Source organism: Pseudomonas shiyinii, assembly GCF_056725765.1.
In genome coordinates this window covers 115,343-173,013 of the sequence record NZ_CM161522.1, presented here as the reverse complement: position 1 = coordinate 173,013, position 57,671 = coordinate 115,343, and the positions used below count along the sequence as shown (strand labels likewise).

The 57,671-nt window shown below is 63.3% G+C and carries 47 protein-coding genes, 1 tRNA gene and 1 pseudogene (2 of these 49 running past the window's edge); 31 read left to right on the top strand and 18 right to left on the bottom strand.

Translation table 11 applies throughout. The features are described from left to right. From ACXHGZ_RS00795 to ACXHGZ_RS00785, 3 genes are all read right to left on the bottom strand, one after another. Positions 1 to 245 carry the 5' end (the start) of an ABC transporter ATP-binding protein gene (locus ACXHGZ_RS00795; RefSeq protein WP_084856160.1) on the bottom strand. 874 nt of this gene lie to the left of the window's left edge, so 245 of the gene's 1,119 nt are visible here — the first part of the coding sequence; its start codon is at positions 243 to 245; its stop codon lies off the left edge, out of view. A 378-nt stretch (positions 246 to 623) separates the two neighbouring features. Beyond that, positions 624 to 1,256 (bottom strand): response regulator, encoded by a 633-nt coding sequence (locus ACXHGZ_RS00790; protein ID WP_224459250.1) that lies wholly within the window; start codon positions 1,254 to 1,256, stop codon positions 624 to 626. A 9-nt stretch (positions 1,257 to 1,265) separates the two neighbouring features. Next, positions 1,266 to 3,653, bottom strand: coding sequence for a PAS domain-containing sensor histidine kinase (locus tag ACXHGZ_RS00785; protein WP_480461950.1), 2,388 nt, complete (start codon positions 3,651 to 3,653; stop codon positions 1,266 to 1,268). 95 nt (positions 3,654 to 3,748) lie between these two features. Here ACXHGZ_RS00785 and ACXHGZ_RS00780 point away from each other — a divergent pair, with 95 nt between their 5' ends. After that, complete coding sequence (locus ACXHGZ_RS00780; RefSeq protein WP_480461949.1) at positions 3,749 to 4,747, top strand: alpha/beta hydrolase family protein; 999 nt, start codon at positions 3,749 to 3,751, stop codon at positions 4,745 to 4,747. Positions 4,748 to 4,922: 175 nt separating this feature from the next. Here the strand turns inward: ACXHGZ_RS00780 and ACXHGZ_RS00775 are convergent, their stop codons facing one another. Genes ACXHGZ_RS00775 through ACXHGZ_RS00765 form a run of 3 tightly spaced genes read right to left on the bottom strand, consistent with a single transcriptional unit; the run spans position 4,923 to position 7,376 of the window. Further along, on the bottom strand, positions 4,923 to 5,687 hold the full coding sequence (locus ACXHGZ_RS00775; protein ID WP_480461948.1) for a DnaJ domain-containing protein: 765 nt from the start codon (positions 5,685 to 5,687) through the stop codon (positions 4,923 to 4,925). 1 nt (position 5,688) lies between these two features. After that, positions 5,689 to 6,360: an N-acetylmuramate alpha-1-phosphate uridylyltransferase MurU gene (murU, locus tag ACXHGZ_RS00770; RefSeq protein ID WP_480461946.1), complete on the bottom strand. Its 672-nt coding sequence runs from the start codon at positions 6,358 to 6,360 to the stop codon at positions 5,689 to 5,691. Next, positions 6,357 to 7,376 (bottom strand): aminoglycoside phosphotransferase family protein, encoded by a 1,020-nt coding sequence (locus tag ACXHGZ_RS00765; RefSeq protein WP_480461945.1) that lies wholly within the window; start codon positions 7,374 to 7,376, stop codon positions 6,357 to 6,359. The genes murU and ACXHGZ_RS00765 overlap by 4 nt, the downstream gene beginning before the upstream one ends. 130 nt (positions 7,377 to 7,506) lie before the next feature. Here ACXHGZ_RS00765 and ACXHGZ_RS00760 point away from each other — a divergent pair, with 130 nt between their 5' ends. The 11 genes from ACXHGZ_RS00760 (at position 7,507) to ACXHGZ_RS00710 (ending at position 21,560) form a co-directional block, all read left to right on the top strand. After that, complete coding sequence (locus tag ACXHGZ_RS00760; protein ID WP_480461943.1) at positions 7,507 to 10,317, top strand: LPS-assembly protein LptD; 2,811 nt, start codon at positions 7,507 to 7,509, stop codon at positions 10,315 to 10,317. Beyond that, positions 10,298 to 11,614 carry a peptidylprolyl isomerase gene (locus ACXHGZ_RS00755; protein WP_480461941.1) on the top strand — a complete coding sequence of 439 codons (1,317 nt, stop codon included), beginning with the start codon at positions 10,298 to 10,300 and terminating at the stop codon, positions 11,612 to 11,614. The genes ACXHGZ_RS00760 and ACXHGZ_RS00755 overlap by 20 nt, the downstream gene beginning before the upstream one ends. After that, complete coding sequence (gene pdxA / locus ACXHGZ_RS00750; RefSeq protein ID WP_480461940.1) at positions 11,611 to 12,600, top strand: 4-hydroxythreonine-4-phosphate dehydrogenase PdxA; 990 nt, start codon at positions 11,611 to 11,613, stop codon at positions 12,598 to 12,600. Before ACXHGZ_RS00755 ends, pdxA begins: the two co-directional genes overlap by 4 nt. After that, a complete protein-coding gene (rsmA, locus tag ACXHGZ_RS00745; protein WP_480461938.1) occupies positions 12,597 to 13,397 on the top strand; it encodes a 16S rRNA (adenine(1518)-N(6)/adenine(1519)-N(6))-dimethyltransferase RsmA in 801 nt (266 codons plus the stop codon). The genes pdxA and rsmA overlap by 4 nt, the downstream gene beginning before the upstream one ends. 199 nt (positions 13,398 to 13,596) lie before the next feature. Beyond that, complete coding sequence (apaG, locus tag ACXHGZ_RS00740) at positions 13,597 to 13,977, top strand: Co2+/Mg2+ efflux facilitator ApaG/CorD (RefSeq protein ID WP_084856180.1); 381 nt, start codon at positions 13,597 to 13,599, stop codon at positions 13,975 to 13,977. Continuing rightward, the gene (locus ACXHGZ_RS00735) at positions 13,977 to 14,816 is read left to right on the top strand and encodes a symmetrical bis(5'-nucleosyl)-tetraphosphatase (protein ID WP_084856182.1); all 840 of its coding nucleotides are present in this window, start codon (positions 13,977 to 13,979) and stop codon (positions 14,814 to 14,816) included. The genes apaG and ACXHGZ_RS00735 overlap by 1 nt, the downstream gene beginning before the upstream one ends. Positions 14,817 to 14,857: 41 nt before the next feature. Further along, the gene (glpE, locus tag ACXHGZ_RS00730) at positions 14,858 to 15,187 is read left to right on the top strand and encodes a thiosulfate sulfurtransferase GlpE (RefSeq protein ID WP_084856184.1); all 330 of its coding nucleotides are present in this window, start codon (positions 14,858 to 14,860) and stop codon (positions 15,185 to 15,187) included. A gap of 285 nt (positions 15,188 to 15,472) precedes the next feature. Further along, positions 15,473 to 17,395, top strand: a complete 1,923-nt coding sequence (locus ACXHGZ_RS00725) for a PrkA family serine protein kinase (protein WP_084856186.1) — start codon at positions 15,473 to 15,475, stop codon at positions 17,393 to 17,395. A 140-nt stretch (positions 17,396 to 17,535) separates the two neighbouring features. Continuing rightward, positions 17,536 to 18,807 carry a YeaH/YhbH family protein gene (locus ACXHGZ_RS00720; protein WP_084856188.1) on the top strand — a complete coding sequence of 424 codons (1,272 nt, stop codon included), beginning with the start codon at positions 17,536 to 17,538 and terminating at the stop codon, positions 18,805 to 18,807. Then, positions 18,804 to 20,372 carry a SpoVR family protein gene (locus ACXHGZ_RS00715; protein ID WP_084856190.1) on the top strand — a complete coding sequence of 523 codons (1,569 nt, stop codon included), beginning with the start codon at positions 18,804 to 18,806 and terminating at the stop codon, positions 20,370 to 20,372. The genes ACXHGZ_RS00720 and ACXHGZ_RS00715 overlap by 4 nt, the downstream gene beginning before the upstream one ends. Positions 20,373 to 20,432: 60 nt before the next feature. Then, a complete protein-coding gene (locus ACXHGZ_RS00710; RefSeq protein WP_480461936.1) occupies positions 20,433 to 21,560 on the top strand; it encodes a multifunctional CCA addition/repair protein in 1,128 nt (375 codons plus the stop codon). A 216-nt stretch (positions 21,561 to 21,776) separates the two neighbouring features. On the opposite strand, the gene folK is transcribed toward ACXHGZ_RS00710, so the two are convergent. Together folK and folB are read right to left on the bottom strand one after the other, a co-directional pair. Further along, positions 21,777 to 22,286 (bottom strand): 2-amino-4-hydroxy-6-hydroxymethyldihydropteridine diphosphokinase, encoded by a 510-nt coding sequence (gene folK / locus ACXHGZ_RS00705; RefSeq protein WP_368829608.1) that lies wholly within the window; start codon positions 22,284 to 22,286, stop codon positions 21,777 to 21,779. Then, positions 22,277 to 22,633, bottom strand: a complete 357-nt coding sequence (gene folB, locus ACXHGZ_RS00700) for a dihydroneopterin aldolase (RefSeq protein ID WP_084856197.1) — start codon at positions 22,631 to 22,633, stop codon at positions 22,277 to 22,279. Before folB ends, folK begins: the two co-directional genes overlap by 10 nt. A gap of 74 nt (positions 22,634 to 22,707) precedes the next feature. Here folB and plsY point away from each other — a divergent pair, with 74 nt between their 5' ends. Further along, a complete protein-coding gene (gene plsY / locus ACXHGZ_RS00695) occupies positions 22,708 to 23,277 on the top strand; it encodes a glycerol-3-phosphate 1-O-acyltransferase PlsY (protein WP_084856199.1) in 570 nt (189 codons plus the stop codon). A gap of 16 nt (positions 23,278 to 23,293) precedes the next feature. Here the strand turns inward: plsY and tsaD are convergent, their stop codons facing one another. After that, entirely contained in the window at positions 23,294 to 24,319 is a 1,026-nt protein-coding gene (tsaD, locus tag ACXHGZ_RS00690; protein WP_084856201.1) for a tRNA (adenosine(37)-N6)-threonylcarbamoyltransferase complex transferase subunit TsaD, read from the bottom strand. A 205-nt stretch (positions 24,320 to 24,524) separates the two neighbouring features. Here tsaD and rpsU point away from each other — a divergent pair, with 205 nt between their 5' ends. The 6 genes from rpsU to ACXHGZ_RS00660 all read left to right on the top strand — a co-directional run bounded on the left by rpsU (position 24,525) and on the right by ACXHGZ_RS00660 (position 34,235). Next, complete coding sequence (gene rpsU, locus ACXHGZ_RS00685) at positions 24,525 to 24,740, top strand: 30S ribosomal protein S21 (RefSeq protein ID WP_003255575.1); 216 nt, start codon at positions 24,525 to 24,527, stop codon at positions 24,738 to 24,740. A gap of 283 nt (positions 24,741 to 25,023) precedes the next feature. Further along, on the top strand, positions 25,024 to 27,006 hold the full coding sequence (gene dnaG / locus ACXHGZ_RS00680) for a DNA primase (protein WP_480461933.1): 1,983 nt from the start codon (positions 25,024 to 25,026) through the stop codon (positions 27,004 to 27,006). Between the two features lie 67 nt (positions 27,007 to 27,073). Continuing rightward, positions 27,074 to 28,927, top strand: coding sequence for an RNA polymerase sigma factor RpoD (gene rpoD / locus ACXHGZ_RS00675; protein ID WP_480461932.1), 1,854 nt, complete (start codon positions 27,074 to 27,076; stop codon positions 28,925 to 28,927). 159 nt (positions 28,928 to 29,086) lie between these two features. Further along, positions 29,087 to 32,830 (top strand): bifunctional diguanylate cyclase/phosphodiesterase, encoded by a 3,744-nt coding sequence (locus tag ACXHGZ_RS00670; protein WP_480461931.1) that lies wholly within the window; start codon positions 29,087 to 29,089, stop codon positions 32,828 to 32,830. Positions 32,831 to 32,845: 15 nt separating this feature from the next. Further along, a tRNA-Ile gene (locus tag ACXHGZ_RS00665) sits at positions 32,846 to 32,922 on the top strand. Positions 32,923 to 33,098: 176 nt separating this feature from the next. Continuing rightward, positions 33,099 to 34,235: a Fic family protein gene (locus ACXHGZ_RS00660; RefSeq protein WP_480461930.1), complete on the top strand. Its 1,137-nt coding sequence runs from the start codon at positions 33,099 to 33,101 to the stop codon at positions 34,233 to 34,235. A gap of 34 nt (positions 34,236 to 34,269) precedes the next feature. Here the strand turns inward: ACXHGZ_RS00660 and ACXHGZ_RS00655 are convergent, their stop codons facing one another. Continuing rightward, positions 34,270 to 35,031 carry a glycosyltransferase family 25 protein gene (locus ACXHGZ_RS00655; protein WP_480461929.1) on the bottom strand — a complete coding sequence of 254 codons (762 nt, stop codon included), beginning with the start codon at positions 35,029 to 35,031 and terminating at the stop codon, positions 34,270 to 34,272. 131 nt (positions 35,032 to 35,162) lie between these two features. Here ACXHGZ_RS00655 and ACXHGZ_RS00650 point away from each other — a divergent pair, with 131 nt between their 5' ends. Beyond that, positions 35,163 to 35,939: a WaaZ-like lipopolysaccharide core biosynthesis protein gene (locus ACXHGZ_RS00650; RefSeq protein WP_480461927.1), complete on the top strand. Its 777-nt coding sequence runs from the start codon at positions 35,163 to 35,165 to the stop codon at positions 35,937 to 35,939. A gap of 98 nt (positions 35,940 to 36,037) precedes the next feature. Here ACXHGZ_RS00650 and ACXHGZ_RS00645 read toward each other — a convergent pair whose 3' ends face one another. After that, positions 36,038 to 36,469 (bottom strand): serine acetyltransferase, encoded by a 432-nt coding sequence (locus tag ACXHGZ_RS00645; RefSeq protein WP_480461926.1) that lies wholly within the window; start codon positions 36,467 to 36,469, stop codon positions 36,038 to 36,040. Between the two features lie 273 nt (positions 36,470 to 36,742). Between ACXHGZ_RS00645 and ACXHGZ_RS00640 the strand changes: the two genes are divergently transcribed. The 10 genes and pseudogenes from ACXHGZ_RS00640 (at position 36,743) to ACXHGZ_RS00595 (ending at position 47,700) form a co-directional block, all read left to right on the top strand. After that, the gene (locus ACXHGZ_RS00640; RefSeq protein WP_084856216.1) at positions 36,743 to 37,204 is read left to right on the top strand and encodes an Lrp/AsnC family transcriptional regulator; all 462 of its coding nucleotides are present in this window, start codon (positions 36,743 to 36,745) and stop codon (positions 37,202 to 37,204) included. 182 nt (positions 37,205 to 37,386) lie between these two features. Continuing rightward, complete coding sequence (locus ACXHGZ_RS00635) at positions 37,387 to 39,069, top strand: flavin monoamine oxidase family protein (protein ID WP_224457704.1); 1,683 nt, start codon at positions 37,387 to 37,389, stop codon at positions 39,067 to 39,069. 15 nt (positions 39,070 to 39,084) lie between these two features. After that, positions 39,085 to 39,876: pseudogene (locus ACXHGZ_RS00630) on the top strand (carbon-nitrogen hydrolase family protein); the annotation flags it as partial. Positions 39,877 to 40,058: 182 nt separating this feature from the next. Next, complete coding sequence (pqqF, locus tag ACXHGZ_RS00625) at positions 40,059 to 42,368, top strand: pyrroloquinoline quinone biosynthesis protein PqqF (RefSeq protein ID WP_480461925.1); 2,310 nt, start codon at positions 40,059 to 40,061, stop codon at positions 42,366 to 42,368. A 168-nt stretch (positions 42,369 to 42,536) separates the two neighbouring features. After that, positions 42,537 to 42,608: a pyrroloquinoline quinone precursor peptide PqqA gene (pqqA, locus tag ACXHGZ_RS00620; protein WP_003243383.1), complete on the top strand. Its 72-nt coding sequence runs from the start codon at positions 42,537 to 42,539 to the stop codon at positions 42,606 to 42,608. Positions 42,609 to 42,684: 76 nt separating this feature from the next. After that, a complete protein-coding gene (pqqB, locus tag ACXHGZ_RS00615; protein ID WP_480461923.1) occupies positions 42,685 to 43,596 on the top strand; it encodes a pyrroloquinoline quinone biosynthesis protein PqqB in 912 nt (303 codons plus the stop codon). 146 nt (positions 43,597 to 43,742) lie between these two features. Further along, positions 43,743 to 44,498 carry a pyrroloquinoline-quinone synthase PqqC gene (gene pqqC, locus ACXHGZ_RS00610; RefSeq protein ID WP_084856227.1) on the top strand — a complete coding sequence of 252 codons (756 nt, stop codon included), beginning with the start codon at positions 43,743 to 43,745 and terminating at the stop codon, positions 44,496 to 44,498. Then, positions 44,495 to 44,770 carry a pyrroloquinoline quinone biosynthesis peptide chaperone PqqD gene (pqqD, locus tag ACXHGZ_RS00605; protein WP_480461922.1) on the top strand — a complete coding sequence of 92 codons (276 nt, stop codon included), beginning with the start codon at positions 44,495 to 44,497 and terminating at the stop codon, positions 44,768 to 44,770. The genes pqqC and pqqD overlap by 4 nt, the downstream gene beginning before the upstream one ends. After that, positions 44,742 to 45,902 carry a pyrroloquinoline quinone biosynthesis protein PqqE gene (pqqE, locus tag ACXHGZ_RS00600; protein ID WP_480461920.1) on the top strand — a complete coding sequence of 387 codons (1,161 nt, stop codon included), beginning with the start codon at positions 44,742 to 44,744 and terminating at the stop codon, positions 45,900 to 45,902. The genes pqqD and pqqE overlap by 29 nt, the downstream gene beginning before the upstream one ends. Beyond that, complete coding sequence (locus tag ACXHGZ_RS00595) at positions 45,868 to 47,700, top strand: S9 family peptidase (protein WP_480461919.1); 1,833 nt, start codon at positions 45,868 to 45,870, stop codon at positions 47,698 to 47,700. Before pqqE ends, ACXHGZ_RS00595 begins: the two co-directional genes overlap by 35 nt. Before the next feature lie 32 nt (positions 47,701 to 47,732). On the opposite strand, the gene ACXHGZ_RS00590 is transcribed toward ACXHGZ_RS00595, so the two are convergent. Together ACXHGZ_RS00590 and ACXHGZ_RS00585 are read right to left on the bottom strand one after the other, a co-directional pair. Further along, positions 47,733 to 47,891: a YqaE/Pmp3 family membrane protein gene (locus ACXHGZ_RS00590; protein WP_009681539.1), complete on the bottom strand. Its 159-nt coding sequence runs from the start codon at positions 47,889 to 47,891 to the stop codon at positions 47,733 to 47,735. 286 nt (positions 47,892 to 48,177) lie between these two features. Further along, positions 48,178 to 49,455: an aspartate aminotransferase family protein gene (locus tag ACXHGZ_RS00585; protein ID WP_480461917.1), complete on the bottom strand. Its 1,278-nt coding sequence runs from the start codon at positions 49,453 to 49,455 to the stop codon at positions 48,178 to 48,180. A gap of 201 nt (positions 49,456 to 49,656) precedes the next feature. On the opposite strand from ACXHGZ_RS00585, the gene ACXHGZ_RS00580 reads away from it, so the two are divergent. Next, the gene (locus ACXHGZ_RS00580; protein ID WP_480461916.1) at positions 49,657 to 50,580 is read left to right on the top strand and encodes a LysR family transcriptional regulator; all 924 of its coding nucleotides are present in this window, start codon (positions 49,657 to 49,659) and stop codon (positions 50,578 to 50,580) included. 317 nt (positions 50,581 to 50,897) lie between these two features. On the opposite strand, the gene ACXHGZ_RS00575 is transcribed toward ACXHGZ_RS00580, so the two are convergent. The 5 genes from ACXHGZ_RS00575 to bioD all read right to left on the bottom strand — a co-directional run. Then, positions 50,898 to 52,676 (bottom strand): acyl-CoA dehydrogenase C-terminal domain-containing protein, encoded by a 1,779-nt coding sequence (locus tag ACXHGZ_RS00575; protein ID WP_480461915.1) that lies wholly within the window; start codon positions 52,674 to 52,676, stop codon positions 50,898 to 50,900. Positions 52,677 to 52,798: 122 nt separating this feature from the next. Further along, entirely contained in the window at positions 52,799 to 54,082 is a 1,284-nt protein-coding gene (locus ACXHGZ_RS00570) for a GGDEF domain-containing protein (RefSeq protein WP_084856243.1), read from the bottom strand. Positions 54,083 to 54,291: 209 nt separating this feature from the next. Further along, the gene (locus tag ACXHGZ_RS00565; RefSeq protein ID WP_480461914.1) at positions 54,292 to 56,097 is read right to left on the bottom strand and encodes a phenylacyl-CoA dehydrogenase; all 1,806 of its coding nucleotides are present in this window, start codon (positions 56,095 to 56,097) and stop codon (positions 54,292 to 54,294) included. A 474-nt stretch (positions 56,098 to 56,571) separates the two neighbouring features. Beyond that, positions 56,572 to 56,868 carry a pyrroloquinoline quinone biosynthesis protein PqqE gene (locus ACXHGZ_RS00560; RefSeq protein ID WP_224457694.1) on the bottom strand — a complete coding sequence of 99 codons (297 nt, stop codon included), beginning with the start codon at positions 56,866 to 56,868 and terminating at the stop codon, positions 56,572 to 56,574. A 175-nt stretch (positions 56,869 to 57,043) separates the two neighbouring features. After that, positions 57,044 to 57,671 carry the 3' portion of a dethiobiotin synthase gene (gene bioD / locus ACXHGZ_RS00555; protein WP_480461912.1) on the bottom strand. It continues 53 nt past the right edge of the window, so the window shows 628 of its 681 coding nt (coding positions 54-681); the start codon falls outside the window, past its right edge; the stop codon is at positions 57,044 to 57,046.

The window sequence follows — 57,671 nt, the reverse complement described above, 5'->3', positions numbered from 1 at the left end:
GGCGGCACGTTGTTGATCGAACGCCCGGCCAGCTGGATCTCACCGGCGGTGGGGGTCTCGAAACCGGCGAGCATCATCAGGCTGGTGGTCTTGCCCGAGCCGGACGGGCCGAGCAAGGTGAGGAACTCGCCCTTGCGGATGTCCAGGTTGAGGTCCTTGACGATCAGCGATTCGCCATCGTAGCTCTTCTGTACACCGCGGAAGCTGACCAGTGTCTCGCCAGCGTTCGAATTCGCCTCGCTCATGCCTGCACCTTCTTATTGGAATGACTGCGTAGGCAAAGCGTAGAGCAGCTACAAGCCCCCCGGAAATCGGGGGTACTGAGAGAATGCCATCATCCGGATGGAAGATTTGCTGTAGGGAACGCCCTACACGCGTGACGCATTCGGATAAAGACACGTAGGCCCCGAACGGCCCGCGCTCATAGAACAACTCATAACCGTTGGATTTTGCGGACTCTTTGTAGGAGCGGGCTTGCCCCGCGATCAAGGGCGAAGCCCTTGCCAGGCGATGGTATCGGGCCAGGCCCAATCGCGGGACAAGCCCCAACACATGGGGCTGGTCTGTGCGCAGGGCTGGGTGATCTCCCACAGGAGACCGGCGCCTGGGCACGGATGTCGTAATCACACCAGCTTGTGCTCCATCGCGTATTTCACCAACTCCGCCAGCGAATTGACCTTGAGCTTCTGCATCAGCCGCGCCTTGTGGGTACTGATGGTCTTGCTCGACAGCGCCAGCTGCTGGGCGATGTCATTGACGTTGGCGCCCTGGGCCAGGCGCTCGAACACCGAGAACTCGCGCTCCGACAACAGCGTGTGCAGCGGCCGGGTCTCGGTCAGGCCGACCTCGAAGACCATGCGATCGGCCAGGGCGGGGTCGATATAGCGCCCACCGCTGGCCACCCGGCGGATGGCGGTCAGCAACAGGGCCGGGTCGCTGTCCTTGGTGGCGTAGCCCGCGGCACCGGCCTTGAGGGCCCGGGCGGCCATCTGCGCCTCATCGTGCATCGACAGCATCAGGATCGCCGGCGGGTTGTGCAGGGCGCGGATCCGCGGGATCGCCTCCAGGCCGTTCACCCCTGGCATGGAGATGTCCAGCAACACCACCTCACACGGCGCCTGGCGCAAGGCCTCGAGCAGCTGTTCGCCATTGCCGGCCTCACCCACTACCTGCATGTCCTTGGCCAGGCCGATCAACTGCTTGATGCCCTCGCGGACAATGGTGTGGTCTTCGGCCACTAACACACGTATCACGATCGCTCTCCCCTACCCCAACGCAATGGTCACACTCAGGCTACAACCTTCACCCGGCTCGCTGTCCAGCTCCATGCTGCCACCGAGCATCAGCACACGCTCACGCACCCCCACCAGGCCGAACGAGGTCGGCCTTGCCTGGTCACGCGCAAACCCCACGCCATCGTCGATGACGGTCATACGCAGGTGGTCCGCCTCGCAGGCCAGCTCGATCTGCACGGTATGCGCCTGAGCATGGCGCATCACGTTGGTCAACGCCTCCTGAAGAATGCGGAACAACCCGGTGGCCTTGGCGTCGCTCAACGCCGGTAGGTGATCCGGCACCTGCACCAGGCAAGGAATCTGGGTACGCGCCTCGAAGCGTCGCGCTTGCCATTCGATGGCCGAAGCGATGCCCGCGTCGAGGATCGGTGGGCGCAGGGCGGTGGCGACATCACGCACCAACTGGAACAGCTGGGCGATCAGGCGCTTCATGCTGGCCAGCCGCTCGTTCAGGCCCGGGTCCAGCTCGGCATAGGCCAGTTCGCACATCGAGACTTCGAGCTTGAGCACGGTGAGCATCTGCCCCAACTCATCGTGCACCTCCCGAGCAATGCGGGCCTTTTCCTCCTCGCGCACGCTCTCAAGGTGCGCCGAGAGTTCGCGCAACTGCTCTTGGGAACGCGCCAGTTCGAGCTCGACCCGCTTGCTCTGGGTGATGTCCCAGACAATGCCGTCCCAGACCACGCGGCCGTCGGCCAGCCGCCGCGTACTGGCCTTGATGTCGGCCCAGCGCTGCTCGCCCTGGCGCGTGAGGATCCGGCCCTGCCAGGACCAATCCTGGTCAGTGGCCAGGGCCAGGTCCTGGACCCGGTGATAGTCGGCGCGATCCTGCGGATGCACGAGGTTGCGCAAGCCCATGTCGGGCTGCTGGATCTGCGCGGGCGTGTAACCCACCAATGCCTCGCTGCCCTCACTGATGTACGGGAACTCCAGGTCACCCTCGGCCGGGTCACGCTCCAGGCGAAATACCAGCCCCGGCACGTTGCCAGCAATCCCCTTGAGCCGCGCGTCGCTCTCGCGCAAGGCCGCCAGGGCGCGGCGGCGCTCGGTGACATCGGTGAGGAACACCACCAGGTATTCGGCGTCGCGAAAGCGCAGGAAGCTCAGCGACAGCTCCACCGGCAGCAGGCTGCCGTCGCTGTGCAGGCACTGGGTCTCGAACTGCTCGGCACTGCCATCACCGCTGCGGACCCGCTTCCACAGCTCCAGCCAGCGGTCCATGTGCAGGTTCGGTTCGAAATCGATCAGCGGGCGGTCGAGCAATTCACCCTCGCCACGGCCGAGCATGCGTTCGGCCGCATGGTTGGCGTAGCGCACATGGCTGTCCCAGTTGACCCAGAGGATGCCGACCGTGCTCTGGTCGATCGAGAACTGGCTAAGGCGCAGCGCTTCCTCCCGGGCCTGGCGTTCCACCAGGTTCTCCCGTGCGGTCAGCAGGTGACGCTCCAGCTGGTGCTGCTGCCGGCGCTGCCACAGCAGCGTGGCCAGGGCGCAGATCAGCAACAGGCCGAACAGCAGCGCAAGGTTGCGCCAGAAGCCCGCGGTATCGCCCAGGCGTGGGTACTTGGGCTGCAACCAGCGCTGGTGCAGTTGCTCCAGCGCCTTGGCGGGAATGGCCTGCAGGCCTTGCTCCAGGATGTCGGCCAGCATCGGCCAGTCGCGCCGCGAGCCGATGCGCAGCAATTGCGGCAAGCCGATATCGCCAACCACGGCCAGGTCGCCGAACTCGCTCTCCCGGGACAAGCCACTGAGCCTTGCCTCGTCCAGCACCGCATAGCTGGCCTGGCCGCCCAGCACCAGTTGCAGGGCCTGGCGCTCGCTGGGCACACCCTGCAGGTTCAGGTTGCTGTAGTTGGCTCGCAGGTAGTCGGCCAAGGCACTGGGCATGCGCACCGCGACCCGGTCGTTGACGCCGAGCTTTTCCAGCTCGACCGCCAGCGCCCCGGTGCGCAGCCCGACCACCAATTGGGGCACGCGCATATAGGGGTCGCTGAACGACCACAGGCGCAGGCTGGCCGGGGTTTGCGTAAGGCCCGGGGCGAAATCGACTTCGCCGGCGCGCAGGGCCTGCTCCAGAGCGGCCTGATCGGAGAAGTTGCGCCAGGTAAGGTCCAGCTCCAGGGCGCGTGCAAGCTGGGTCACCAATTCCACGTTGGCCCCATAGAGCTGTTGCAGGCGCCGATCGAACTGGGCGTAGGGCGCTTGCAGCACCAGGCCGACCCGCAGGCTGCGATGGCTGTCCAGCCATTGCTGCTGGGCCGGCTCGAGCACCACCGAAGGCGCAGGCTCGGGCCGGGCCAACGCGATCAAGGGCAGCAACATCCAGCCGATAACCAACAGGCGACGCACTCGCTTCATCTATACGCTCGTCTTGGCAAGGGCGGCCATCATGCATGGCCGTCACGGACAAATACTATTAGGCTGCCGGTATCACTCTGGCCTTGGGTAGATCCATGTTCACACTTTATCGCACGACGCTGGCAGTGTTCTGCCTGGCTTCGCTCTTGCCGCTCGGCACACAGGCCGCCGACGCGCCAGCAACCCAACCTGCCGAAGAATCGGCCACCGCCCCTGCACCCCGCCCGCCCCTGGCAGAACGCAGCCAGGAAGACGCCCAGGCGCTCGAACGCACGGTGCCCAAGGCTGAACAGCAAAACTTGCAGGCCGGCGCCGACAGCTTCCTGGCCCTGTGGAAACCGGCCAACGACAGCGACCCCAAGGGGGCCGTGATCATCGTTCCAGGGGCCGGCGAGAATGCCGACTGGCCCAATGCGGTCGGCCCGCTGCGCCGCAAGTTTCCCGATGTCGGCTGGCACAGCCTGAGCGTGAGCCTTCCGGACCTGGTCTCCGACAGCCCGCAGCCACGGCTCGACAATACGCCACAGGCCCAGCCTGACAAAGGCAAGGGCGAGGCGGCTCCGGCCAAGGACACCCCGGAAGATGCCAACGCCAACGTCGCCCAGGCCACCGCGCCCGATGCCGACACGGCCGAAAGTACCGACGCCAAGGACGCCAGCGAACAGAACGACCAGGCCGATGCCGAACGCATCTTCGCCCGCCTCGATGCCGCCGTGGCCTATGCCCAGCAGCACGAGGCGCGCAGCATCGTGCTGATCGGCCATGGCAGCGGCGCCTATTGGGCGGCACGCTACCTGAGCGAGCGGCAACCACCGCAAGTGCAGAAACTGGTGATGGTCGCGGCGCAAACGCCGGCAAGGGTCGAGCACGACCTCGAAAGCCTGACGCCGACGCTCAAGGTGCCCACTGCCGACATCTACTACAGCACCCTGCCGCGCGACCGACGCGCCGCCGAGCTGCGCCTGCAGGCGAGCAAGCGGCAGAAGAACGCCCCCTACCGGCAGTTGTCGCTGATCGCCACGCCGGGCAATGCAGCGGCCACACAGGAACAGCTGTTCCGACGGGTACGCGGATGGTTGATGCCGCAGGAATAAAGTACGCCTAGAGCCGACTGCCTGTCAGTTAAGGCCCCATCGCCGGCAAGCCGGCTCCCACCTGCCCTGCGCTGCTGTTGTAGACACCGCGGAACCTGTGGGAGCCGGCTTGCCGGCGATGGGCGGCGGAGCAGCCCCAAATGCAGCCGATAAGGCTTAACTGACTGGCATTAGCCTAGAGCCCCCGCCGTTTACGAACCATGGCGTACGCCTGGTGCAGCTCGCGGGTGCGCTCGGTAGCTTCACGCACCCGCGCCTCGCTGGCACCGCTGCCGGCCAGCTTGTCCGGGTGGTGCTTGCTGACCAAACGCCGATACGCCTGCTTCACCTGGTCGATGTCGGTGTCCGCCTCGATGCCAAGCAGGCGCAAGGCCGCCGAATAGGTCATTACCCCGCGTTCCGGAAGCGCTTTTCGCGGCTCGTATTCCAGCGCCAGGCCAAGGACCTGGGTCCGGGTCAGCCCCAGCTCGCGGCCCCATTTCAACAGCAGCTCGCGCTCACGGGTACCGGCCTTGCCGTCCGCCCAGGCCATCCGGCAGCAGGCGCGCAAGGTGCCTTCGGCCGCATGGGGTTGCAGCCTGATCCGTTGCAGGTAACGCCCCAACCGATCCTTGCCCGACTTGCCGCGGTTGAACGCGGCGATCGCTCGCAGCCTCGCGGGCTCGGTCATGGCCAACCGGGTCATTTCCTGGCGGGCCTGCTGGATATGCCCCTCGACGACCCGGCCATCGCTTTTCGCCAGGCGCCCGAGCAACACGAACAACAGCTCCTCGTCCCGCAACGCCGGGCGCCCGCCCAGGCGTTCGCGCACATCGTCCCAGCTCTGCAGGCGCAGACGCCGGTCCATGGCCTGGCCAAGCAAGGCGCCAAGCAGTGCGCCGGGAATGCTGGCGATGGCGAAACCGGCGCCGGCCCCAATCACTGTGCTCGGCCACCACATCTCAGGCGCGCCCGACGATCAGGCGCTCGACCTCGGCCAGGCGCTCGAGGGTGCCGACATCGACCCAATGGCCCGCATGGTGCTCGCCAGTGACCTGCCCCTGGCTCATGGCCTGGCGCAGCAGGGGCGCCAGCTTGAAGGCGCCGGGCTGGCAACCGTCGAACAGGGCGGGATCGAGTACCGAGATGCCGCTGAAGGTCAGGGTCCCGGGCGCATCGTCGCCGTCCACGACCTGCTCGCCGGCCAGGCGGAAATCGCCCCGCCCGTGATGGCCTGGGTTGTCCACCAGCACGAGGTGGGCAAGGCCGGCCAACGGTGCGCGCAACCGGGCGAAGTCGTAGTCGGTCCAAATATCGCCATTGACCAGCAGGAACGGGGCATCCCCCAGCAACGGCAGGGCCTTGAAGATACCGCCACCGGTTTCCAGCGGCTCGCCTTCTGGCGAATAGCGGATGCTCAGGCCAAAGCGGGCGCCATCGCCCAGATGGTCTTCGATCTGCTGGCCAAGCCAGGCATGGTTGATCACCACCTCGGTGAAGCCTGCTCGGGCCAGGGCCTGCAGGTGGTACTCGATCAACGGCTGGCCAGCCACCGGCACCAACGGCTTGGGCGTGTGCAAGGTCAGAGGGCGCATGCGTTCGCCCTTGCCCGCCGCCAGGATCATCGCCTTCATGGACGAGCTCCGGCTTGGAGCTCGGCGATCAGCTGGCCCAGCTCGGCCAACTCGGGGCGGCGGCTGATGACCTCGTCGATGTAGGCGAAGAAGCGTGGCACGTCGGACAGATAGCGGGGCTTGCCGTCACGGTGGCAGATGCGGGCGAAGATCCCGATCACCTTGAGATGGCGCTGCACGCCCATGAGGTCGCTGGCGCGGTGGAAGTCCTCGAAATCGGACTGGACAGGGATACCGGCCGCGCGCGCTTTTTGCCAATAGTCGCGCAGCCAGCCTTCGACACGCGCCTGGGGCCAACTGACGAAGGCGTCCTTGAACAGGCAGGTGATGTCATAGGTCACCGGGCCGTACACGGCATCCTGGAAGTCCAGCACGCCAGGGTTCGGCTCGCTCTGCATCAGGTTGCGTGGCATGTAGTCGCGGTGCACCAGCACCTTGGGCTGGGCCAGGGCGCTGTCGATCAGCAACTGGCTGACACGTTGCCAGCTCGCCTGCTGCGCCTCGGTGAAGGCCAGGCCCAGCTCCCGCCCTACGTACCACTCCGGGAACAGCTCCACTTCGCGGCGCAGCAAGGCGTTGTCGTAGCTGGGCAGCGGCGCGCTCATCGGCAAGCGCTGGAACGCGAGCAAGGCTTCGATGGCATCAGCGAACAACGGATCGGCGTTGTCGGCATCGATGATTTCCAGGTAGGTCTTGTGCCCCAGGTCACCCAGCAGCAGGAAGCCACGTTCCAGGTCCTGGGCGTGGATAGTGGGGACATGCACGCCGGCGCTGGCCAGCAGATGATCGATCTCGACGAACGGGCGGCAATTCTCCTGGGGCGGCGGCGCATCCATGATCACGAAGCTGTGGCCAGCGGCCTCCCAGCGGAAGTAGCGGCGGAAGCTCGCGTCGCTGCTGGCCGCGGTCAGGCGGCCTGCGGGCACTTCGCCCCAGGCGTTGTCATGGAAAAGGTGGGCAAGCTGTTCATCGAGCCAGGCGGTCAGTTGTTGCAGGCGTACATCGTGATCGGGCATTACAAGGGTCTCCGACGGCCCTAGCCGTCAAGCGGGTCATGCTTTATTATCCAGCATCTTTTTCAGACCATCGAGAGGCGTGCGGCCCCACACGCGGGCAGATGGCACGCAGGAAGCCCGGACTAATAAGATGGCATTGAAATCCCCCGCGTTTCGTAGAAAGTTTCCGTTGCTGGTGACTGGCGGCCTGCTGGCCCTGCAACCTCTGGCCACGTCATACGTGGTGGCAGCCGAGCAGTTCGACTGCCAAGTGTCCGCCTCTGGTGGCTGGGACTGCAAGCCCAAAACCACTGCCAGCAACCTGCCACCGCGCCCAGTGCATGAAGGTGCTGCGTTGAGCTCCGGCGGTGACGCCCAGGTGGCCGAGACCGATGCCGACGGCGAACCCAAGCCGGTGCTGGTCACCGAAAGCAAGGGCCGTGGCCTGAAGTCGCGCAGCGAAGACTACAGCCACCTGGACTGGGTGCCGCGCGACAAGCTCACCGCCGCGCAGTTGGCCGAGACCGGCCCGTACTGCGGTGGCGCGTATATCGAGCCGACACGCCCGGGCATGGACGACACCACGCCCCAGGATGAGTCGCCGACCTACCTGAACGCCAAGGTTTCCCGCTACCAGCAGGAGCAGCAGATCGCCACCCTCGCCGGTGACGTGGTCATGCGCCAGGGCAGCATGCAGGTCGAGGCCGACGAGGCCAACCTGTACCAGGCCGAGAACCGCGGCGAGCTCAAGGGCAACGTCAAGCTGCGCGACAAGGGCTCGCTGGTCGTCGGCGACCAGGCCGAGATCCAGCTGGACACCGGCGAGGCCAAGGTCGACAACGCCGAATACGTGATGCACCAATCGCACATTCGCGGCAACGCGCTGTATGCCAAGCGTGGCGAAAACGCCATCATCCGCCTCAAGGACGGTACCTACACCACCTGTGAGCCGGGCAGCAACGCGTGGCAGCTCAAGGGCAACAACATCACCCTGAACCCGGCCACCGGCTTCGGCACCGCGACCAACGTCACCCTGCGGGTCAAGGATTTCCCGGTGTTCTATACACCGTACATCTACTTCCCGATCGACGACCGTCGCCAGTCCGGCTTCCTGCCGCCGTCGTTCAGCACCAGCAGCGACACCGGCTTCATGCTGGTCACGCCGTACTACTTCAACCTGGCGCCGAACTACGACGCCACCTTGTATCCGCGCTACATGGCCAAGCGTGGCTTGTTGATGGAAGGCGAGTTCCGCTACCTGACCAAGTCCAGCGAAGGCCAGTTCGGTGCTGCGTACCTGAACGACAAGAACGACGATCGTAAAGAGCAGACCGACTACAAAGAAAAGCGCTGGATGTACAACTGGCAGCACAAGGGCGGGCTGGATTCGCGCTTGATGACTGAGGTGGACTACACCGATATCAGTGATCCGTTCTATTTCCAGGATCTGGAGACGGGGCAGATTGGGGTCGAGAGCCGCGATGTAGTGGATCAGCAGGGTGCTATTACCTATCGGGGTGACAGCTATCGGGCACGGTTGAATGCGCATGCGTATGAAATGGCGACCATTTCGCGCGTTACGCCATATGACAAGCTGCCGCAGATCACGCTCGACGGCATGCTGCCTTATCATCCAGGCGGGTTCGACTTCACTTATCAGACAGAAGCTGTTCGCTTTGATCGTGACCTGAAGGACGACTTTGTCAGAGATGAAGATGGCAACCCTGACTTCTCCGCAGGCGCTGCTGGCCGCCGCCTTGACGAGAATATTTCCGGTATTGCCCGTGCAAACGGTACCCGTCTGAATGCTGCTCCCGCTATCAGCCTGCCGATGGAAGCCAGCTATGGTTTCCTCACGCCGAAGCTGAAGTATGTCTATACGCACTATGATCTGGATCTGGATAGCCAAGGCAAAGCGCAGGCCGCAGCTCAAGCTTCGCGGCCTGGCTATGGCAGCTACAGTAGCTCCCTGAATCGAAACGTTCCGATCTTCAGCGTCGACAGCGGCCTCTATTTCGATCGCAATACCCAATGGTTCGGCAAGAACTACCGCCAAACCCTCGAACCGCGCCTATTCTACCTCTACGTTCCGTATGAGGATCAGAAGGACATTCCGGTGTTCGACACCAGCGAGTCCTACTTCAATTACGCCTCGCTGTTCCGTGACAATCGTTTCAGCGGCTCCGACCGCATCGGTGACGAGAACAAGCTGTCGCTGGGTGTGACTAACCGCTGGATCGAGGAGAATGGATTCGAACGTCAACGCTTCAGCATTGGCCAAGCGCTCTACTTCAAGGATCGCAAGGTACAAATGCCTGGTATTGATTATCGCGACCGCGACGACGCGCAATCTGACGTTTCACCTTACGCGCTCGAATACCAGTACGCCTTCAACCGCGATTGGCGCTTCAACTCCGACTACAACTGGGACCCGGACAGCCGCAAGCCACGCTCGGGCAGCGCGATGTTCCACTACCAGCCGGAAGACAATCCAAACAAGATCGTCAACCTGGGTTATCGCTACCGCAACGACCTGGTTCGCTTCGACTCGCTGACCGGCCGCTGGCAGGTAGGCGGTGGCGACTACGGCACCCCTGGCAGCCCGAACTACGTCAAGGACTACTACAAGATCCAGCAGCACGACTTCTCGGTCATCTGGCCGGTCGTACCGCAATGGAGCGTTATCGCCCGCTGGCAGCACGACTACAACCGCAACCGCACCCTGGAAGCCATGGGCGGTTTCGAGTACGACAACTGCTGCTGGAAGCTACGCCTGATCAACCGCTACTGGCTCGACTACGACGACTTCAGCCAGGCCGTTCCGCAAAACGAGAAAGGCGACCACGGCGTCTTCCTGCAAATCGTGCTCAAAGGCCTCGGCGGCGTTGTGGGCAACAAGGTCGAGTCGTTCCTCGACGAAGGCATTCAAGGTTACCGTACACGTGAAGACCAAGCTTATTGATCGCCTGCGCCCGCTGATGCTGGGCGCCGTATTGCTGAGCAGCGCGGTGCATGCCGCTGTTCCCCTGGACCACATCGTGGCCATCGTCGACAACGACGTGGTCATGCAGAGCCAGCTGGACCAGCGCGTGCGCGAAGTGCAGCAGACAATCGCCAAGCGCGGCGGCGGCGTGCCGCCGGCCGGTGCCCTGGAGCAGCAGGTGTTGGAACGCCTGATCGTCGAGAACCTGCAGCTGCAGATTGGCGAACGCTCCGGCATTCGCATCACCGACGAGGAACTCAACCAGGCCATCGGCACCATTGCCCAGCGCAACGGTATGTCCCTGGACCAGTTCCGCGCCGCTCTGGCCCATGACGGCCTGTCGTTCGACGATGCCCGCGAGCAGGTCAAGCGCGAGATGATCATCAGCCGCGTGCGCCAGCGCCGCGTGGCCGAGCGTATCCAGGTGTCCGAGCAGGAAGTGAAGAACTTCCTCAACTCCGACCTCGGCAAGATGCAGATGTCGGAAGAGTACCGCTTGGCCAACATCCTCATCCCGACCCCGGAAGGCGCCAGCTCCGACGCCATCCAGGCTGCCGCACGCCAGGTCGGCGATATCTACCAGCAGCTTCGCCAGGGCGCCGACTTCGGCCAGATGGCCATCGCCCGCTCCGGCAGCGAAAACGCCCTGGAAGGCGGCGAGATGGGCTGGCGCAAGGCTGGCCAGCTGCCACCTGACTTCGCCAAGATGCTCAGCAGCATGTCGGTGGGCGACATCACCCAGCCGATCCGCATCCCCAACGGCTTCATCATCCTCAAGCTCGAGGAGAAACGCGGTGGTGGCGAGAACGTGCTGCGTGACGAAGTCCACGTACGCCACATCCTGATCAAGCCAAGCGAGATCCGCAGCGAAGCGGCGACCGAGCAACTGGCCGAGCGCCTGTACGACCGTATCCAGAATGGCGAAGACTTCGCCGAGCTGGCCAAGAGCTTCTCGGAAGACCCAGGTTCCGCGCTCAACGGCGGCGACCTCAACTGGGTCGACCCGAACAGCCTGGTGCCGGAGTTCCGCGAGCAGATGGCCAATGCCCAGCAGGGCGTGGTGACCAAGCCGTTCAAGACCCAATACGGCTGGCACGTGCTGGAAGTGCTGGGCCGCCGCGCCACCGACAGCACCGAGAAGGCGCGCGAACAGCAAGCGCTGACCGTGCTGCGCAACCGCAAGTACGACGAAGAGCTGCAGACCTGGCTGCGTCAGATCCGCGACGAAGCCTACGTTGAAATCAAGCTGCCTGGCGCCGACCAGGCCGCCCAGTGAAGCCCCTGCGCTTCGCCGTCACGCCCGGCGAGCCGGCCGGCATAGGCCCTGACCTGTGCCTGCTGCTGGCCGCCGAGGCCCAGCCTTACCCCCTGATCGCCATCACCAGCCGTGACCTGCTCGCCGAGCGGGCCACGCAGCTGGGGCTGGCTGTCAGCCTGCTGCCGGTCAGCGCCGATGCCTGGCCCGACCAGCCGGCCCCCGCCGGCAGCCTGTACGTGTGGGATACGCCACTGGCGGCGCCGGTGGTGGCCGGGCAACTGGACAAAGCCAACGCCGCCTTTGTTCTGGAAACCCTGACCCGCGCCGGCCAAGGCTGCCTGGACGGACATTTCGCCGGCATGATCACCGCCCCGGTGCACAAGGGCGTGATCAACGAAAGCGGCATCTCCTTCTCCGGCCATACCGAATTCCTGGCCGACCTGACCCGTACCACCCAAGTGGTGATGATGCTGGCCACCCATGGCCTGCGCGTGGCCTTGGTGACCACTCACCTGCCCCTGCGGGACATCGCCGACGCCATCACCGCCGAGCGCCTGGAGCGGGTCACGCGCATCCTGCACGCCGACCTGCAGAGCAAGTTCGGCATCGCCCAGCCCCGCATCCTGGTCTGCGGCCTCAACCCGCATGCCGGCGAAGGCGGCCACCTGGGCCGCGAAGAAATCGACATCATCGAGCCAGCACTGCAACGCCTGCGTGCCCAAGGCATGGACCTGCGTGGCCCACTGCCGGCCGATACCCTGTTTACCCCCAAGTATCTGGAGCACTGCGACGCAGTGCTGGCGATGTACCACGACCAGGGCTTGCCCGTACTCAAGTACAAAGGCTTCGGCGCCGCCGTCAACGTGACCCTGGGCCTGCCGATCATCCGCACGTCGGTCGACCACGGCACCGCCCTGGACCTGGCCGGCACCGGCAAGGTCGACACCGGCAGCCTGCGCGTGGCCCTGCAAACCGCCTACCAGATGGCCGAGAACCGACCATGAACGAGCACTACCAACACCGGGCGCGCAAGCGCTTCGGCCAGAACTTCCTGCACGACGCCGGCATCATCGACCGCATCCTGCGGGCGATCAATGCCAAGCCCGGCGAGCACCTGCTGGAAATCGGCCCGGGCCAGGGCGCCCTCACCGAGGGGCTGCTGGGCAGCGGCGCACAGCTGGACGTCGTCGAGCTGGACAAGGACCTGGTGCCGATCCTTCAGCACAAATTCGCCGGCCGCGGCAACTTCCGCCTGCACCAGGGCGACGCCCTGAAGTTCGATTTCAACCAACTGGGCGTCCCGGCGCGCAGCCTCAAGGTGGTGGGCAACCTGCCCTACAACATCTCCACCCCGCTGATCTTCCACCTGCTGAACCACGCCGACCTGATCCGCGACATGCACTTCATGCTGCAGAAGGAAGTGGTCGAGCGCCTGGCCGCAAGCCCGGGCGGTGGCGATTGGGGCCGCCTGTCGATCATGGTGCAGTACCACTGCCGGGTCGAGCACCTGTTCAACGTAGGCCCAGGCGCCTTCAACCCACCGCCCAAGGTGGATTCGGCCATCGTACGCCTGGTGCCCCACGAGACCCTGCCGCACCCGGCCAAGGACCCACGCTTACTCGAGCGCATCGTTCGGGAAGCCTTCAACCAGCGCCGCAAGACCCTGCGCAACACCCTCAAGGGCCTGCTCGACAACCAGGCCATCGAAGCCGCCGGCGTCGACGGAAGCCTGCGCCCCGAACAGCTCGACCTGGCCGCCTTCGTGCGCCTGGCCGACCAGCTGGCCGAGCAACAAGCCTGATATTGGCTACCCCATCGCCGGCAAGCCGGCTCCCACAGTATCGCGGTGTCTCTGAAAACAGCGCAGGACAGGTAGGAGCCGGCTTGCCGGCGATGGGGCCCGCGTGGGTTACATAGCGCCCCACACTGGCCCTTCCCCCCACCTATGGCCTAGACTGCAACCATTGCAGTATTTGCGTCCGCTCCTCCAAGGCCTTTGCATGTCCGACCCCCGCTATCAGATCGACGTCAGCGTCGTGACCCGCTACCTGAAAGAACAATCCGACCCCGACAACAGCCGCTTCGCCTTCGCCTACACCATCACGGTGCAGAACAATGGCACGCTGAAAGCCCGGCTGGTCTCGCGCCACTGGCTGATCACCAACGGTGACGGTGAAGTGGAAGAGGTGCGCGGTGCCGGCGTTGTCGGCCAGCAGCCGCTCATCGAGCCAGGCGACAGCCATACCTACAGCAGCGGCGCGGTGCTCACCACTCGCGTCGGCACCATGCAGGGCAGCTACCAGATGTTGGCCGGAGACGGTCAGCACTTCGACGCCACCATCGCGCCATTCCGCCTGGCCGTGCCCGGGGCGCTGCACTGATGGCGGTGTACGCCGTCGGCGACCTGCAGGGCTGCCTGCAGCCGCTCAAGTGCCTGCTCGATCGCGTGCACTTCGACCCGGCAGTGGATCGCCTGTGGCTGGTGGGCGACCTGGTCAATCGTGGCCCGGAGTCGCTGGAAACCCTGCGCTTCCTTTATTCCATGCGCAACTCGCTGGTATGCGTGCTGGGCAACCATGACCTGCACCTGCTGGCGGCCTGGCACAACGTCGAGCGCCTGAAGAAGGGCGACACCCTGCGCGAGATCATCGAAGCGCCAGATGCCGACCAGCTCTTCGATTGGCTGCGCCAGCAGAAACTGCTGCACTACGACGAAGCCCGCGGCGTGGCGCTGGTGCACGCCGGCATCCCTCCGCAATGGACGCTGGGCAAGGCGCTGGAGCTGGCCGCCGAAGTGGAGGAAGTGCTGCGCGACGACACCCGCCTGAAGCTCTACCTGGACGGCATGTACGGCAACGAGCCGAAAAAGTGGAGCAAGAACCTGGCCGGTATCGAACGCCTGCGGGTCATCACCAACTACTTCACCCGCATGCGCTTCTGCACCGCCGAGGGCAAGCTCGAGTTCAAGAGCAAGGAAGGCCTGGACAGCGCACCCAAGGGCTACAAGCCCTGGTTCGCCCACAAGGACCGCCGTTCGCGCCACGTGAAGATCATCTTCGGCCATTGGGCCGCCCTCGAGGGGCGCATCGATGTGCCCGATGTGATCGGCCTGGACACCGGCTGTGTCTGGGGTGGCGCCATGACCCTGTACAACGTCGACAGCGGCGAGTTCCACCGCTGCGATTGCGCCGACGACGGCACCCTGCGCCAACCGGCATAACCGACTAGACTCAACGATCAGCCCCGAAGGAAACCACCCCCATGAGCGAATTCAAGCGCATCCCTCCCGAGCAGGCCCAGGCCCTGCGTGAGCAAGGTGCGGTGGTCGTCGACATTCGTGACCCTCAAGCGTTTGCCGCAGGCCATATCAGCGGCGCCACTCATCTTGATAACCATTCGGTGGCCGAGTTCATTCGCAATGCCGACCTCGACGCACCGACCCTGGTGGTCTGCTACCACGGCAACTCCAGCCAGAGCGCTGCGGCCTATCTGGTGGGCCAGGGCTTTTCCGAGGTGTACAGCCTCGATGGCGGCTTCGAGCTGTGGCGCAGCACCTACCCGGCCGAAACCGCCCAAGGCGGCGCCGAATAAAAATTTTCATTTTCCCGCAGCCCGCGCCACGAGCGGGCTCGGGCCTTACCTGACGAACGGTCGTGAGTATCTTCTCGACCCCGCGCCCTTGACCTCTCGTATAACCAACTATCCTTAAGCCCAGGCCATCCAAAAAAGGGGAGAGCCGGTACACCGGCGTGCGGGTCATCGGTAGCGTTTCTACGGGTGTTCTGGGGGGTATACAGCAATCGGCCAGCCCGGTTGCATGCCAGCATCATGCTGACTGATCCGGCGTCGGCTCCACGTATCGAGCGAGGTGACGTCATGAGCATTTTTAGCCACTTCCAACAACGTTTCGAGTCAACCCGCCAGGAAGAACTCTCGCTGCAGGAGTACCTCGAGCTGTGCAAAGAGGATCGCAGCGCCTACGCTTCGGCGGCCGAACGCCTGTTGCTGGCCATCGGCGAACCGGAGCTGGTCGACACCTCAACGAACTCCAGGCTGTCGCGGATCTTCTCCAACAAGGTGATCCGTCGCTATCCGGCCTTTGCCGACTTCCATGGCATGGAAGAGTGCATCGACCAGATCGTGTCCTACTTCCGCCATGCCGCCCAAGGCCTGGAGGAGAAGAAACAAATCCTGTACCTGCTGGGCCCGGTGGGCGGCGGTAAATCGTCCCTGGCCGAAAAGCTCAAGCAGCTGATGGAGAAGGTGCCCTTCTACGCCATCAAGGGCTCACCGGTGTTCGAGTCACCCCTGGGGCTGTTCAATGCCGCCGAGGACGGCGCCATTCTGGAAGAAGAGTTCGGCATCCCGCGGCGCTACCTGAACACCATCATGTCGCCCTGGGCCACCAAGCGCCTGCAGGAGTTCGGCGGCGACATCTCCAAGTTCCGGGTGGTCAAGCTCTACCCGTCCATCCTCAACCAGGTCGCCATCGCCAAGACCGAACCTGGCGACGAGAACAACCAGGACATCTCGGCGCTTGTGGGTAAGGTGGATATCCGCAAGCTCGAGGAGTTCCCGCAGAACGACGCCGACGCCTACAGCTATTCGGGCGCGCTGTGCCGGGCCAACCAGGGCCTGATGGAATTCGTCGAGATGTTCAAGGCACCGATCAAGGTCCTGCACCCGTTGCTCACCGCCACCCAGGAAGGCAACTACAACAGTACCGAAGGCCTGGGGGCGATCCCCTACTCCGGCATCCTGCTGGCCCACTCCAACGAATCGGAATGGCATACCTTCCGCAACAACAAGAACAACGAAGCGTTCATCGACCGGATCTACATCGTCAAGGTGCCGTACTGCCTGCGCGTCAGTGACGAAGTGAAGATCTACGACAAGCTGCTGGTCAACAGTTCGCTGTCCAAGGCCCATTGCGCGCCAGACACCCTCAAGATGCTCGCGCAGTTCACAGTGCTGTCGCGCCTGAAGGAGCCTGAAAACTCCAACATCTATTCGAAAATGCGCGTGTATGACGGCGAGAACCTCAAGGACACCGACCCGAAGGCCAAGTCGATCCAGGAGTATCGCGATGCCGCCGGTGTCGACGAGGGCATGAATGGCCTGTCGACCCGCTTCGCCTTCAAGATCCTGTCCAAGGTCTTCAACTTCGATCCGCACGAGATCGCGGCCAACCCGGTGCACCTGCTGTACGTGCTGGAGCAGCAGATCGAACAGGAGCAGTTCCCTGCCGAGGTACGCGAGCGTTACCTGCGCTATCTCAAGGAATACCTGGCACCGCGCTACATCGAGTTCATCGGCAAGGAAATCCAGACCGCCTACCTGGAGTCCTACAGCGAATACGGCCAGAACATCTTCGACCGCTACGTGCTGTACGCCGACTTCTGGATCCAGGACCAGGAGTACCGCGACCCGGAAACCGGCGAGATCCTCAACCGCATCGCCCTCAACGAGGAGCTGGAGAAGATCGAGAAACCGGCCGGCATCAGCAACCCGAAAGACTTCCGCAACGAGATCGTCAACTTCGTGCTGCGTGCCCGCGCCAACAACAACGGCAAGAACCCGAGCTGGCTGAGCTATGAAAAGCTGCGGGTGGTGATCGAGAAGAAAATGTTCTCCAACACCGAAGACCTGCTGCCGGTCATCAGCTTCAACGCCAAGGCCAGCAAGGAGGACCAACAGAAACACAACGACTTCGTCACCCGGATGGTCGAACGTGGCTACACCGACAAACAGGTTCGCCTGCTGTCGGAATGGTATCTGCGGGTCAGGAAATCGCAGTAAAAGCGGCAAGCTGCGAGCCGCAAGCCCTGAGCCGGACGCGGTGTGCCGTGGCGCATCGCACGGCTCACGGCGGCGGCGACTGCTTTTACTTGCAGCTCGTAGCTTGAAGCTTGCAGCTGTACCCAGCTACTGGAGGGCCCATGAGCTACGTAATCGACCGACGCCTGAACGGCAAGAACAAGAGCACGGTCAACCGCCAGCGCTTCTTGCGGCGGTACCGTGAGCACATCAAGAAAGCCGTCGAAGAGGCCGTGAGCCGCCGTTCCATCATGGACATGGAGCACGGCGAGCAGATCAGCATCCCATCGCGGGACATCGACGAGCCGGTGCTGCACCATGGTCGTGGCGGCAAGCAGACCATCATCCACCCAGGCAACAAGGAATTCACCGCCGGCGAGCACATCCCCCGGCCCCAAGGCGGTGGAGGCGGCGGCGGCCGTGGCAAGGCCGGCAATTCCGGCGAAGGCATGGATGACTTCGTGTTCCAGATCACCCAGGAGGAGTTCCTGGAGTTCATGTTCGAGGACCTGGAGCTGCCCAACCTGGTGAAACGTCACCTCACCGGGGCCGACACCTTCAAGACCGTGCGTGCCGGTATCGCCAACGAAGGCAACCCGTCACGCATCAACATTGTCCGCACCCTGCGCTCGGCCCATGCCCGGCGCATCGCCCTGACCGGCAGCAGCCGTGCGCTGTTGCGCGAAGCCCAGGCCGAACTTGCGCGCTTGAAGGTCGAGGAGCCGGACAACTTCACCGATATCCAGGCGACCGAGGCCGAAATCGAACGCCTGAAGGCGCGCATCAATCGCCTGCCCTTCCTCGACACCTTCGACCTGAAGTACAACCTGCTGGTCAAGCAACCCAACCCGAGTTCCAAGGCCGTGATGTTCTGCCTGATGGACGTCTCGGGCTCGATGACCCAGGCCACCAAGGACATCGCCAAGCGCTTCTTCATCCTGTTGTACCTGTTCCTCAAGCGGAACTACGACCGCATCGAGGTGGTGTTCATCCGCCACCACACCAGCGCCCGCGAAGTGGACGAGGAAGAATTCTTCTATTCCCGCGAGACGGGCGGCACCATCGTGTCCAGCGCGCTCAAGCTGATGCAGGAGATCATGGCCGATCGCTACCCGGCCAGCGACTGGAACATCTACGCCGCCCAGGCCTCCGACGGCGACAACTGGAACGACGATTCGCCGATCTGCCGCGAAATCCTGTCCAAGCAGATCATGCCCCACGTGCAGTACTACACTTACGTGGAGATCACCCCCCGCGAGCATCAGGCGCTGTGGTACGAATACGAGCGCATCGGCGAAGCCTTCCCCGACACCTTCGCCCAGCAGCAGTTGGTATCGGCCGGTGATATCTATCCGGTCTTCCGTGAACTCTTCCAGCGCAGGTTAGCCACATGACCGCCAGAGAGCAGAGACGCCAGCCCATTTCCACCGGGTCCGAGTGGACGTTCGAGCTTATCCAGGCCTATGACCGCGAAATCAGCCGCCTGGCCGAGCGTTACGCCCTGGATACCTATCCCAACCAGATCGAGGTGATCACCGCCGAGCAGATGATGGATGCCTATGCGTCCGTCGGCATGCCGCTGGGCTACCACCACTGGTCCTACGGCAAGCAGTTCCTCAGCACGGAAAAATCCTACAGCCGTGGCCAGATGGGCCTGGCCTACGAAATCGTGATCAACTCCGACCCGTGCATCGCCTACCTGATGGAAGAGAACACCATGTGCATGCAAGCACTGGTGATCGCCCATGCCTGCTACGGCCACAACAGTTTCTTCAAGGGCAACTACCTGTTCCGCACCTGGACGGACGCCAGCTCGATCATCGACTACCTGGTATTCGCCAAGCAGTACATCGCCCAATGCGAGGAGCGCCACGGCATCGATGCCGTCGAAGACCTGATCGACTCCTGTCATGCCCTGATGAACTACGGCGTGGACCGCTACAAACGCCCCTACCCCATTTCCGCCGAGGAAGAACGCCGCCGGCAAAAAGAGCGCGAGGAGCATCTGCAGCGCCAGATCAACGACCTATGGCGCACCATTCCCAAGGGCTCGGAGAAAGGCAACGAGCGCGATGATGTGCGCTTCCCCGCCGAACCCCAGGAAAACATCCTGTATTTCATCGAAAAACACGCCCCGTTGCTCGAACCCTGGCAACGGGAAGTGGTGCGCATCGTGCGCAAGATCGCCCAGTATTTCTACCCCCAACGCCAGACCCAGGTGATGAACGAAGGCTGGGCCACGTTCTGGCACTACACCCTGATGAACGACCTGTACGACGAGGGCCTGGTGACCGACGGCTTCATCATGGAGTTCCTGCAGTCCCACACCAGTGTCGTGTTCCAGCCGGGCTTCGACAGCCCGTACTACAGCGGCATCAACCCCTATGCCCTGGGCTTCGCCATGTACACCGACATTCGTCGCATGTGCGAGCACCCTACCGAAGAAGACCGGCGCTGGTTCCCTGATATCGCCGGCAGCGACTGGCTTTCCACCATCAAGTTCGCCATGAGCAGCTTCAAGGACGAAAGTTTTATCCTGCAGTACCTCTCACCCAAAGTGATCCGCGACCTGAAGCTGTTCAGCATCCTGGACGATGACCAGCGCGACGACCTGCTGGTACCGGCGATCCACGACGAAGCCGGCTACCGCATCATCCGTGAGCAACTGGCAGCCCAGTACAACCTGGGCAACCGCGAACCCAACGTGCAGATCTGGAGCATCGACCGCCGCGGCGACCGTTCCCTGACCCTGCGCCACCAGCAACACAACCGCAAGCCGCTGGGCGACTCCACCGAGGAAGTGCTTCGGCACCTGCATCGGCTGTGGGGCTTCGATATCCACCTGGAAACCGTCCAAGGCGACCAGGTCATGAAAACCCACCACATGCCGCCGCGAGGCGAGCAGAACGAAGCGGGTGAGTACGGCCGTATGGATCTTGCCGTGGTGCATCATCTCTGAGCAAACAGCCCTCCATTACTGCCGACAGGGTATGCTGTGGGCCAGTAATGGAGGTTCTACATGCAGATCTACAAGGTCGGTGGCGCCGTGCGCGACCGCTTGCTCGGGCGCCCGGTCAGCGATATCGACTGGCTGGTGGTCGGCGCCACGGTCGAACAGATGCAAGCCCTGGGCTATCGCCCGGTCGGGGCTGATTTTCCGGTATTCATCCACCCTCGCACCGGCGAGGAGTACGCCCTGGCGCGCACCGAGCGCAAGAGCGGGCGCGGCTATGGCGGTTTCACCTTCCATGCCAGCCCCGAGGTCACCCTCGAAGAAGACCTGGTCCGCCGGGACCTGACCATCAATGCCATGGCCGAGGACGAGCATGGCAATCTGTGCGACCCGTACAACGGCAAGGAAGATCTCGATCGACGCATTTTGCGCCATGTTTCCCCAGCATTCGCCGAAGATCCCCTGCGCGTCCTGCGTGTAGCCCGCTTCGCGGCCCGCTATGCCCCGCTGGGCTTCCATGTCGCCGGCGAGACGCTCGAGCTGATGCGCCAGATCAGCGCATCGGGGGAGCTCCAGGCACTGACCGCTGAGCGCAGCTGGAAGGAAATCGAGCGGGCCCTGATGGAAGACCAGCCTCAGGTGTTCATCCAGGTGCTGCGCGATTGCGATGCGCTCAAGGAACTGATGCCGGAGATCAATGCACTGTTCGACGCGCAGCGTCCAGACCCGCTGGCAGCACTACGAGAAGCGGCTCGCGCGCAACAGCCACTGAATGTACGCTGGGCCTGCCTGCTGCAGGGGCTGGGCGAGCCGAGCCAGGTCAAGGCAGTCAACCAGCGCTTCAAGGCCCCCAGGGAATGCCAGGAGCTCGCGTCCCTGGTCAATGAGTGCCAGCCCCTTTGCCACAACGCCAAGGCACTGAGCGCTGCCAGCCTGCTGGACTTGCTGCAGAAGTTCGACGTGTACCGTCGCCCGCAGCGCTTCGAGGATTTCATTGCTGCGTGCGAGATGGAGGCGCGTGGTCAGAGGGCCGACCAGGCTTACCCGCAGGCCGATTACCTGCGCGGCGCGGCGGCGGCCGCCAAAGCAGTGGATGTGAAGCCATTGGTGGAGAAAGGCCTGACTGGGCAGGCACTAGGGGAAGCACTCAAGGTGCAACGCCTGGAAGCACTCGAAGCCTACAAGCGCCGGTAACCTTCGGGGTTCGCATTGTTTATACAACCGCAATCGCCGGCAAGCCGGCTCCCACCTGCCCTGCGCTGTTTCCAGAAGCACCGCCCTACCTGCGGGGAGCTGGCTTGCCAGCGATAGGGCCGGGGCAAGCACCTTAAGACAGTGCTGCCACCAGGCCAGCGCCGCGCTCACAAGCGCTGCGCTATTGTGGGAGCCGGCTTGCCGGCGATTGGGCCTTCACATCCGGGTCAGTTGCAACCCACGCCACTCGAAGGGCACCGGTGCCAACGCCTGGTCGATATCCGCTTCCTGCCACAGCTGCCCCATCGTCTTGCCGACGCCCGGGTGCACCAGTTGCGGCGCGATCAACGACAACGGCCAGAGCACGAACGCATTCTTGAGGATCTCGGCCCTGGGCAGCACCAGGCCGTCGAAAGTACCCAGCAGGTCGTCATACATCAGCACATCGATATCCAGCGGCAAGCCCTTGCGCTCAGGCGCATATCGGCCGTTGTCCGCCTCGATGAACTTGAGCCGACGATCCAGCTCCAGCAGTGGCAGGTCGGTCTGCCCGGTGACCACCAGGTTGTAGAACGGCCCGCTCTTGATGCCCACCGCCTGGCTTTCGAACACCGGCGAGCAGCGCATGCCCTGCAGAAAGCCCGCCAGGGCATCGAGCCCGGCGCACAGGTGCGCCTGGCGGTCGATGTTGCTGCCCAGGCCCAGGTAAACCGTACTCAGAGACATCCGCGCTCGATCTCCACGCCAACACCGCCACGGGCCGCCGGTACGGCACCCGGCTTGGTCAGCTTCAGGCGCACCCAAGGAATATTGAATTCTTCCATCAATACCGCGACCAGGCGCTCGGCGAATGTTTCCACCAGTTCGAAACGGGCCTGCTCGGCGAATGCCTGGACACGCGCCGAGACACTGGCGTAGTCCAGGGCCAGGGCCAGGTCGTCACCGGCAGCCGCCGGGCGATTGTCCCAGGCGAAACTCAGGTCCAGGCGCAGGCACTGGCGAATATCCCGCTCCCAGTCATAGGCACCGATGACGGTATCGACTTCCAGGCCTTCGATGAACACTCTGTCCAAGCACTTCTCTCCACAGCACGACAAGGGCGACTGGCGCCGTTAGAATCAGGGCGTCCTCGCCCGGAATAGTTAGCATGTTTTGGTTATTGGCGCTGCTTGCCTACCTGCTCGGCTCTCTGTCCTTCGCCATTGTCCTGAGCCGCCTCAGCGGCAGCCCGGACCCGCGCTCCAGTGGCTCGGGCAACGCCGGCGCGACCAACATGCTACGCCTGGCAGGCCGCAAGCTGGCGATCCTGACCCTGCTGGGCGACCTGTGCAAGGGCCTGTTGCCCGTGCTGCTGGCCCAACTGGCCGGCCTGGGCCTGCAGGAGCAAGCCTGGGTCGGGCTCTGCGCGGTGATCGGCCACCTGTTCCCACTGTACTTCTGCTTCAAGGGCGGCAAGGGCGTGGCCACCGCAGCCGGCATGCTCATGGGCCTGTACTTCCCCGCCGCGCTGCTGGCCATCGCCGCCTGGCTGCTGACCTTCTACCTCACCCGCACCAGCTCCCTGGCCGCGCTGATCGCCACCCCGCTGACCCTGCCATTGCTGGCCTGGCGCGAGCCCGAGGCGTTGTTGCCGATCACCGTGCTCACGGTACTCATCGTCTGGCGCCATCGCAGCAATCTACGCGACCTGTTCGCCGGGCGCGAACGGCATTTCTGACCTTGCACACACCGCCTCACACCGCCGGCAGCTGCTCCATCGGCCAACGCGCCTGTACGGCAATGGCCAGGTCCTGACGCTGCCCGGCCAACAAGCGCTGGCACCCGGCGTAGGCGATCATGGCGCCGTTGTCGGTGCAGAACTTGGGGCGCGCGTAGTACACATTGCCGTTGAGGCTGGCCAGCATGGTTTCCAGCGAGGCCCGCAGGGCCTTGTTGGCGCTCACGCCGCCAGCGATGACCAGGCGCTTGAGGCCGGTCTGCTTGAGGGCGCGCTTGCACTTGATGGTCAGAGTCTCCACCACCGCCTGCTGGAACGCCAGGGACAGGTCGCAACGGGTTTGCTCACTGTCGTCACCGGCATCGCGGCATTGCTGCCAGGTATTGAGGGCGAAGGTCTTGAGGCCGCTGAAGCTGAATTCCAGGCCCGGACGATCGGTCATCGGCCGCGGGAACACGAAACGCCCAGGCACGCCCTGCTCGGCCAGGCGAGCGATTTCGGGCCCACCCGGGTAGTTCAGGCCGATCAGCTTGGCTGTCTTGTCGAATGCCTCGCCGGCCGCATCGTCCAGGCTCTCGCCCAGCAGTTCGTATTGGCCGATGCCATCGACTCGCACCAGCTGGGTGTGACCGCCGGACACCAACAAGGCGACGAACGGAAACGCCGGCGGCGTCTCCTCCAGCATGGGCGCCAACAGGTGGCCTTCCATGTGGTGCACACCGATCGCCGGGATGTCCCAGGCGAACGCCAACGCCTGGGCGCATGAAGCGCCGACCAGCAGGGCGCCGACCAAACCGGGGCCGGCGGTGTAGGCAATGGCATCGATCTCGGTGGCGACGCAGCCAGCCTCGGCCAGCACCTGGCGGATCAAGGGCAGCATGCGCTTGACGTGATCACGCGAGGCCAGCTCCGGTACGACGCCGCCATAGACGCGGTGAAGGTCGATCTGGCTGAACAGCGCGTCGGCCAACAGGCCGCGCTCGCTGTCGTATAATGCGACGCCAGTTTCGTCGCAGGATGTTTCCAATCCCAGTACTAGCATGGGTCCGTGCCTTGTGGAGGCTGAATTCGAAGGCGCGCATGATAGTCTCCGTACCACATGCCGACCAGCGGTTTTCGATCAGAGGCTTTGCATTCCGGCCAGCTAAGGGTTAACATCCGCAACCCTTGAAAACCGACGTTCTCCAGCACACCTTTTGTTTTGCCAGGAGCACGTCTACCCCGGTAATGAATTAAGGTAGCCCTGGATGCCAGCCGTCAAAGTTAAAGAGAACGAACCCTTCGACGTAGCTCTGCGTCGTTTCAAGCGCTCCTGCGAAAAAGCCGGTGTACTGGCTGAAGTTCGTAGCCGCGAGTTTTACGAGAAGCCGACTGCCGAGCGCAAGCGCAAAGCCGCTGCCGCTGTAAAGCGTCACGCCAAGAAGGTTCAGCGCGAACAGCGCCGCGCCGTTCGTCTGTACTGATACAGGCGTTCAACGCAAAGCTTCTGCCCGCCCGGCCTCGTGCCGGGCTGATGGCAGCAGTTGCTTCAAACCTCCGGCCTCGGCCAGAGGCGCCCTTCGCAACAGCGCATGGGCAACCTGCCTGAACACGTCAGAGCTGGTCCCCGACCAGTCGTGCACGTCTTGACTGACGAGCCATTCGTGGCTGACGAGCACACTTTTCCTCACATCTCCCGCATCAACTGCTCGCCCTCAACCGGCGCGTAGCGATTAGACTTGCCAGCTGCCAGATGACGAGACTGCCATGGCCGGGCTGATTCCCCAAAGCTTCATTGACGACCTTCTCAACCGCACCGACATCGTCGATGTGGTGAGTTCGCGCATCCAGCTCAAGAAGACCGGCAAGAACCTTTCCGCCTGCTGCCCGTTCCACAAGGAGAAAACCCCCTCCTTCACCGTCAGCCCCGACAAGCAGTTCTACTACTGCTTCGGTTGTGGTGCTGGCGGCAACGCGCTCGGCTTCGTCATGGACCACGACAACCTGGACTTTCCCCAGGCGGTCGAAGAGCTGGCCCGGGCCGCCGGCATGGAAGTCCCTCGGGAGGAAGGCCGTCGCGGGCAGAAGCCCCGCCAGCCCACCGACTCGCCCCTCTACCCGCTGCTGGAAGCCGCCGCCGAGTTCTATCGCCAGGCGCTGCGCAGCCACCCGACCCGCAAGGCGGCGGTGGACTACCTCAAGGGCCGAGGCCTGTCCGGCGAAATCGCCCGTGACTTCGGCCTGGGCTTCGCTCCGCCGGGCTGGGACAACCTGCTCAAGCACCTGGGCGCGGACAGCCTGCAGCAAAAGGTGATGATCGATGCCGGCCTGCTGATCGAGAATGCCGAAAGCGGCAAGCGCTACGATCGTTTCCGCGACCGCGTGATGTTCCCTATCCGCGACAGCCGTGGCAGGGTCATCGCGTTCGGCGGCCGGGTCCTCGGGGACGACAAGCCCAAGTACCTGAACTCCCCGGAAACCCCGGTGTTCCACAAGGGGCAAGAACTGTACGGCCTGTACGAGGCGCGCAAGCACAACCGCAACCTCGACGAGATCATCGTGGTCGAGGGCTACATGGACGTCATCGCCCTGGCCCAGCAAGGCCTGCGCAATGCGGTGGCGACACTGGGCACGGCCACCAGCGAAGAGCACCTCAAGCGCTTGTTCCGCGTGGTGCCGAGCGTGCTGTTCTGCTTCGATGGCGACCAGGCCGGCCGCAAGGCGGCCTGGCGCGCCCTGGAGTCAACCCTGGCCAGCCTGCAGGACGGCCGCCGTGCCCGCTTCCTGTTCCTGCCCGAAGGCGAAGACCCGGACAGCCTGGTGCGCGCAGAAGGCACCGATGCCTTCATGGCCCGCATCAACCAGCACGCCCAGCCACTGGCGGACTACTTCTTCGAACAATTGGGCAACGAGGCCGACCCGCGTTCCCTGGAAGGCAAGGCGCACATGGCGACCCTGGCCGCACCGTTGATCGAAAAGATTCCCGGTGCCAACCTGCGCCAGCTGATGCGCAACCGCCTGAAGGAAATCACCGGGCTGGATCCGCAACAGGTCGAACAGCTGGCCCAGCACGCACCAGCCCCCAGCACCCCGGATTACGACCCCGGCTATGACTACGACGCCATGGCCAGCTACACCCCCGACTACAGCGAAGCGCACCCGTACGACCCTGCGCCCACCCAGCAGGAACAGCGCCCATGGACGCCCAACAAAGGCGGCAAGAAACAATGGGATGGCAAGCCCTGGGACAAGAAAGGCGGCAAGCCCTGGCAACGTGACGGCCATCGCGGCGAAGCGCCGCCAAGGGTGCCGGCACCGGTGGAGCCGCCGACGCTGTCGGCGCTGCGCACCTTGCTGCACTACCCGCTGCTGGCCGGCAAGGTGGAAGATGCCAGCCATTTCGCCGACGAAGAACACCTCTACAGCCAGCTGCTGGTGGCCTTGATCGAAGCCGCGCAGAAGAATCCTAAGCTAAGCTCAATGCAGTTGATCGCACGCTGGCACGGCACCGAACAAGGTCGCCTGCTGCGGGCCCTGGCGGAAAAGGAATGGCTGATCGATGCCGACAACCTTGAACAACAGTTTTTCGACACTATAACTAGCTTGTCCGCCCGCCAACGCGAGCGCAGCCTGGAACATCTGCTCAGGAAAGCACGTCAAAGCGAATTGAGCAGCGAGGAAAAATCGCAGCTCCTTGCCCTGCTGAGCCGGAATGTTCCCGCACAAACCCCGACCTCATCTGGCGCGTGAGGTCCATGCTCGGGTATAATCCTCGGCTTGTTTTTTGCCCGCCAAGACCTTCAGTGGATAGGGTGTTATGTCCGGAAAAGCGCAACAGCAATCTCGTATCAAAGAGTTGATCACCCGCGGTCGTGAGCAGGGCTACCTGACTTACGCGGAGGTCAACGACCACCTGCCTGAGGATATTTCAGATCCGGAACAGGTGGAAGACATCATCCGCATGATCAACGACATGGGGATCAACGTATTCGAGAGTGCTCCGGATGCGGATGCCCTGCTGTTGGCGGAAGCCGACACCGACGAAGCCGCAGCCGAAGAAGCCGCCGCAGCGTTGGCGGCAGTTGAAACCGATATCGGCCGCACGACCGACCCGGTGCGCATGTACATGCGCGAAATGGGTACCGTCGAGCTGCTGACCCGCGAAGGCGAGATCGAAATCGCCAAGCGCATCGAGGAAGGCATTCGCGAAGTCATGGGCGCCATCGCCCACTTCCCGGGTACTGTCGACTATATCCTCAGCGAATATGACCGCGTCACCACCGAAGGTGGCCGTCTGTCCGATGTCCTCAGCGGTTACATCGACCCTGACGACAACATCGCCGCCCCGACCGAGGAAGTGCCGATCCCTGGCGCCAAGGCCGCGGCTGCCAAGGAAGAAGAAGACGAAGAGGAAGACAGCGAAGAAAGCGGTGACGACAGCGAGGACGAGGGCGAAAGCGGCCCGGATCCGGAAGTTGCCCGTCAGCGTTTCGGCGCCGTCGCCGACCAGCTCCAGGCCACCGGCAAGATCCTGAAAAAACACGGCCGCAGCGGCAAGGAGAGCATCGAAGCCCTCCAGGCCCTGGCAGACCTGTTCATGCCGATCAAGCTGGTGCCCAAGCAGTTCGACGCGCTGGTCGAGCGCGTGCGCAGCGCCCTGGAGCGCCTGCGCGCCCAGGAACGCGCCATCATGCAGCTGTGCGTGCGTGATGCCCGCATGCCACGCGCCGACTTCCTGCGCCTGTTCCCAAGCAATGAAACCGACCAGACCTGGTCCGGTGACCTGGCCAAGCGCAACACCAAGTGGGCCGCCGCCCTGGGTGAGAAAGACGCCGCGATCGTCGCCTGCCAGCAGAAGCTGATCGACCTCGAAACCGAGACCGGCCTGACCGTTGCCGAAATCAAGGAAATCAACCGTCGCATGTCGATCGGCGAGGCCAAGGCCCGCCGCGCCAAGAAGGAAATGGTCGAGGCCAACCTGCGTCTGGTGATCTCCATCGCCAAGAAGTACACCAACCGTGGCCTGCAGTTCTTGGACCTGATCCAGGAGGGCAACATCGGCTTGATGAAGGCGGTGGACAAGTTCGAATACCGTCGCGGCTACAAGTTCTCGACCTATGCCACCTGGTGGATCCGCCAGGCGATCACCCGCTCGATTGCCGACCAGGCGCGCACCATCCGTATTCCGGTGCACATGATCGAGACGATCAACAAGCTCAACCGCATTTCCCGCCAGATGCTGCAGGAAATGGGTCGCGAACCGACCCCGGAAGAGCTGGGCGAGCGCATGGAAATGCCTGAGGACAAGATCCGCAAGGTATTGAAGATCGCCAAGGAACCGATCTCCATGGAAACCCCGATCGGTGACGACGAAGATTCGCACCTGGGCGACTTCATCGAGGACTCGACCATGCAGTCCCCGATCGACGTGGCCACGGTCGAAAGCCTCAAGGAAGCCACCCGTGACGTGCTCTCGGGCCTGACCGCACGCGAAGCCAAGGTGCTGCGCATGCGTTTCGGCATCGACATGAACACCGATCACACCCTCGAAGAGGTCGGCAAGCAGTTCGACGTGACCCGCGAACGGATCCGTCAGATCGAAGCCAAGGCGTTGCGCAAGCTGCGCCACCCGACGCGAAGCGAGCACCTGCGCTCCTTCCTCGACGAGTGATGACGAACCCCGGCCCAGGCCGGGGTTTTTCTTTTCAGCCAGCGCCCCCTCTGAGCTGCAGGCATGGCGTTGCATCGCGATGGTTGACCCGCGAACTGAATCACCCGGCACGCTTTGCCCGTCTACACTCGATTCATACCCCTTGAACGAGAGGCCGCTATGTCCTTTGTGCCGGCCCTTCTGTTGTCGATCCTGCTTCTCTGGACCACAACGGCCGGCGCCTTGACCCTGACGGATGAAGAGAAAGCCTGGCTCGGCGCCCACCCCCAGCTACGTCTGGGTATCGATGCCTCCTGGCCACCTTTCGAGTTCCGCGACCAGGAGGGCCGCTACCAGGGATTGGCCGCCGACTACGTTGCCCTGATCGAGGAACGCTTGGGCATCCAGCTCAAGCCGATCGAGCCCAGAGGCTGGACCGAAATCCTCCAGCAAGCCAAGGAAAACCGCCTCGACCTGCTTCCAGGCATCATGTCGACCCCGGAACGCCAGAACTACCTGTACTTCACCCGCCCCTACCTGGACTTCCCTATCGTCATCCTGGCCCATGACGGCGGGCCACAGCCCCGCACACTCAAGGAACTGTACGGGCTCAAAGTCGCCGTGGTGGAAAACTACGCGCCCCATGAGCTGCTGCGCACGCACCACCCGGACCTGAACCTCGTCGCATTGCCCAACGTCAGCTCCTCCCTTCAGGCCCTGGCCACCGATGAAGTGGACGCTGTGGTCGGTGACCTCGCCTCGAGCATCTGGGCCCTGCGCCAACTCAAGCTCGACGGCCTGTACGTCAGTGGCGAGACACCCTACCGCTACCAGTTGGCCATGGCCGCGCCCCGAGGCAACAAGGTCCTAGTCGGCATTCTTGACAAGGTCATGGCCGACATGAGCCCTGGCGAAGTCAACCAGATCCAGCAACGCTGGGTTGGCAATGTCGTCGACCAACGCTCGTTCTGGAACGACCTGCTGCTCTATGGCCTGCCCGCGGTCCTGCTGCTGATGGCCATCCTCGCCGTGGTGATCCGCATCAACCGGCGCCTGAGCTCGGAAATCTCCCGGCGTATCGCGCTCGAGCAGGAACTGCGCAGCAGCGAGTACCACTACCGCAGCCTGGTCGAAAGCCTGTCGGCCATCGCGTGGGAAGCCGACGCCAACGATTTCACCTACAGCTACGTCTCCCCCCATGCCGAGGATCTGCTCGGCTACCCCCTGGGCGACTGGCTCAAGCCGGGGTTCTGGCGCAGCATCCTGCACCCCGAGGATGCGCTCTGGGCCCAGGCCTTCTGCGACAGCGAGACCGCCGCCGGGCGCGACCACAGCCTGGACTATCGGGTGATCCGCGCCGATGGCCAGGCCCTCTGGGTGCGCAATATCGTCAGCATGATCGAACATGGGCACCGCCCGTTGCTGCGCGGCCTGATGATCGACATCAGCGAAACCAAGCGTACCGAGGATGCCCTGCGCCTGTCGGAGCAGAAGTTCGCCTCGGTGTTCCAACAATGCCCGGACATCCTAGTGATCGCCCGGCACAGCGATGGCTGCCTGCTGGAGGTCAACGAAGCCTTCGAAGAGCAGATCGGCCTGAGCCCGAGCCAGGTGATCGGTCGCACCGCCACTGAACTGGACCTCTGGGCAGTCGCAGGTGCCGGGCCCGTCCTGTTGGAGCGCCTGCAGCGCGGTGCCATTCGTAATCTGGAGACCCGGCTACGACGTAGCAACGGCCAAATATTCACCGGCTTGGTCTCCGCTGAAACGTTCGAACTCGATGGCACCCGGGCGCTGGTGGTGGCCGTGCGGGACATCAGCCAGCTGAAGGAAACCCAGCAACAACTGCAAACCTCGGAGGAGAAGTTCGCCAAGGCCTTCCACGCCTCCCCCGACGGCCTGTTGCTGTCACGCCAGAGTGACGGCCTGTTGCTGGAGGCGAACGAAGGCTTCTGCCGCCTGACCGGCTACGACATCAACCCCGCCAGCGACCAGACCTCCCTCGACCTGGGCATCTGGGTCGACCTCAACGAACGCAAGCGCCTGGTCGATCAGCTCCAGCGTGACGGCTTCGTACGTGACTTCAGTTGCCACATACGCCGCAGCGACGGGCAGATCCTCCTGTGCGAGCTGTCAGCCCGACCGCTGCCGATCGCCGGTACCGACTGCATGCTGACCATCGTGCGCGACATCACCGAGCGCAACCTGATGCAGGAAAAACTGCAACTGGCGGCCACCGTGTTCGAGAACACCGCAGAAGGCGTCTTGATCACCGACCCGGAGCAACGCATCAGCGCGGTGAACCGCGCCTTCAGCGAAATCACCGGCTACAGCGAAATAGAAGCCCTCGGGCAGACCCCGCGCCTGCTTGCCTCCGGCCAGCACGACAGCGCGTTCTATGCCGCCATGTGGCACCAGCTCACCGCAGAAGGCCACTGGCAGGGAGAAATCTACAACAAGCGCAAGAATGGCGAGCTCTACCCCGGCTGGCTGACCATCAGCGCCGTGCGCAACCGCGAGCATGAGATCACCCACTTCGTCGCTGTGTTCGCCGATATCTCCAGCCTCAAGCTCGCCCAGGCCAAGCTCGACTACCAAGCCCACCACGACCCACTCACCGGCCTGCCCAACCGCGCCCTGTTCGAAAACCGCCTGCAGGCCGCCCTCAGCGGCGCCCAGGAGGCCAACCGCCAGGGCGCGGTCCTGTTCCTCGATCTGGACCGCTTCAAGCACATCAATGACAGCCTCGGCCACCCCGTGGGCGACCTGTTGCTAAAAGGTATCGCCCATCGCCTGAAGGAACAGGTACGCGACCTCGACACCGTAGCCCGCCTAGGCGGCGACGAATTCATCATCCTCCTGCCCGGCCTGCACCGCCCCAGCGATGCCAACGCCATCGCCAACAAATTGCTGGCCTGCTTCCATGCACCCTTCCAGGCCGGCGAGCATGAATTCTTCACCAGCGCGAGCATCGGCATCAGCCTCTATCCCCAGGACGGCAGCGACGTCGCCAGCCTCATCCGCAACGCCGATGCGGCCATGTATCGCTCCAAGGCCAAGGGCCGCAACCGCGTCGAAGCCTACACCCGCGACCTCACCGCCCAGGCCAGCGAGCGCATTGCCCTGGAGCACGAACTGCGCCGCGCCATCGAGCGTCATGAAATGAGCCTGTGCTTCCAGCCCAAGTTCAGCCTCAAGAGCCAAAGCCTGGTCGGCGCCGAAGCCCTGGTTCGCTGGCGGCACCCGACCTTCGGCGAGGTACCGCCGGAGCAGTTCATCCACCTGGCCGAGGAGAACGGCACCATTCTCCAGCTGGGCGATTGGGTGATGGAACAGGCCTGCCGCCAGATGTTCGCCTGGAAGGCCCTCTACAAGCCGTTCGGCCCCCTGTCGATCAACCTCGCCGGCGCCCAGCTACGCCAACCGAGCCTGGCCAGGCGCATCGAACACCTGCTCAAGGTGTACCAGCTCAAGGCCGGCGACCTGCAGCTGGAAATCACCGAGAATTTCATCATGAGCCAGGCCGAAGAAGCCCTGGCCATCCTTCACCAGCTCAAGGACCTGGGCGTGCAACTGGCCATCGACGACTTCGGCACGGGCTATTCATCGCTGAGCTACCTCAAGCGCCTGCCACTGGACATCCTCAAGATCGACCAGTCCTTCATCCGCGGCCTGCCCGACGACCCTCACGACGCCGCCATCACCCGCGCGATCATCGCCCTGGGCCGCAGCATGCAGCTGACCATCATTGCCGAAGGTGTGGAGAACCAGGATCAGCAGCACTTCCTGGCCATCGAAGGCTGTGAGCAGATCCAGGGCTACATCGTCAGCCCGCCCCTGCCCCCGGAGGAGTTCGCAGCGACCTTTCTTCGTATAGCACTATCAGATCTTTCAGATGGCACCCACCTCAAACCCTCGTTATAATCCCCGCCACCTCTGGGGCCTATAGCTCAGTTGGTTAGAGCAGAGGACTCATAATCCTTTGGTCCACGGTTCGAGTCCGTGTGGGCCCACCACCTTCAAAGCCGCGCACTGCGCGGCTTTGCCGTTTCTGTGGCCTCATACAGAGCCCTACCAGCTCGAAAGCCAAACGACCTGGCTTGAGATTGGACAGTGAGCCGAATAATCTGCATTATCGGCTCACCATATGAGCCGAATAGGCTCGCTAATCGGCTCATTGATGAAGACTCTCATGAACGACGCGCTCTGGATCTGGCAACAACCCGAGTGGCCACACTTCAGCTGGCAAGCCGAAGCGCTTGCGCCGCTGTTGCGCGCTTGCGGTCAGGTTCAGGGACGGTTGTTAGGCATGCTCGACGCGGTGGGAAGCGACGCCGAAGTGCAGAGCAGCCTGGATGCCATGCTGCAGAACATCGTCACTTCTTCAGCCATTGAAGGTGAGCAACTGAATGTCGGCTCAGTGCGCTCATCACTGGCGCGGCGCCTGGGGCTGAACGAAGAGGGCCGCACCACCTCACGCTCTGAAGGCCTGGCGGAACTGCTGTTCGACGCCACCCATGCGTATCAACAACTGCTGGACGAACAGCGACTCTTCACATGGCACCGTTGGCTGTTCCCCAGCGATGACCAAGTGCTGACACGACCATTACATATCGGCACACTGCGCGGCGAAGAGCCCATGCAGGTGGTTTCCGGCCGGATCGACCGCCCTACCGTACATTTCGAAGCCCCTCCTCGCACAGGGCTGGAAACACAGCTGGCCGACTTTCTCGCCTGGTTCGAGGCCAGCCGCAGCGATGCCAGCCTTGATCCCTTTCTGCGCGCCGGCATCGCTCATTTCTGGTTCGTTACCCTGCACCCCTTCGATGACGGCAACGGTCGCCTTACGCGCGCCATTACCGATCTGGCGCTAGCTCAGGGCGAGCAGCAGGCCATCCGCTTTTACGCTATGTCGGCGAGCATCCTTGATGACCGCGCCGGTTACTACCGCATCCTCGAAGCCAGCCAGAAAGGCGGCTTGGACATCACTGCCTGGCTGCTGTGGTTTCTCGAGACATTGCTCAAGAGCCTGGAGCAGGCGCTTGCTCGGATCGATCGCGTGCTGGTCAAGGCGCGCTTCTGGCAGGCTCACCGTAGCCAAGCCTTGTCTGCCGAGCAGATCAAAGTGCTCAACCGCCTGCTCGACGGAGGCGAACGTGGTTTCGAGAACGGTATCAGCGCCGCTCAGTACCAAGCCGTGGCCAAGGTATCCAAAGCCACCGCGACCCGGCATCTGGGTGACCTGCTGGAAAAGGGCTGTATCGAACGGCTGCCTGGTGGCGGGCGTAGCACACGCTATCAGGTTGTAGCCGTCCGACAGGGTCAGTGAAGTCGATATCGAGCTGACATCCTGAACACACGAGCTAAATATCGCGGCGCAACAGGGTTTTCCCGAAATTCTGGAACACCTGGGTGTACTGCTTTCGCCAGTTGTTCGCCCAGAACTCGGCATCTGGGAACGTACCATCCAGGGATCGGGCGGCCAGCACGTCGCTTGGGGCGATTTCCTCAGGCTGCTGCTGGCTCAGCATTGGGAACGCCATGTAGGCCCTGAATTTTTTCGAAAACACTTTATCGATTGCCGTGCCGGAATAAGGGGCATGACTCAACAGATGTCGGCACCCCTCGCTCGACAAAATATAGGCATGCGTCCCTTTGGTACGCACCCTTGCCACCCCTCTGTACCAGGTGAGCCATACCCGGCCAAGGTTGGCGCCCAGATAGAACAACTCAGGCGATTGCTTGTTCAGGAACGCATTGATCTGGCTGACTTGCTGTATGCCGAACGGCACCAGCGTCGCGTCATCTTCCAGCACCAGCACACGCCGATAGCCTCGTTCCAGCGCCAACCGCGCGCATTTCATATGGGAATCGAAGCATCCACGTTCCGGGCTTTGCTGGTCGCGCTCGACGATGAGGAACTCAATCGCGAGGCCACTGCCGTGGAATTCTTGCGTTAGCAACGCGCGCCGGTCTTCGCGCTCGCGAAGACTGATGCAAAATACGCCATCAACATCCAGTTGACTCAAATCCTTTGTTTTCGACATGCCAAAACCATTGCGTGCTTGCGTTTCAAAACTCGATGGCAGACAAGCGCTGACCCCTAAAAATTGGATCGAGGCCATTTATATACCGTTCATGAGTTCTGTTGCTCTGTTTAACCAAGGCCGACAGGTATAGCGCAAGCAGAGCGGACAGTGCGCTGCGGATTATGTAACATTCGTTGAATCCATCAGCCTAGAGAACAAGCGATTCCATGCGTACTGCTTCCTCCTCGTCCGCACGAGCCGAGGAGTTCGAAAAGTGTCGGAATATTGCGAGCGGTCCGGTCATCCTTTTGGCCTCGGGCGCCTCGGCAAAGCATTTTCCCATCGATGAATTCCCCAACGTGCCGATCCTCGCCATGAACGGCTCTATCGCAATGCTGGACGCGGCAGGGACGAACCCGTTTTTCTATGTATGCACGGATCGGGACTTTTCACGCCAGCAGCCCCAGTTGTTTGCACAAGCCATGGCAAAGAGCCGGCGGGTGGCGATGTGGCAGGATCAGTACGAAACACTGCCCGCACCACCGGCCGGTGAGGTTTTTTTCCTGCACAAAGCTCCTGACCTGTCTTTCTTTCAGCGCTATGTTCATCGAGACCAGGCGCTTGTACGCAATCGAAACAGCCTGGATAGACGTGCTCGCTCGCTGGGCTTCAGCAAGGATCTCTCCCACGGGTTCTTCGATGCCCGTACGGTGGCCTACGTGGCGCTACAGATTGCCTATCACGTGGGTTTTACCCGCGTATTCCTCGTAGGCGTCGATCTGAACCAGTCGGCAGGGCGTTTCTATGAAAAGGACGACTCGCACAAATCGCCTTGTGGCCTGGACCAGCATTTTGAAGAGCGAATCTTGCCCTCCTTCGAGCTGACGGCACGGCAAGTCGTTGGCGAGCGCTTCAGAATCTACAACCTGTCTGCCCCTTCTCGGATTCCGGAGAGTGTGGTGCCAAAGATCACGCTCGAGACATTCAGGGGCATGGTCAACTAGAGCCTTTGGGATAATGCTGTCTGTTTGAGCAGTTGGGGCCGCTACGCGCCCCATCGCGGGACAAGCCCGCTCCTACTGGGAGGTCGCCGTTTTTGAGGTCATCTCTCGATGACAACGGCAGTGCGCTGGTTGTAGAAAACGCAGTTGTCGGGAATAGGCTTGTTGACCAACGACATGGCACCGATGGTCACGTTGTCGCCTATGAGAACATCATCAGAAATCACGCAACTGTTCGCACCGATGCTGACGTTGTCGCCCAGTTCCAAGCGATAACGCTTAAGCCCCAATGTCTTGATACCGATGGTGCAGTTCTGGCGAATGAACAGGTTGCGTCCGATTCGAGCATGGCCACTGATCACCACACCCGGCAAGTGAGCGATACGCACCCTAGGCCCAATCGAAGCCTCCAGGCCAATGTCGACGGCATACTTCAGGTTCAAACGTTCATTGAGCCGATGTGCATAGGCCGCACATGCGCCTCCCTTGCCATGGCAGTATTGGGCGAAGCGGAACCAGAACAGGTAGCGCAACTTATTGTCCTTGCGCGCACGGCGAAGCACGTTGAAGAACAGACTGGTACGCCGGCCTGGCTTTTCTTGTTGGAGACTTCCGTGCGCCAACATTCGAGCAATTCTTCGAATGTCACTGGTGGGCCTGCTTGCAGAGCTGAGGGTCGATGATGGAGCGCATCCACGTGCACCGCAAGCCAACCGCTGTATTTTCATCACGATAGGAGTCAGAGGCCTTCTTGCGCACGCTAGCCGTCCAATACTAGGCTACGCCGCTGACAAAAGAGACCCATCATGTCCGACATCCGTCCCATCGCCCTCGACGAAATCGACCGCCAGTTGATCGCCCTGCTGCAGATCAACGCGCGCGAAAGCGTCGCCACCCTCGCCCGCCAGCTGGGCATCGCCCGTACGACGGTAAACTCGCGCCTGGAGCGCCTGGAAAAGAGCAAGGTCATCACCGGCTATGGCGTGCGCCTGGGGCAGCGCCTGATCGGCGGCGGGCTGCAAGCCTATGTGGGCATCAAGGCACAACCCCGCTCGGGCAAGGACATCGTGCGCCGGCTCACCGCCATGGGGCAGGTCCAGCAACTGTGCGCGGTCAGCGGCGAATTCGACTACGTCGCCTGGCTCAGCAGCGACTCGCCCGAACAGCTGGACCAACTGCTCGACCAGATCGGCAGCCTGGAAGGGGTGGAGAAGACCACCACCTCCATCATCCTCAGCAGCAAGGTCGACCGGGGGCAACCGGGCTGAGTTGATGCACGGGCTCATGCCTGTCGTCATTATGTGCAAAAGGACGATTGTTTAGACGATCATCCACACATAACGACGCCACTCTGCACCTTAATTACGAACACCCCACTCCCTAAAATGGCCTCCAGGCAATTTCCTATACTCAGGCTCCGCCCCTGCGCAGCCCCTGGCAAGGTCATCACATGAACAAGAAAAACCGCCACCCCGCCGACGGCAAGAAACCCATCACCATCTTCGGCCCGGACTTCCCCTTCGCTTTCGACGACTGGCTGGAGCACCCCGCGGGCCTGGGCAGCATCCCGGCAGAGCGCCACGGTGAGGAGGTGGCGATTGTCGGTGGCGGCATCGCGGGCCTGGTGGCGGCCTACGAGCTGATGAAGCTGGGCCTCAAGCCCGTGGTGTACGAGGCATCGAAGCTGGGTGGGCGCCTGCGCTCGCAGGCTTTCAATGGCACCGACGGCATCGTCGCCGAGCTGGGCGGCATGCGCTTCCCGGTCTCGTCCACGGCCTTCTACCACTATGTCGACAAGTTGGGCCTTGAGACCAAGCCATTCCCCAACCCGCTGACGCCAGCCTCGGGCAGCACCGTGATCGACCTGGAAGGCCAGACCTATTACGCCGAGAAGATCTCCGACCTGCCGGCGCTGTTCCAGGAGGTGGCCGATGCCTGGGCCGATGCCTTGGAAAGCGGCGCCCAGTTCGGTGATATCCAGCAGGCCATCCGCGACCGCGACGTGCCGCGCCTCAAGGAGCTGTGGAACACCCTGGTACCGCTGTGGGACGACCGCACCTTCTATGACTTCGTCGCCACCTCGCGCTCGTTCGCCAAGCTGAGCTTCCAGCACCGCGAAGTGTTCGGCCAGGTCGGCTTTGGCACTGGCGGCTGGGATTCGGACTTCCCCAACTCGATGCTGGAAATCTTCCGCGTGGTGATGACCAACTGCGACGACCACCAGCATCTGGTGGTCGGCGGCGTAGAGCAGGTGCCGCAGGGTATCTGGCGCCACGTGCCGGAGCGCTGCGCCCATTGGCCGGCCGGCACCAGCCTCAGCTCGCTGCACGGCGGTGCACCGCGCGCCGGGGTCAAGCGCATCCACCGCGCCAGCGATGGCAGCCTGGCGGTCACCGACAACTGGGGTGACACCCGCCACTACGCGGCCGTGCTCGCCACCTGCCAGACCTGGCTGCTGACCACCCAGATCGACTGCGAGGAGTCGCTGTTCTCGCAAAAAATGTGGATGGCCCTGGACCGCACCCGCTACATGCAATCGTCCAAGACTTTCGTCATGGTCGACCGACCGTTCTGGAAGGACAAGGACCCGGAGACCGGCCGCGACCTGATGAGCATGACGCTCACCGACCGCCTGACCCGTGGCACCTACCTATTCGACAACGGCGACGACAAGCCTGGTGTCATCTGCCTGTCCTATGCCTGGATGAGCGACGCCCTGAAAATGCTGCCGCACCCGACCGAGAAACGCGTGCAGCTGGCGCTCGATGCCCTGAAGAAGATCTACCCGAAGACCGATATCGCCGGCCACATCATCGGTGACCCGATCACCATCTCCTGGGAAGCCGACCCGTACTTCCTCGGCGCCTTCAAAGGCGCGCTACCGGGGCACTACCGCTATAACCAGCGCATGTATGCGCACTTCATGCAGCAGGACATGCCGGCCGAGCAGCGCGGTATCTTCATCGCCGGCGATGATGTGTCGTGGACACCGGCCTGGGTGGAAGGGGCGGTGCAAACGTCGCTCAATGCCGTGTGGGGTATCATGAACCACTTCGGTGGCAAGACCCACCCGGAGAACCCAGGCCCAGGCGACGTCTTCCACGAGATCGGGCCGATCGCCCTGCCCGACTGAAGACAAGGAGGCACCATGCGCATCGCGCTCTACCAGGGCACGCCCCGGCCACTGGACGTGGCCGGCAACCTTGAGCGGCTGCACCAGCAGGCGCAGCTGGCGGCCGCCCGCGGCGCCCAGTTGCTGGTATGCCCGGAGATGTTCCTGAGCGGCTACAACATTGGCCTGCAAGCCGTGCAACGCCTGGCCGAGGCCAATGACGGCGCGTCGGCCATGGCAGTGGTGGAAATCGCCCAGGCCCACCGCATCGCCATCGTCTACGGCTACCCCGAACAGGCCGAGGACGGCGCGATCTACAACAGCGTGCAATTGATCGATGCCCAGGGGCGCAGCCTGTGCAACTACCGCAAGACCCACCTGTTCGGTGAGCTGGACCGCGCCATGTTCAGCCCTGGCCCCGATCACTTCCCGGTGGTCGAGCTAGGTGGCTGGAAGCTCGGCATGCTGATCTGCTACGACATCGAATTCCCGGAGAATGCACGTCGCCTGGCCTTGGCCGGCGCCGAGCTGATCCTAGTGCCGACCGCGAACATGGAGCCTTACGACTTCATCTGCCAGGTCACCGTGCGCGCGCGAGCCCAGGAGAACCAGTGCTACCTGGTATACGCCAACTACTGTGGGGCGGAAGGCGAGATCCGGTACTGCGGGCAGAGCAGTATCGTTGGGCCGGATGGGGACGTGTTGGCAATCGCTGAGCGAGAGGAGAGGCTGCTGTTGGCAGAGCTGGATCGAGAGCGGGTCGTGCGCGGACGCGCGGCGTTTCCCTACTTGACGGATCTGCGGCAAGAGCTGCATTCGCGTAACGGGGGAGATCGATCCGGGCCGCTATTCGGCCCAATCGCGGGACAAGCCCGCTCCCACAACGGATAGTAATCCCTGTAGGAACCGCGGGCCGCTGGGCCGCCCAATCGCGGGGTAAGCCCGGGCGCAACCCGTGTGGGAGCGGGCTTGTCCCGCGACTGGGCCGACAAATGCGTTAGCATTACCCCATGCCAGACGCCACCCGCCACCTCACTCTCGCCAACGGCTTGCAGCTCACCCTGCGCCATGCCCCGCGTCTCAAACGCGCCGCGGCGGCGCTGCGGGTACACGCCGGCAGCCATGACGCCCCGGCCAGGTGGCCTGGCCTGGCGCATTTCCTGGAGCACCTGTTCTTCCTCGGCAACGCCCGCTTTCCCTTGGAAGACGGCCTGATGCGCTACGTCCAGGGTTTGGGCGGCCAGGTCAACGCCAGCACCCGCGAGCGCACCACCGATTTCTTCTTCGAAGTCCCGCCCACCGCCCTGGCAGGCGGGCTGGAGCGTCTCTGCCAGATGCTCGTCGAGCCCGACCTCGGTATCGAACGCCAGCATCGTGAGCGGGAAGTGATCCACGCGGAGTTCATCGCCTGGTCGCGCAGCCCCGAGGCCCAGCGGCAATTCGCCTTGCTCCAGCGCGTATCCGCCCGCCATCCGTTGAGCGGTTTCCAGGCGGGCAACCGGCACACCCTGCCCATTCACGACCCAGCGTTCCAGCGGGGGCTCGGACAGTTCCACCAGACGTACTACCAAGGTGGCCACATCATCCTGAGCCTGTGCGGCCCCCAGCCACTGGATGCTCTGCAGGCGCTGGGCTTGCACTTCGCCTCGCTGTTTCCGAGCAGCAAGCGTACTGCACGAGCACCTGTGCCACCCCTTCTCTGCGAACCGATGGCCTCTCCGGTCGTACGGGATGGCACACTGGACCTGGTGTTCGCCCACGAGCAGTTGCCTGCGCAAGCTGAGCAAGCCTTCGAACTATTGCGCACGTGCCTCAGCGACAATCGCCCCGGCAGCTGGCTGGGCTACGTACGCGAACAAGGCTGGCTGCAAGGTTCGAAAGTCGAGTCTCTGTACGCCCACGCAGGTCAATTGCTCTGGGCGCTGCACCTGCAGTTAAGCGAAAACGCCCCACCCGAGCAGGTCCAGGCATCGTTGCACGGCTGGCTGGGCTTCCTGCGCAAAGCGGATCCGCAGGGCTTGAACGAACTGTTCGCCCGCCTGCAAGACAACCGCGAACAAGCAGCCAATGCCCTGGAGCTGGCTCGCCGAGACAGCATGGGGCTGCCTTTCCAAGGGCTGGATGAGCAAGGTCTGCAGGCGTTCAGCGCGCTGTTGCACAACTTGCCAGGCAGAAAGCATGGTCGATGGCAGCTCCCTCCAGCCGAGCCATTGCTCCAGCCCGGCTTCAACCCGCATGACAGAGCGCCATTGCCCAAGGGGCTGGCCATCAGCACCAGCCTGCCCCCATCACGCCGGTTCGCCGCGCTCTACCTGCGCTGGCAGGTCTCGTCGGCTGCACGCTCACGTTTGCAACCGGTGTTCGTGCATGCACTGCAGCCCTTGGTCGAGCGCGCCGAGCGTGCTTCGGTGAAATTGGAATTCATCGCCATTGGCGATTGCTGGCAGCTGACTTGCGCAGGTCTACCGGAAGCCGTCGTGCATACGATGAAGGAAGCCCTGCCGCTGCTAAGGGCCGCCGCGAAGGCTCCCCATGCACGGCCCTGCGCGCCGGAGCCCAAGCTGATCCCGCTCCGTATGCTGCTCAAGGCCTTGCCCGCTGCCGTCCGGGGCATGACCCAGCCCGCCCCTGCAGCAGCGCAGCAATGGCCGGGCGAGCTATGGCAGGCCGCTCGCTGGCACGGGTTACTGGTGGGCTTCGACAAGGCCGCACAATCGGCCCTGGGAGCGACCTTGAAAACACTGCCGGGCCTGCCGACCGGCCTTGCTTCACCCGAACCCTTCAAGGGCCGCAAGTGGCAGCAGGTAGAGACCCAGAGCAACGAACAGGCTCTGCTGCTGTTTTGCCCAGTGCCTGCACCATTGCAAGCCGCAGGCCGCCTGCTCGCCCATCTGCTGCAAGGGCCCGTCTACCAGCGCCTGCGCGTCGAGCTGCAGTTGGGCTACGCCGTGTTCAGTGCCTTTCGTCAGGTCGAAGGGGTCGGTGGCCTGCTCTTCGGCGTGCAGTCGCCCAACACCAGTCTCGGGCAGATCCTTGGCCATGTACTAAAGCTGCTGGCAGAAGACCTGCCGTTGGCCTGCGAAGCCCGCCAGGCGCTGGCCGCGCAATTCGAGGAAAGCGCCATGGCCAATGCCGAGGTCGCCGACTGGGCGTGGCAGACATACCTGGCGACACAAGCTGACGACCTCGACCTCATGCAGCGGTCTATCCTGAATACAACGCAAGAACAACTCGATGATCTCAGGCATGCACTGCTGGCTGCCGATCATGGCTGGCTGTGCCTGGCCAATGGTCCGGCACCTGATGGGCATGGGCAGTGAAATCCGCAGGATTGTTACGGAGACTGCAATGGCACTTTTCGAATAATTAACCTTTCGGTACAAATTTTTCTTGTAAGATAGCGCAATCTCAGCCAATGGAACCTCCTTCTTCAGGCGGCGCCAAACAAGTAGCTGACCACCCCAACCCCATCCGGAAGGAGAACGCCCATGTGGACCAAACCTGCATACACTGACCTGCGTATCGGCTTCGAAGTGACCATGTACTTCGCCAACCGCTGATTACCGCAGCGCTTCGACGCCTCGGTCCGCCGGGGCGTTTTCGTTTTCTGCATACGGCTTTGCACAGAGAGGGGCCATGTACATCCAGATCCTCGGTTCCGCCGCTGGCGGCGGTTTTCCCCAGTGGAACTGCAACTGTGCCAACTGCAAGGGCTACCGCGACGACACCCTGCGCGCCACGGCACGTACCCAGTCGTCCATTGCCCTCTCCGATGACGGTGAGCACTGGGTCCTGTGCAACGCCTCGCCGGACATCCGCGCGCAGTTGCAGGGCTTCGCACCCATGCAGCCCGCCCGCGCCCTGCGCGACACCGGCATCGACGCGATCATCCTGCTCGACAGCCAGATCGACCACACCACCGGCCTGCTCAGCCTGCGTGAAGGCTGCCCACACCAGGTCTGGTGCACCGACATGGTCCACCAGGACCTGACCACCGGCTTCCCACTGTTCAACATGCTCAGCCACTGGAACGGTGGCCTGGTGTGGAACCGCATCGAGCTGCAAGGCAACTTCGTCATCCCAGCCTGCCCGAACCTCAGGTTCACCCCCTTCCCCCTGCGCAGCGCCGCGCCGCCCTATTCACCGCACCGCTTCGACCCGCACCCAGGGGACAACCTTGGCCTGCTGGTGGAGGACCTGCGCACCGGCGGCAAGCTGTTCTACGCCCCAGGCCTCGGCCAGGTCGACGACAAGCTGCTGCAGATGATGCAAGGCGCCGACTGCCTGCTGGTCGATGGCACGCTGTGGGAGGATGACGAAATGCAGCGTCGGGGCGTAGGCACCCGTACCGGCCGCGAGATGGGCCACCTGGCGCAGAATGGCCCAGGCGGTATGCTCGAGGTGTTGGAGGGCTTCCCTCGCCAGCGCAAGGTGCTCATTCACATCAACAACACCAACCCGATCCTCGACGAAGCGTCCCCCGAACGGGCCGAAGTGCAACGCCGGGGCGTCGAAGTTGCCTACGACGGTATGAGTATCGAGTTGTAAGGGGGGCTGCTCGCCCCTTGTAGGAGCGGCCTTGTGCCGCGACAGGGCCGCCCCCGGCAGAACGCCGGAACATGGCAAGGGCTTCGCCCTTGATCGCGGGGCAAGCCCGCTCCTACAGAGACCTCGCCATAACAGGAGTCCGCCGAATGAGCGACGCACTGCCGATGTCCCCTGCCGAGTTCGAGCAGGCCCTGCGCGCCAAGGGCGCCTATTACCATATCCACCACCCGTACCACGTGGCGATGTACGAAGGCCGCGCCACCCGCGAGCAGATCCAGGGTTGGGTGGCCAATCGCTTCTACTACCAGGTCAACATCCCGATGAAGGATGCGGCGATCCTGGCCAACTGCCCGGACCGCGAAGTACGTCGCGAGTGGATTCAGCGCCTGCTCGACCACGACGGCGCCCCGGGCGAGGATGGCGGCATCGAGGCCTGGCTACGCCTGGGCCAGGCCGTGGGCCTGGATCCGGAGCAGTTGCGCTCCCAGGAACTGGTGCTGCCAGGCGTGCGCTTTGCCGTGGACGCCTACGTCAACTTCGCCCGCCGCGCCAGCTGGCAGGAAGCCGCCAGCAGCTCGCTGACCGAGCTGTTCGCCCCACAGATCCACCAGTCGCGCCTGGACAGCTGGCCCCAGCACTACCCTTGGATCGACCCGGCCGGCTACGAATACTTCCGCACCCGCCTGGGCCAGGCCCGGCGTGATGTCGAACACGGCCTGGCGATCACCTTGCAGCACTACACAACCCGCCAGGGCCAGGAGCGTATGCTGGAGATCCTGCAGTTCAAGCTGGATATCCTGTGGACCATGCTCGATGCCATGAGCATGGCCTATGAATTGAACCGCCCGCCCTACCACACCGTTACCAACGAGCGGGCCTGGCACAAGGGGATCGCCCTATGAGTTTCGACCGTCAACAAGTGCCGACCTGGCGTCCGGGCTATCGTTTCCAGTATGAGCCGGCGCAGAAGGGTCATGTACTGCTTTACCCCGAGGGCATGATCAAGCTCAACGAAAGCGCGGGCCTGATCGGTGCGTTGATCGATGGGCAGCGTGACGTGGCAGCGATCATCGCCGAACTGGAGCGCCAGTTCCCCGGTATCCCGGAAGTGGCCGACGATATCGAGCAGTTCATGGAGGTGGCCCGTGCCGAACACTGGATCGTCCTCGCCTGACGTGCCGGCCAAGCCCGAGGTTGGCTTGCCGCTGTGGTTGCTGGCCGAGCTGACCTATCGCTGCCCACTGCAGTGCCCGTATTGTTCCAACCCGCTGGACTTCGCCGCCCAGGGCCAGGAGCTTTCCACCGAGCAGTGGTTCAGCGTGATGGCCCAGGCCCGCGAGCTGGGCGCGGCCCAGCTGGGCTTCTCGGGCGGTGAGCCGCTGGTGCGCCAGGACCTGGTCGAGCTGATCGGCGAGGCGCGGCGCCTTGGCTACTACACCAACCTGATCACCTCGGGCATCGGCCTGACCGAGCAGAAGATCGCCGCATTCAAGCAGGCTGGCCTGGACCATATCCAGATCAGCTTCCAGGCCAGCGACGAGCAGGTGAACAACCTGCTGGCCGGCTCGAAGAAAGCCTTCGCCCAGAAGCTTGAGATGGCCCGGGCGGTAAAGGCCCACGGCTACCCGATGGTGCTGAACTTCGTCACCCATCGGCACAACATCGACAAGATCGACCGCATCATCGAACTGTGCATCGCCCTGGAAGCCGATTTCGTCGAACTTGCCACCTGCCAGTTCTATGGCTGGGCGCACCTCAATCGCCTGGGGTTGCTGCCTACCCGCGCACAGTTGGAACGGGCCGAGCGCATCACCAACGACTACCGCGAGAAGCTCAAGGCGGCCGGCAACCCCTGCAAGCTGATCTTCGTCACACCGGATTACTACGAGGAGCGCCCCAAGCCCTGCATGAACGGCTGGGGCAGCCTGTTCCTCACCATCACCCCCGACGGTACCGCCCTGCCCTGCCATGGCGCACGCCAGTTGCCGGTGCAGTTTCCCAATGTACGCGAGCATGACCTGCGGCACATCTGGTACGACTCCTTTGGCTTCAACCGCTTCCGCGGCTACGACTGGATGCCCGAGCCATGCCGCTCGTGCGACGAAAAGGAAAAGGACTTCGGCGGCTGCCGCTGCCAGGCCTTCATGCTCACCGGCGATGCCAGCAATGCCGACCCGGTGTGCGCCAAGTCGGCCGACCACGGCCTCATCCTCAAGGCCCGTGAAGAAGCCGAGACCGCCCAGCAGACCATCGAAGAGATGACCTTCCGCAATGAGCGCAACTCCCATGTCATTGCCCGAGGCTGATTTCAGTGCTGCCCAGGCCGTGGCTGCCGGCACCGACTTCGCCGAACTCAAGGTCGGCGCCGCCGGCCTGTTCTGGAACGAGTTCCGCCCCGCCGATGGTGCCTGCCGCCTTTGGCACTGGCGCAACGAACAGGCCCATTGCCTGACGCCCGACGGTTTCAGTGCGCGCAGCCGGGTCTATGAATATGGCGGTGGCAGTTTCTGCCTTGGCGGCGACGGGCTGGTGTTCGTCAATGAAAGCGACCAGCAGCTGTATACCCAAGCCCTCGACGGCTCGGTGCCACGTCCGCTGACCCAAGCTGCGCAATGCCGCTATGGCGATGTGCTGTGGCATGAGGGTTGGGTATTCGCGGTGGAGGAGGCCCATGCCAGCCAGGTGCAGCACCGGCTGGTCGCGATCAGCGCCGAGGCCCGGAAGGTATTGGCCGAAGGCGCGGATTTCTATGCCTCGCCTACGCTCAGCGACGATGGCCGGCGCCTGGCCTGGGTCGAATGGGATCGCCCCGAGCAACCCTGGACCGCTACCCGTCTGATGTGCCGGGAGCGCGACCGCCAAGGTGGCTGGGGCCCAGCCCGTTGTATCGCAGGCGATGCTGGCCAGCAGGCGTCGTTACAGCAGCCGCGCTTCGATACCCAGGGCCGGCTGTACTGCCTGTCCGACCGCGACGGCTATTGGCAACCCTGGGGTGAAGTCGACGGTGCCTGGCAGCCCTTGCCGGCTATCGCTACGGATCATGCCGCCGCGCCTTGGCAGCTGGGCGCGAGCACCTGGCTGGCGCTCGGGCCAGACGCCTACCTTGCCAGTTGGTTCGAGAACGGTTTCGGACTGTTGGGATTGCGCAGCCGGGACGGGGCAGTCGAGCGCTTGGGCAGCGACTACACGCGTTTTCGCAGCCTGGCCCTGGATGAGCGGCACGTCTATGCCATCGCCGCCTCGCCACTGAATCCACCGGCGGTCATCGCCTTCGACCGGCAGACCGGGCATGCCCGGGTATTGGCTGGCGGTGGCCTGCCAATACCCGCCGCCCGGGTCAGCCGCCCGCGCCCGATTCGCTACCCCAGCGGCGATGGCGAGGCCCATGGTTTCTACTACCCGGCCAGAGACCAGGAAGGGCCATCTCCGCTAGTGGTGTTCATCCACGGCGGCCCGACCTCGGCCTGCTACCCCGTCTTCGACCCACGCATCCAGTATTGGACCCAGCGTGGCTTCGCCGTGGCCGACCTCAACTACCGCGGCAGCACCGGCTATGGCCGTGCCTACCGCCACGCCTTGCACCTGCGCTGGGGCGAACTCGACGTGCAGGACGCCTGCGCCGCTGTCGCTCACCTGGCCGGGCTGGGCCTGGTCGACCCGCACAAGGCGTTCATCCGCGGTGGCAGTGCCGGCGGCTATACCACCTTGTGCGCCCTGGCCTTCCATGACGTGTTCCGCGCTGGCGCCAGCCTCTACGGTGTCAGCGACCCGGTCGCCCTGGGCCGCGCCACGCACAAGTTCGAAGGCGACTACCTGGACTGGCTGATCGGCGACCCTGAACGTGACATCGAGCGCTACCGGCAACGCACACCCCTGCTGCATGCCGGGCGGATCAAGGCGCCGGTGGTCTTCTTCCAGGGCGAGCTGGATGCCGTGGTGGTGCCAGAGCAGACCCGCGCCATGCTCGACGCGCTCAAGGCCAACGGCGTCGAGGCCGAGGGGCATTTCTATGCCGGTGAGCGGCATGGGTTTCGCCAGGCAAGGCACCTGGCCCATGCGCTGGAAGAAGAATGGAAGTTCTATTGCCGGGTATTAGGCAGGTAGCGCCCTGGGGCCGCATGGCGGCCCCAGCGATGTCACCGCTTGGCGATGATATAAACCGCGTGCACGATGCCGGGAATGTAACCGAGCAACGTCAGCAGGATGTTCAGCCAGAACGCACCGCCAAAGCCCACCTGAAGGAACACGCCCAGCGGCGGAAGAATGATGGCGATGATGATGCGAATGAAGTCCATGCAATGCTCTCCTTGATAGGTTTCACTAGAGACTAGCTGCATTCCTCCAAGGTTCCTCCATGGACAGCGGCGGACTGCGTTGTGCCCATCGCCTGCAAGCCGGCTCCCACCTGCCCTGCGCTGCTGTTGTAGATACCGCTGAACCTGTGGGAGCCGGCTTGCCGGCGATAGGCATCACACGCATCCACCGGGCAAAAAAAACGCCCCGGGCCAAAAACTGCAGGCCAAGGGCGATGCGCAGGAACGCGAGACGGTTCGTTGAAATTCGCTACGCCGCGGCGGCCATTCAGGCCGATGCCTCGCGGCGGCTGTGTTGCTGGACATGCAGGCGGGCGAAGGCCCGGGCCAGGCGCAGGAGCATCTCGTCGATATTGCCCTTGCTCACGGTCAGTGCCGGAGAGAATCGCACCACGTCCACCTGCGGCGCATTGAGCAGCAAGCCCTCATGCAGCGCGGCCTCGACCAGTTCCCTGGCCAGTTCGTCGCGCAGCTGCAAGGCCCAGAGCAGCCCTTGGCCACGCACCTCGCCCTGGCCGTACCGACCGGCCAGCCGGCTGAGCCCTTCCCGCAGATGGCGGCCACTATCCTGCACGTGCTCGAAGAAACCAGGCTCCAGCACGGTCTTGAGTACTGCCAGGCCTGCGGCGCTCATCAAGGCGTTGCCATGATGGCTGCCCTCCAGCTCGCCAGGCTCGGCGCAACACGCTGTGCCACGGGCCAGCAGGGCCGCCAGCGGCACGCCCCCCCCCAAGCCTTTACCCAGGGTGATGATGTCGGCGCGTACGCCGTAGGTCTGTTCGGCGAGCAAGGCGCCACAACGACCGATGCCAGTCTGGACCTCGTCGAGGATCAACAGGATCCCCAGCTCGCGGCACAGCTGCTCGACACCCTTGAGGTACTCGACCGTGGCAGGGATCACACCGGCCTCGCCCTGAATCGGCTCGAGCATGATCGCCACGGTGCGCGAGTCCACGGCCGCATGCAGGGCCGCCAGGTCATTGAATGGGACCTTGCTAAAGCCTGGCAGGCCGGGCTCGCAGCGATTGCATGGCAGCGGGTCGGAGGCCGACAGGGCGCCCAGGCTACGCCCGTGGCATGCCTGGCTGGCGGTGATGATGTGATAGGCGCCATTGCGATGCAGCTGGCCCCACTTGCGCGCCAGTTTGATTGCGCCCTCGCAGGCCTCGGCCCCACTGTTGAGCAAGTAGGCCTGGTCGCTGCCCGTGCTCTGGCACAGCTGGTCGACGAGCGTCAGCAGGCCGCGACTATGAAAACCCGCCCCGGGGTTGACCAGCGCCTGCGCTTGGTTGGCCAGGGCCTTGACCAGCACGCTGGGGCTGTGGCCCAGGCTATTGACCGCGCAACCCTGGGTGAAATCCAGATAGGCGTGCCCCTGGTCATCCCACAACCAGGAGCCCTGCCCACGTACGAACACCTGCGGCGCCCGCTCTGCGCTTGGCATCAGCCGCTCGCGAGACAGGGGCGCAGCCAGCGGCTCGCTCACGAGCGCGCGCTTGGGCTCGGCGACCACCGGGGGCGATCGGCGCAGGTTGAACAGGTTCATCGGGGCTCCAGCCATGCACGGTAGAAGGCAGCCAAGGCTTATGAGAAAGGTTTATTTTGCCTGGCCTATCAAAAATCTTTTTCCGGGCGGGTAACAATAGCTGCAAAGGTTGCTGTAAGCCGCCGGAATACAGCGATAGACTAGGCCTGTCGCGGGTTCGCGGCCATTTGGTTTTTCCAGCTTTTTCGATAAGTGGATCTTATGGATTTTCGTCAGTTGCGTTATTTCGTCGCTGTGTATGAAGAAGGCCATGTGGGCCGGGCCGCCGAACGCCTGTCGCTGTCTCAACCCGCACTCTCCCAGCAGATCCGCCACCTCGAGCACAGCCTCGACCTGAACCTGTTCGAGCGCAGCAACAAGCGCCTGTTGCCCACCCTGGCCGCCCACACCCTGTACAACCATGCCTTGCCGTTGCTCGATGGCCTGCAGCGCGCCCACGAGGCCATGCGCAACTTCAAGGGCCAAGCCCTGCGTACCCTGGCCATCGGCGTCATGCGCACCCTGCGGCCAAGCCTGGTGCCGCAGTTGCTCGAACGTGTGCGCAAAGCTCAGCCGCACCTGGTGGTGCAGATCTATGAACTGTCGGGGATGGAAATCGAGCGGCGCCTACTCAACGGCAGCCTGGACCTCGGTATCAGCTACCTGCCACCCCGCCAACCTGGCTTGCATGGCCTGTTGCTGTATGAAGACGAACTCCAGTTGGTCATCCCCAATACCCACCCCCTGAAGGATTTCAAGAAGGTCTCGGTACGCCAGGCTGCGGAATTGCCCATGCTGATGCTCGGCGAGGAGTTCCAGATGCGCCAGATCTGGCAGACCCAGTTGGCCAACCTGGGGCGCAGGCCGCAGGTGGAGGCAGAGATGAACAACATGGCAGGGATTCTCGACAGCCTGGCGCACACCGCGTTGGCGACCATCTTGCCTGGGCGGGCCAAGGATGTAGGAGAAGACGACCAGACATTGCTGTGGAAGCCCTTGAGCGAACCGCGGGTACCACTGAAGGTAGGCTTGGTATTTCGCGATGCCCAACGCCAGCAGGCCTCGGTGGAGTTGCTGCGCACATTGCTGGAAGAAGAGGCCGACGTACGTCAGCCCGGCATGTCGCCCCTGGACGTGCTTGGCTGAAAAAAACGCACACAAAGAAAACCCCGCCTAAGCGGGGTTTCCCAGACTGTTTCCCTTCGACATCCCTATCGCCCCACCGTCCTGGCAGGAATCCTACGTGTCCCTGTTCTGTCCTTTGCGCTTCCTGCGCTACGTCCTTGTGAGAAAGATTAACCGTGGATCCAATCTTAGGAAAGAGGAAAAACACCGTCACGTCGTGTAGGAGATAGCTTACAAAATCACACATGAATGTAACTTCTTGTTAAAAGCCATCCACAAAAAAGCCCGCTCCTACTTCACCGCCAGGGCTCTGTAGGAGCGGGCTTACACCAACCAGGTCAGAACTGCGCGGCGTCGAGTAGGTAGAGCGTTTCGCTGCCCGCCTTGACCGAGGCCACCAGCGAGCCCACACGCGGCAACAGGCGAGCGAAATAGAAGCGTGCGGTACCCAGCTTGGCGGCATAGAAGGCCTCGTCGCCCTTACCTGCCAGCGCAGCGCGAGCCATCAGGGCCCACATGTAGGCGTAGGCGACGTAACCGAAGGCATGCAGGTATTCCACCGATGCCGCCCCGATTTCGTTGGGGTTGCCCTTGGCCTGCGTCAACACCCATTCGGTGAGCCCGTCGAGTTGCTCGAGCGATGCGGCGAGCGGGGTGGTGAACTCGCCCAGCTCGGAGCCGGCGCTGGCGATGAACTGGCGGATCTCGTCGGAGAACAGGCGGTAGAACTCACCGCCATTGCCCACCACCTTGCGCCCCATCAAGTCCAGGGCCTGGATGCCATTGGTGCCTTCGTAGATCTGAGTGATACGCACATCACGCACCAACTGCTCCTGACCCCACTCGCGGATGTAGCCATGGCCGCCGAATACCTGCTGACCGTGCACCGCACACTCGAGGCCCAGATCAGTGAGGAAGGCCTTGGCCACTGGCGTCAGCAGTGCCACCAAGTCCTCGCTGCGCTTACGGGTTATGGCGTCTTCGCTGTACTTGGCGCTGTCCAGTTGCATGGCAACGTAGGTGGAGAACGCGCGGCCACCTTCGATCAACGCCTTCATGGTCAGCAACATACGGCGGACATCGGGGTGAACGATGATCGGGTCGGCCGCTTTGTCCTTGGCCTGGGGCCCGGTTGGCGCACGACTCTGCAAGCGCTCGCGGGCGTATTCGACAGCGTTCTGGTAGGAGCGCTCGGCCGACGCCAGGCCCTGGATACCGACACCCAGGCGTTCGTAGTTCATCATGGTGAACATCGCCGCCAGGCCCTTGTTCGCCTCGCCCACCAAGTAGCCGGTGGCGCCGTCGAAGTTCATGACGCAGGTCGCCGAGGCCTGGATGCCCATCTTGTGTTCGATCGACCCGCAATTGGCCGGGTTACGTGCGCCCAGGCTGCCATCGTCGTTGACCAGGAACTTCGGCACCAGGAACAACGAGATCCCCTTCGGCCCGGCCGGTGCGTCCGGCAACTTGGCCAGCACCAGGTGGATGATGTTCTCGGTCAGGTCGTGCTCGCCGCCGGTGATGAAGATCTTGGTACCGCTGACCTTGTAGCTGCCGTCTACCTGGGGCTCGGCCTTGGTGCGGATGATACCCAGGTCGGTGCCGGCATGGGGCTCGGTCAGGCACATGGAGCCTGCCCACACACCTGCATACATGTTGGGCAGGTATTTTTCCTTCAGCGCTTCGCTGGCATGGGCATTGATCGACAGGCACGCCCCGGCAGTCAGCATCGGGTACAGGCCGAAGGCCAGGCTAGAAGCGTTGACCATCTCCTCGACCTGAGCGGAAATCGCCTTGGGCATGCCCATGCCGCCGAACAGCGGGTCGCCCCCGACGCCCACCCAGCCACCTTCGGCGTAGGTGTTGTAGGCCTCGATGAAGCCTGCCGGCGTGCGTACGGCGCCGCTCTCCCAATGGCACCCCTCTTCATCGCCACTGCGGCTCAGCGGGGCGATGGTCTTGCTGGTGACCTTGCCCGCTTCCTCCAGCACGGCCATGGCGGTCTCTTCATCGACAGCCTCGGCCAGGGCAGGCAATTGCTGCCAGAGCTTGGCGACCTCGAAGACTTCATTCAGAACGAAACGCATATCGCGCAGGGGCGCTTTATAGTCAGCCATGACAACCTCTCGCTATAAGGGTCGGGGCGATCCGGCAGGACCGCGGCACTAGGTGAAACGAGTGTACCCGAACAACGTTTGCGAGACATAGGGTCATCACGCGACCAAATAGTCACACATAGTCACGCCATGCGTACTGCACCACGCCTGGAATGCTCGCCAAACACCATGACACAGTTGCGACCCGCGCCCTTGGCGCTGTAGAGCGCCTGGTCGGCGGACTTGAGCACGTCGTCCGGCGTGCGATGGGCAGCCTGGCGCTCGGCGACGCCGATACTGATGGTCACCGATACCGCATTGCCCGGCGCCCCAGCGCGGCGCTGCCTCCCTGCCGAGTCGTCCTGTGGGCGGTTGTTCCGGTCGCGCAGCTGGATCGCATAGTTGGCGATCATCTCGCGCACGGCCTCCAGGTGCGGCGTACATTCCTCGGCAGTCTTGCCGGCAAATACCAGGGCGAACTCCTCGCCGCCGTAGCGGTAGGCACGCCCTCCTCCGGTCACCCGGCCCAACCGGCTGGCGACCAGGCGAAGTACCTGGTCACCGACATCATGCCCATGGGTGTCGTTGAATTTCTTGAAGTGGTCCACGTCGGTCATGGCGATCACATAGTTGCGCCCCAGCCGCTGCAAGCGCTCGTTCAGTGCCCGACGGCCCGGCAGGCCGGTCAGTTCGTCGCGAAACGCCATCTGGTAGGCCTCGTGGGACACCGCTGCGGCGATCATCAGCATCACCTGGCTGCACATGATGTTGAGGGTGAACGGCAGGATGAAGGTCTTGGGCAGCATCCAGAAGATGCCCAGCAGGCCGATGACCTGCGCCGCATGCAAAGGCCTTGGCTGGCGCAGGTACTGCACCACGAGGAGGATGAACATGCCCAGGAACACGGGGTATGCCAGCTGGACAAGGCTCATCCATTGTCCATGCAGCGAAGGCCAGCGAATCTCCGCCAACCACCCCAGCAGGGCGTCCGGGTAGCGCTGCTCCAGGGCCAACGCCACGCTGCCCACCGCGAACAGCACCGCGAAACGCGCCAGCAGGTCCTGGGCCAGGTGAGTGCGCTCCTGCCAGGCCCCGTACAGCCCGAACAATGCCGGTAACAGCAGGCAGACCATGTGGAACACCACCGCCGCGTCCTCGCGCACCTTACCGTTGTCGCGGTAGAAATCGGTCTGGGTATCGAGCAAGAAATAGGCGATATACACCGTGACCATCAGGAACAGCTCGCGCTGCCTTCGATACACCGCGCAATAGGCTCCACCCAGCAGCAGCACGAGGGTGGGCAGCACGTTGAACAAGGAAGTGAAGAACACATTGAGGTCCTTCACATAGGCCGCCGCCAACCCCCCCAGCAACAGGAACAGCGAGGGCAGGAAGTGGCTCGCGCGTACAGCGGATAGACGAAACAAAAGGCAATCTCCGACCCGGCAGATCAATAATGGCATTGTGCCTTTAGTTCATCGGCAGCGCACATGAATAGATGAATATGCGCGTCGGGCAAACGCCCGCGCGGGTGGCGCGCGATCTTCGCCCCACCCTAAGCCCCACTCCATCAAACGCAGCCAAAAAAAAACCGCCTGCCGGTCAGGACAGACGGTTTCTGGTACAGCCGGGCGGTTTAGCAGGACAGACCGAAGTCTTCTTCCTTCATCGCCATCAGGTTGTCGGCACCGGACAAGATCGCGGCCACATGGGCACGGGTGCGCGGCAGGATACGCTGGAAGTAGAAGCGCGCGGTCTGCAGCTTGGCGGTGTAGAACGCGACTTCGTCGGTACCGGCGGCCAGTTTTTCCGCAGCCAGGCGGGCGATATCGGCCCAGAAGTAGGCCAGGCAGGCGTAGCCGGAGTACATCAGGTAATCCACCGAAGCAGCACCGACTTCCTCACGGTCCTTCATCGCCGCCATACCGATCTTCATTGTCAGCTCGCCCCATTCCTTGTTCAGCGCCGCCAACGGCGTGACGAACTCCTGGACGGCTTCGTTGCCTTCCTGGGCCTGGCAGAATTTGTGGACGATCTTGGTGAAGCCCTTGAGCGCCTCGCCCTGGGTCATCAGCACCTTGCGGCCGAGCAGGTCCAGGGCCTGGATACCGGTGGTGCCTTCGTACAGCATGGAAATGCGGCTGTCGCGCACGTTCTGCTCCATGCCCCACTCGGCGATGAAGCCGTGGCCGCCATAGATCTGCACGCCGTGGTTGGCCGCTTCGAAACCGACTTCGGTCATGAACGCCTTGGCGATCGGGGTGAGGAAGGCCAGCAGGGCGTCGGCCTTCTTGCGTTCTTCTTCATCCTGGCTGTACTTGACGATGTCCACCTGCTTGGCGGTGAAGTACACCATCGCACGGTTACCTTCTGCGAAGGCTTTCATCGTGAGCAGCATGCGGCGCACGTCCGGGTGGACGATGATCGGGTCGGCGGCCTTGTCCGGCGCCTTCGGGCCAGTCAGGGAGCGCATCTGCAGGCGTTCACGGGCGTACTTCAGGCCACCCTGGAAAGCCACTTCGGCGTGGGCCAGGCCTTGCAGCGCGGTACCCAGGCGAGCGGTGTTCATGAAGGTGAACATGCAGTTCAGGCCCTTGTTGGCTGGGCCGATCAGGTAGCCGGTGGCACCGTCGAAGTTCATCACGCAGGTGGCGTTGCCGTGGATGCCCATCTTGTGTTCGATGGAACCGCAGCTCACGCCGTTGCGCTCACCTACGCCGCCTTCGGCGTTGGGCAGGAACTTCGGCACGATGAACAGCGAGATGCCCTTGGTGCCCGCCGGGGCGTCGGGTAGGCGGGCCAGGACGATATGGACGATGTTCTCGGCCATGTCGTGTTCGCCCGCAGAAATGAAGATCTTGGTGCCGGACACCTTGTAGCTGCCATCGGCCTGGGGCTCGGCCTTGGTGCGCAGCATGCCCAGGTCGGTACCGCAATGCGGTTCGGTCAGGCACATGGTGCCGGTCCATTCGCCGGATACCAGCTTGGTCAGGTAGGTGTGCTGCTGCTCGGGCGTGCCGTGGGCGGAGATGGTGTTCATCGCGCCATGGGACAGGCCTGGGTACATGCCCCACGACCAGTTCGACTCGCCGACCATTTCGCTCAGGGCCAGGCCCAGCGACTCCGGCAGGCCCTGGCCGCCGTGCTCGACGTCATGGGCCAGGCTCGGCCAGCCACCTTCGACGAATTGCTTGTAGGCTTCCTTGAAGCCGGTCGGGGTCTTAACGCCCGACTCGCTCCAGGTGCAGCCTTCCTGGTCGCCGACGCGGTTCAGCGGGGCCAGTACCTGTTCACAGAACTTCGCGCCTTCATCGAGGATCGCATCGACCATGTCGGGCGTGGCGTCCTGGCAACCCGGCAGGCTCTGATAGTGCGCCTCGTAGCCGAGCAGTTCGTCGCGAACGAAGCGAATATCACGCAAGGGGGCTTTGTAATCAGGCATAGCGATGAACCTCTGTGATGAGTCCGGTGGAAAGACCGCGGGCACCGACCAGCTCTTGGCGGCTTTGCGTCAAACAGTTGTTTGAAACTTACGTTTAGCACAGGCCAATGTCAAGGACGGACTATGGTGCCATTTATGCCGCGAAACATGGCATAACGGCCCTGGGTGCCGCAGGTCTTGAGATAGGCGGTATTTGGGAGATCGAGCGCCGCCCGCGCGGCGCATCGCGAGCTGCGCTCGCTCCTACGTTTGTTTACGGCCAGTAACGCCTGTGACAGGCGCGCGCGACCGCCTGGTTCGTACGACACGAAATTGCGTCAGACGCCAAAGCGTCCGCGCGAAAAACCCGCAGGGTGGACTGGCCCGAAACAAACGTAGGAGCGAGCGCAGCTCGCGATGCGCCGCGCGGGCGGCGCTCGATCTCACCAACACCGAAGCTCTTACGAAGGACGCCTTCACCCTACCGCGGGGAATTCAGGCGTAGGTATCGATGAATCGCCCGAGCATTTCGTCCGAAGCCTTGGCGATCTTGGCGCCAAGCTCGACGTGATGCTTGCCCAAGGCCAACTCGACGCTGCTGGTGGCCAAATCCATCTGCTGGCTGCGGTCGACGGCGCGCAGGCGCTCGGCCTGGTAATCGCTGGACTGGCTGGTGGCGGCACGCTCGACGGTGCCGTTGGCGATTTGACTGGCAGCCTGGTCGACACGGTGCTGCCCGGCCTGGAGGGCGCCAAGGCCTGCGTAATAGGCAGTACTACCGGTGATTTCCATGTCAGGGCTCCAAAGAATTGGATGAATAGCAGGCCTCATTAAAGCAGCCATTGGCGGAAAAGGCCCGTTTAAATCCCTAATAGCCTTATGCCATGCAATAGCCTGTGGCCATGGGAGCGCTTATGTCCGACCGCGGAACAAGTCCGCTCCTACAGAGGCGCGTGAACGTGTGGCGCTAGTCCAGCAAATCCAGTTGCAAGTGCTCCGCCACCGCCTCGGCCGTGGCTTGCTTGAGCCGCGGCACCCTGCCCAGGCAGGGGGCCGGCAGACGCTCGGCCAGGCTGGCGAGGTTTTCTTCCAGCCGCGAGGTCCGCGGGTCGACGATATTGGCCACCCAACCGGCCAGCTGCAGGCCATCCCGGGCGATCGCCTCGGCACTGAGCAGGGCATGGTTGATGCAGCCCAGGCGCACGCCCACCACCAGGATCACCGGCAGTTTCAAGGCAATGGCCAGGTCCGACAGGTTGGCATGGCCAGACAACGGCACCCGCCAGCCCCCGGCCCCCTCGACCAAGGTGAAGTCGGCGCCTTGGTCCAGTACATGGCGCATGGCGGCCAGCAACGTCGAAACCTGCAGGCTTACGCCTGCCTCGCGGGCCGCCACATGGGGCGCGATGGCCGGCTCGAAGGCGAAAGGGTTGACCTGTTCGTAAGGCAGCTTCACAGAGCTCTGGTCGATCAGCGCCAGGGCATCGGCATTGCGCAGCCCTTTGGCCGTCACCGTACACCCCGAGGCGACTGGCTTGGCACCCAAGGTGCTCAGCCCCTGGGACAGTGCTGCGTGCAGCAGCCCGGCGGCGATG

Excerpts from the sequence above, each read along its gene's own strand:
- ACXHGZ_RS00785 (WP_480461950.1), bottom strand. The coding sequence starts at position 3,653 with ATGAAGCGAGTGCGTCGCCTGTTGGTTATCGGCTGGATGTTGCTGCCC.
- ACXHGZ_RS00780 (WP_480461949.1), top strand. The coding sequence starts at position 3,749 with ATGTTCACACTTTATCGCACGACGCTGGCAGTGTTCTGCCTGGCTTCG.
- ACXHGZ_RS00775 (WP_480461948.1), bottom strand. The coding sequence starts at position 5,687 with ATGTGGTGGCCGAGCACAGTGATTGGGGCCGGCGCCGGTTTCGCCATC.
- murU (WP_480461946.1), bottom strand. The coding sequence starts at position 6,360 with ATGAAGGCGATGATCCTGGCGGCGGGCAAGGGCGAACGCATGCGCCCT.
- ACXHGZ_RS00765 (WP_480461945.1), bottom strand. The coding sequence starts at position 7,376 with ATGCCCGATCACGATGTACGCCTGCAACAACTGACCGCCTGGCTCGAT.
- ACXHGZ_RS00760 (WP_480461943.1), top strand. The coding sequence starts at position 7,507 with ATGGCATTGAAATCCCCCGCGTTTCGTAGAAAGTTTCCGTTGCTGGTG.
- rsmA (WP_480461938.1), top strand. The coding sequence starts at position 12,597 with ATGAACGAGCACTACCAACACCGGGCGCGCAAGCGCTTCGGCCAGAAC.
- apaG (WP_084856180.1), top strand. The coding sequence starts at position 13,597 with ATGTCCGACCCCCGCTATCAGATCGACGTCAGCGTCGTGACCCGCTAC.
- ACXHGZ_RS00735 (WP_084856182.1), top strand. The coding sequence starts at position 13,977 with ATGGCGGTGTACGCCGTCGGCGACCTGCAGGGCTGCCTGCAGCCGCTC.
- glpE (WP_084856184.1), top strand. The coding sequence starts at position 14,858 with ATGAGCGAATTCAAGCGCATCCCTCCCGAGCAGGCCCAGGCCCTGCGT.
- ACXHGZ_RS00725 (WP_084856186.1), top strand. The coding sequence starts at position 15,473 with ATGAGCATTTTTAGCCACTTCCAACAACGTTTCGAGTCAACCCGCCAG.
- ACXHGZ_RS00720 (WP_084856188.1), top strand. The coding sequence starts at position 17,536 with ATGAGCTACGTAATCGACCGACGCCTGAACGGCAAGAACAAGAGCACG.
- ACXHGZ_RS00715 (WP_084856190.1), top strand. The coding sequence starts at position 18,804 with ATGACCGCCAGAGAGCAGAGACGCCAGCCCATTTCCACCGGGTCCGAG.
- ACXHGZ_RS00710 (WP_480461936.1), top strand. The coding sequence starts at position 20,433 with ATGCAGATCTACAAGGTCGGTGGCGCCGTGCGCGACCGCTTGCTCGGG.
- folK (WP_368829608.1), bottom strand. The coding sequence starts at position 22,286 with ATGTCTCTGAGTACGGTTTACCTGGGCCTGGGCAGCAACATCGACCGC.
- plsY (WP_084856199.1), top strand. The coding sequence starts at position 22,708 with ATGTTTTGGTTATTGGCGCTGCTTGCCTACCTGCTCGGCTCTCTGTCC.
- tsaD (WP_084856201.1), bottom strand. The coding sequence starts at position 24,319 with ATGCTAGTACTGGGATTGGAAACATCCTGCGACGAAACTGGCGTCGCA.
- rpsU (WP_003255575.1), top strand. The coding sequence starts at position 24,525 with ATGCCAGCCGTCAAAGTTAAAGAGAACGAACCCTTCGACGTAGCTCTG.
- dnaG (WP_480461933.1), top strand. The coding sequence starts at position 25,024 with ATGGCCGGGCTGATTCCCCAAAGCTTCATTGACGACCTTCTCAACCGC.
- rpoD (WP_480461932.1), top strand. The coding sequence starts at position 27,074 with ATGTCCGGAAAAGCGCAACAGCAATCTCGTATCAAAGAGTTGATCACC.
- ACXHGZ_RS00670 (WP_480461931.1), top strand. The coding sequence starts at position 29,087 with ATGTCCTTTGTGCCGGCCCTTCTGTTGTCGATCCTGCTTCTCTGGACC.
- ACXHGZ_RS00660 (WP_480461930.1), top strand. The coding sequence starts at position 33,099 with ATGAACGACGCGCTCTGGATCTGGCAACAACCCGAGTGGCCACACTTC.
- ACXHGZ_RS00655 (WP_480461929.1), bottom strand. The coding sequence starts at position 35,031 with ATGGCCTCGATCCAATTTTTAGGGGTCAGCGCTTGTCTGCCATCGAGT.
- ACXHGZ_RS00650 (WP_480461927.1), top strand. The coding sequence starts at position 35,163 with ATGCGTACTGCTTCCTCCTCGTCCGCACGAGCCGAGGAGTTCGAAAAG.
- ACXHGZ_RS00640 (WP_084856216.1), top strand. The coding sequence starts at position 36,743 with ATGTCCGACATCCGTCCCATCGCCCTCGACGAAATCGACCGCCAGTTG.
- ACXHGZ_RS00635 (WP_224457704.1), top strand. The coding sequence starts at position 37,387 with ATGAACAAGAAAAACCGCCACCCCGCCGACGGCAAGAAACCCATCACC.
- pqqF (WP_480461925.1), top strand. The coding sequence starts at position 40,059 with ATGCCAGACGCCACCCGCCACCTCACTCTCGCCAACGGCTTGCAGCTC.
- pqqB (WP_480461923.1), top strand. The coding sequence starts at position 42,685 with ATGTACATCCAGATCCTCGGTTCCGCCGCTGGCGGCGGTTTTCCCCAG.
- pqqC (WP_084856227.1), top strand. The coding sequence starts at position 43,743 with ATGAGCGACGCACTGCCGATGTCCCCTGCCGAGTTCGAGCAGGCCCTG.
- pqqD (WP_480461922.1), top strand. The coding sequence starts at position 44,495 with ATGAGTTTCGACCGTCAACAAGTGCCGACCTGGCGTCCGGGCTATCGT.
- ACXHGZ_RS00595 (WP_480461919.1), top strand. The coding sequence starts at position 45,868 with ATGAGCGCAACTCCCATGTCATTGCCCGAGGCTGATTTCAGTGCTGCC.
- ACXHGZ_RS00590 (WP_009681539.1), bottom strand. The coding sequence starts at position 47,891 with ATGGACTTCATTCGCATCATCATCGCCATCATTCTTCCGCCGCTGGGC.
- ACXHGZ_RS00585 (WP_480461917.1), bottom strand. The coding sequence starts at position 49,455 with ATGAACCTGTTCAACCTGCGCCGATCGCCCCCGGTGGTCGCCGAGCCC.
- ACXHGZ_RS00580 (WP_480461916.1), top strand. The coding sequence starts at position 49,657 with ATGGATTTTCGTCAGTTGCGTTATTTCGTCGCTGTGTATGAAGAAGGC.
- ACXHGZ_RS00575 (WP_480461915.1), bottom strand. The coding sequence starts at position 52,676 with ATGGCTGACTATAAAGCGCCCCTGCGCGATATGCGTTTCGTTCTGAAT.
- ACXHGZ_RS00565 (WP_480461914.1), bottom strand. The coding sequence starts at position 56,097 with ATGCCTGATTACAAAGCCCCCTTGCGTGATATTCGCTTCGTTCGCGAC.
- ACXHGZ_RS00560 (WP_224457694.1), bottom strand. The coding sequence starts at position 56,868 with ATGGAAATCACCGGTAGTACTGCCTATTACGCAGGCCTTGGCGCCCTC.